At 37.9% G+C, this 57,671-nt stretch carries 62 protein-coding genes and 1 riboswitch (1 of these 63 cut by a window edge); of the genes, 21 read left to right on the plus strand and 41 right to left on the minus strand.

Going from position 1 to position 57,671, the window contains the following annotated elements:
* From VK91_RS04975 to sirA, 3 genes are all read right to left on the minus strand, one after another.
* A protein-coding gene (locus VK91_RS04975; RefSeq protein ID WP_048391314.1) for an S-ribosylhomocysteine lyase crosses the window boundary here: on the minus strand, positions 1-359 show its 5' portion. 145 nt of this gene lie to the left of the window's left edge; 359 of the gene's 504 nt are visible here — the first part of the coding sequence; its start codon is at positions 357-359; its stop codon lies off the left edge, out of view.
* A gap of 110 nt (positions 360-469) precedes the next feature.
* Positions 470-688, minus strand: coding sequence for a YneF family protein (locus VK91_RS04980; RefSeq protein ID WP_004232154.1), 219 nt, complete (start codon positions 686-688; stop codon positions 470-472).
* Between the two features lie 99 nt (positions 689-787).
* A complete protein-coding gene (sirA, locus tag VK91_RS04985) occupies positions 788-1,213 on the minus strand; it encodes a sporulation inhibitor of replication protein SirA (protein WP_004232148.1) in 426 nt (141 codons plus the stop codon).
* A 338-nt stretch (positions 1,214-1,551) separates the two neighbouring features.
* Here sirA and VK91_RS04990 point away from each other — a divergent pair, with 338 nt between their 5' ends.
* The 5 genes from VK91_RS04990 (at position 1,552) to VK91_RS05010 (ending at position 5,002) form a co-directional block, all read left to right on the plus strand.
* Positions 1,552-1,908 (plus strand): hypothetical protein, encoded by a 357-nt coding sequence (locus VK91_RS04990; RefSeq protein WP_048391315.1) that lies wholly within the window; start codon positions 1,552-1,554, stop codon positions 1,906-1,908.
* Between the two features lie 15 nt (positions 1,909-1,923).
* The gene (locus VK91_RS04995; protein WP_009370701.1) at positions 1,924-2,562 is read left to right on the plus strand and encodes a PspA/IM30 family protein; all 639 of its coding nucleotides are present in this window, start codon (positions 1,924-1,926) and stop codon (positions 2,560-2,562) included.
* 112 nt (positions 2,563-2,674) lie between these two features.
* Positions 2,675-3,358 (plus strand): cell wall-active antibiotics response protein LiaF, encoded by a 684-nt coding sequence (gene liaF, locus VK91_RS05000; protein ID WP_004232142.1) that lies wholly within the window; start codon positions 2,675-2,677, stop codon positions 3,356-3,358.
* Entirely contained in the window at positions 3,355-4,395 is a 1,041-nt protein-coding gene (locus VK91_RS05005; RefSeq protein WP_016992954.1) for a sensor histidine kinase, read from the plus strand. Before liaF ends, VK91_RS05005 begins: the two co-directional genes overlap by 4 nt.
* Entirely contained in the window at positions 4,370-5,002 is a 633-nt protein-coding gene (locus VK91_RS05010; RefSeq protein WP_009370700.1) for a response regulator, read from the plus strand. Before VK91_RS05005 ends, VK91_RS05010 begins: the two co-directional genes overlap by 26 nt.
* Positions 5,003-5,047: 45 nt before the next feature.
* Here VK91_RS05010 and VK91_RS05015 read toward each other — a convergent pair whose 3' ends face one another.
* The 3 genes from VK91_RS05015 to VK91_RS05025 all read right to left on the minus strand — a co-directional run bounded on the left by VK91_RS05015 (position 5,048) and on the right by VK91_RS05025 (position 8,160).
* Positions 5,048-5,695, minus strand: a complete 648-nt coding sequence (locus VK91_RS05015) for an HAD family hydrolase (protein ID WP_048391316.1) — start codon at positions 5,693-5,695, stop codon at positions 5,048-5,050.
* A 109-nt stretch (positions 5,696-5,804) separates the two neighbouring features.
* Positions 5,805-7,799 (minus strand): transketolase, encoded by a 1,995-nt coding sequence (tkt, locus tag VK91_RS05020; protein WP_048391318.1) that lies wholly within the window; start codon positions 7,797-7,799, stop codon positions 5,805-5,807.
* Positions 7,800-7,926: 127 nt separating this feature from the next.
* Positions 7,927-8,160, minus strand: a complete 234-nt coding sequence (locus VK91_RS05025) for a DUF896 domain-containing protein (protein ID WP_004232132.1) — start codon at positions 8,158-8,160, stop codon at positions 7,927-7,929.
* Positions 8,161-8,347: 187 nt separating this feature from the next.
* On the opposite strand from VK91_RS05025, the gene VK91_RS05030 reads away from it, so the two are divergent.
* The 4 genes from VK91_RS05030 (at position 8,348) to def (ending at position 10,498) form a co-directional block, all read left to right on the plus strand.
* Positions 8,348-8,881: a GNAT family N-acetyltransferase gene (locus VK91_RS05030; RefSeq protein ID WP_048391321.1), complete on the plus strand. Its 534-nt coding sequence runs from the start codon at positions 8,348-8,350 to the stop codon at positions 8,879-8,881.
* Position 8,882: 1 nt separating this feature from the next.
* Positions 8,883-9,416 (plus strand): DJ-1/PfpI family protein, encoded by a 534-nt coding sequence (locus VK91_RS05035; RefSeq protein ID WP_048391323.1) that lies wholly within the window; start codon positions 8,883-8,885, stop codon positions 9,414-9,416.
* Between the two features lie 280 nt (positions 9,417-9,696).
* Positions 9,697-9,888, plus strand: coding sequence for a helix-turn-helix transcriptional regulator (locus VK91_RS22375; RefSeq protein WP_082148123.1), 192 nt, complete (start codon positions 9,697-9,699; stop codon positions 9,886-9,888).
* Entirely contained in the window at positions 9,881-10,498 is a 618-nt protein-coding gene (def, locus tag VK91_RS05040) for a peptide deformylase (RefSeq protein ID WP_048391325.1), read from the plus strand. The genes VK91_RS22375 and def overlap by 8 nt, the downstream gene beginning before the upstream one ends.
* Here the strand turns inward: def and VK91_RS05045 are convergent.
* Both VK91_RS05045 and VK91_RS05050 read right to left on the minus strand, forming a co-directional pair.
* On the minus strand, positions 10,484-11,149 hold the full coding sequence (locus VK91_RS05045) for a recombinase family protein (RefSeq protein WP_004232122.1): 666 nt from the start codon (positions 11,147-11,149) through the stop codon (positions 10,484-10,486). The two genes, def and VK91_RS05045, sit on opposite strands and share 15 nt — an antisense overlap.
* Complete coding sequence (locus VK91_RS05050; protein ID WP_048391327.1) at positions 11,146-11,460, minus strand: LysM peptidoglycan-binding domain-containing protein; 315 nt, start codon at positions 11,458-11,460, stop codon at positions 11,146-11,148. The genes VK91_RS05045 and VK91_RS05050 overlap by 4 nt, the downstream gene beginning before the upstream one ends.
* 166 nt (positions 11,461-11,626) lie before the next feature.
* Between VK91_RS05050 and lexA the strand changes: the two genes are divergently transcribed.
* Entirely contained in the window at positions 11,627-12,244 is a 618-nt protein-coding gene (lexA, locus tag VK91_RS05055) for a transcriptional repressor LexA (protein ID WP_004232118.1), read from the plus strand.
* A 107-nt stretch (positions 12,245-12,351) separates the two neighbouring features.
* Here the strand turns inward: lexA and VK91_RS05060 are convergent, their stop codons facing one another.
* The 11 genes from VK91_RS05060 to VK91_RS05110 all read right to left on the minus strand — a co-directional run bounded on the left by VK91_RS05060 (position 12,352) and on the right by VK91_RS05110 (position 22,703).
* Positions 12,352-13,074, minus strand: a complete 723-nt coding sequence (locus VK91_RS05060) for a gamma-glutamyl-gamma-aminobutyrate hydrolase family protein (protein WP_048391332.1) — start codon at positions 13,072-13,074, stop codon at positions 12,352-12,354.
* Between the two features lie 33 nt (positions 13,075-13,107).
* On the minus strand, positions 13,108-13,860 hold the full coding sequence (locus tag VK91_RS05065; RefSeq protein WP_048391334.1) for an A24 family peptidase: 753 nt from the start codon (positions 13,858-13,860) through the stop codon (positions 13,108-13,110).
* A 64-nt stretch (positions 13,861-13,924) separates the two neighbouring features.
* Positions 13,925-14,617, minus strand: coding sequence for a hypothetical protein (locus VK91_RS05070; RefSeq protein WP_048391335.1), 693 nt, complete (start codon positions 14,615-14,617; stop codon positions 13,925-13,927).
* Complete coding sequence (locus VK91_RS05075; RefSeq protein WP_048391337.1) at positions 14,614-15,207, minus strand: PilN domain-containing protein; 594 nt, start codon at positions 15,205-15,207, stop codon at positions 14,614-14,616. Before VK91_RS05075 ends, VK91_RS05070 begins: the two co-directional genes overlap by 4 nt.
* Positions 15,207-16,181, minus strand: coding sequence for a type IV pilus biogenesis protein PilM (gene pilM, locus VK91_RS05080; RefSeq protein WP_048391340.1), 975 nt, complete (start codon positions 16,179-16,181; stop codon positions 15,207-15,209). The genes VK91_RS05075 and pilM overlap by 1 nt, the downstream gene beginning before the upstream one ends.
* Positions 16,182-16,303: 122 nt before the next feature.
* A complete protein-coding gene (locus VK91_RS05085) occupies positions 16,304-16,765 on the minus strand; it encodes a prepilin-type N-terminal cleavage/methylation domain-containing protein (protein ID WP_048391342.1) in 462 nt (153 codons plus the stop codon).
* A gap of 56 nt (positions 16,766-16,821) precedes the next feature.
* On the minus strand, positions 16,822-17,298 hold the full coding sequence (locus tag VK91_RS05090) for a prepilin-type N-terminal cleavage/methylation domain-containing protein (RefSeq protein WP_048391344.1): 477 nt from the start codon (positions 17,296-17,298) through the stop codon (positions 16,822-16,824).
* Between the two features lie 125 nt (positions 17,299-17,423).
* Complete coding sequence (locus VK91_RS05095; protein ID WP_036080216.1) at positions 17,424-18,629, minus strand: type II secretion system F family protein; 1,206 nt, start codon at positions 18,627-18,629, stop codon at positions 17,424-17,426.
* A complete protein-coding gene (locus VK91_RS05100) occupies positions 18,626-19,672 on the minus strand; it encodes a type IV pilus twitching motility protein PilT (protein WP_048391346.1) in 1,047 nt (348 codons plus the stop codon). The genes VK91_RS05095 and VK91_RS05100 overlap by 4 nt, the downstream gene beginning before the upstream one ends.
* An 11-nt stretch (positions 19,673-19,683) precedes the next feature.
* A complete protein-coding gene (locus tag VK91_RS05105; RefSeq protein WP_369700606.1) occupies positions 19,684-21,354 on the minus strand; it encodes a GspE/PulE family protein in 1,671 nt (556 codons plus the stop codon).
* 17 nt (positions 21,355-21,371) lie between these two features.
* Positions 21,372-22,703, minus strand: coding sequence for a G5 domain-containing protein (locus VK91_RS05110; protein ID WP_048391348.1), 1,332 nt, complete (start codon positions 22,701-22,703; stop codon positions 21,372-21,374).
* 580 nt (positions 22,704-23,283) lie between these two features.
* Between VK91_RS05110 and VK91_RS05115 the strand changes: the two genes are divergently transcribed.
* Genes VK91_RS05115 through VK91_RS05125 form a run of 3 tightly spaced genes read left to right on the plus strand, consistent with a single transcriptional unit; the run spans position 23,284 to position 25,842 of the window.
* Entirely contained in the window at positions 23,284-23,754 is a 471-nt protein-coding gene (locus tag VK91_RS05115; protein WP_231595582.1) for a prepilin-type N-terminal cleavage/methylation domain-containing protein, read from the plus strand.
* Position 23,755: 1 nt separating this feature from the next.
* The gene (locus VK91_RS05120; protein ID WP_048391350.1) at positions 23,756-24,205 is read left to right on the plus strand and encodes a type II secretion system protein J; all 450 of its coding nucleotides are present in this window, start codon (positions 23,756-23,758) and stop codon (positions 24,203-24,205) included.
* A complete protein-coding gene (locus VK91_RS05125; protein ID WP_048391352.1) occupies positions 24,205-25,842 on the plus strand; it encodes a hypothetical protein in 1,638 nt (545 codons plus the stop codon). The genes VK91_RS05120 and VK91_RS05125 overlap by 1 nt, the downstream gene beginning before the upstream one ends.
* Positions 25,843-26,055: 213 nt before the next feature.
* Here the strand turns inward: VK91_RS05125 and VK91_RS05130 are convergent, their stop codons facing one another.
* Both VK91_RS05130 and VK91_RS05135 read right to left on the minus strand, forming a co-directional pair.
* Positions 26,056-28,143, minus strand: a complete 2,088-nt coding sequence (locus tag VK91_RS05130; protein ID WP_048391355.1) for a DUF2339 domain-containing protein — start codon at positions 28,141-28,143, stop codon at positions 26,056-26,058.
* A gap of 81 nt (positions 28,144-28,224) precedes the next feature.
* Positions 28,225-28,476, minus strand: a complete 252-nt coding sequence (locus VK91_RS05135) for a phage holin (RefSeq protein WP_048391360.1) — start codon at positions 28,474-28,476, stop codon at positions 28,225-28,227.
* 324 nt (positions 28,477-28,800) lie between these two features.
* Between VK91_RS05135 and VK91_RS05140 the strand changes: the two genes are divergently transcribed.
* From VK91_RS05140 to VK91_RS05155, 4 genes are read left to right on the plus strand one after another with little or no spacing between them, the layout of a single operon-like run.
* Complete coding sequence (locus VK91_RS05140; RefSeq protein WP_048391366.1) at positions 28,801-29,163, plus strand: GntR family transcriptional regulator; 363 nt, start codon at positions 28,801-28,803, stop codon at positions 29,161-29,163.
* Positions 29,164-30,027 carry an ABC transporter ATP-binding protein gene (locus VK91_RS05145; protein ID WP_048391368.1) on the plus strand — a complete coding sequence of 288 codons (864 nt, stop codon included), beginning with the start codon at positions 29,164-29,166 and terminating at the stop codon, positions 30,025-30,027. It abuts the gene before it with no gap.
* Positions 30,024-30,719: a hypothetical protein gene (locus VK91_RS05150; protein WP_048391370.1), complete on the plus strand. Its 696-nt coding sequence runs from the start codon at positions 30,024-30,026 to the stop codon at positions 30,717-30,719. The genes VK91_RS05145 and VK91_RS05150 overlap by 4 nt, the downstream gene beginning before the upstream one ends.
* Before the next feature lie 24 nt (positions 30,720-30,743).
* Positions 30,744-31,475 (plus strand): CPBP family intramembrane glutamic endopeptidase, encoded by a 732-nt coding sequence (locus VK91_RS05155; RefSeq protein WP_048391371.1) that lies wholly within the window; start codon positions 30,744-30,746, stop codon positions 31,473-31,475.
* Between the two features lie 15 nt (positions 31,476-31,490).
* Here the strand turns inward: VK91_RS05155 and VK91_RS05160 are convergent, their stop codons facing one another.
* From VK91_RS05160 to VK91_RS05170, 3 genes are all read right to left on the minus strand, one after another.
* Positions 31,491-32,846, minus strand: a complete 1,356-nt coding sequence (locus VK91_RS05160) for a YjiH family protein (RefSeq protein WP_048391372.1) — start codon at positions 32,844-32,846, stop codon at positions 31,491-31,493.
* A 384-nt stretch (positions 32,847-33,230) separates the two neighbouring features.
* Entirely contained in the window at positions 33,231-33,551 is a 321-nt protein-coding gene (locus VK91_RS05165; protein WP_048391374.1) for a monooxygenase, read from the minus strand.
* 14 nt (positions 33,552-33,565) lie between these two features.
* Complete coding sequence (locus VK91_RS05170; protein ID WP_048391375.1) at positions 33,566-34,489, minus strand: DsbA family protein; 924 nt, start codon at positions 34,487-34,489, stop codon at positions 33,566-33,568.
* A 165-nt stretch (positions 34,490-34,654) separates the two neighbouring features.
* Here VK91_RS05170 and VK91_RS05175 point away from each other — a divergent pair, with 165 nt between their 5' ends.
* The gene (locus VK91_RS05175; RefSeq protein ID WP_048391376.1) at positions 34,655-35,227 is read left to right on the plus strand and encodes a TetR/AcrR family transcriptional regulator; all 573 of its coding nucleotides are present in this window, start codon (positions 34,655-34,657) and stop codon (positions 35,225-35,227) included.
* A 63-nt stretch (positions 35,228-35,290) separates the two neighbouring features.
* On the opposite strand, the gene VK91_RS05180 is transcribed toward VK91_RS05175, so the two are convergent.
* The 5 genes from VK91_RS05180 to VK91_RS05200 all read right to left on the minus strand — a co-directional run bounded on the left by VK91_RS05180 (position 35,291) and on the right by VK91_RS05200 (position 40,105).
* Positions 35,291-36,052, minus strand: coding sequence for an IucA/IucC family C-terminal-domain containing protein (locus VK91_RS05180; protein WP_048391377.1), 762 nt, complete (start codon positions 36,050-36,052; stop codon positions 35,291-35,293).
* Complete coding sequence (locus VK91_RS05185) at positions 36,049-36,915, minus strand: ABC transporter ATP-binding protein (RefSeq protein WP_231595585.1); 867 nt, start codon at positions 36,913-36,915, stop codon at positions 36,049-36,051. The genes VK91_RS05180 and VK91_RS05185 overlap by 4 nt, the downstream gene beginning before the upstream one ends.
* 6 nt (positions 36,916-36,921) lie before the next feature.
* Positions 36,922-37,962, minus strand: coding sequence for an iron ABC transporter permease (locus VK91_RS05190; protein ID WP_048391381.1), 1,041 nt, complete (start codon positions 37,960-37,962; stop codon positions 36,922-36,924).
* Complete coding sequence (locus tag VK91_RS05195) at positions 37,955-38,971, minus strand: iron ABC transporter permease (protein WP_048391383.1); 1,017 nt, start codon at positions 38,969-38,971, stop codon at positions 37,955-37,957. Before VK91_RS05195 ends, VK91_RS05190 begins: the two co-directional genes overlap by 8 nt.
* A 123-nt stretch (positions 38,972-39,094) precedes the next feature.
* Positions 39,095-40,105 (minus strand): ABC transporter substrate-binding protein, encoded by a 1,011-nt coding sequence (locus tag VK91_RS05200; RefSeq protein WP_048391385.1) that lies wholly within the window; start codon positions 40,103-40,105, stop codon positions 39,095-39,097.
* A gap of 555 nt (positions 40,106-40,660) precedes the next feature.
* Here VK91_RS05200 and VK91_RS05205 point away from each other — a divergent pair.
* Positions 40,661-40,966, plus strand: a complete 306-nt coding sequence (locus VK91_RS05205; protein WP_016991980.1) for a CotD family spore coat protein — start codon at positions 40,661-40,663, stop codon at positions 40,964-40,966.
* Positions 40,967-41,064: 98 nt separating this feature from the next.
* Here the strand turns inward: VK91_RS05205 and glnA are convergent, their stop codons facing one another.
* The 3 genes from glnA to VK91_RS05220 form a co-directional block, all read right to left on the minus strand.
* Entirely contained in the window at positions 41,065-42,399 is a 1,335-nt protein-coding gene (gene glnA / locus VK91_RS05210) for a type I glutamate--ammonia ligase (RefSeq protein WP_004225810.1), read from the minus strand.
* Between the two features lie 55 nt (positions 42,400-42,454).
* Positions 42,455-42,832 carry a MerR family transcriptional regulator gene (locus tag VK91_RS05215; RefSeq protein WP_004225812.1) on the minus strand — a complete coding sequence of 126 codons (378 nt, stop codon included), beginning with the start codon at positions 42,830-42,832 and terminating at the stop codon, positions 42,455-42,457.
* A 154-nt stretch (positions 42,833-42,986) separates the two neighbouring features.
* Complete coding sequence (locus VK91_RS05220) at positions 42,987-44,240, minus strand: methionine gamma-lyase family protein (RefSeq protein ID WP_048391389.1); 1,254 nt, start codon at positions 44,238-44,240, stop codon at positions 42,987-42,989.
* 341 nt (positions 44,241-44,581) lie between these two features.
* Here VK91_RS05220 and VK91_RS05225 point away from each other — a divergent pair, with 341 nt between their 5' ends.
* A complete protein-coding gene (locus tag VK91_RS05225; RefSeq protein WP_004225816.1) occupies positions 44,582-45,187 on the plus strand; it encodes a trimeric intracellular cation channel family protein in 606 nt (201 codons plus the stop codon).
* Positions 45,188-45,238: 51 nt separating this feature from the next.
* Here VK91_RS05225 and cobT read toward each other — a convergent pair whose 3' ends face one another.
* Positions 45,239-46,294, minus strand: coding sequence for a nicotinate-nucleotide--dimethylbenzimidazole phosphoribosyltransferase (cobT, locus tag VK91_RS05230; RefSeq protein WP_048391391.1), 1,056 nt, complete (start codon positions 46,292-46,294; stop codon positions 45,239-45,241).
* A 91-nt stretch (positions 46,295-46,385) separates the two neighbouring features.
* Positions 46,386-46,562, minus strand: a riboswitch (cobalamin riboswitch).
* Positions 46,563-46,969: 407 nt separating this feature from the next.
* Between cobT and VK91_RS05235 the strand changes: the two genes are divergently transcribed.
* Complete coding sequence (locus tag VK91_RS05235; protein ID WP_048391393.1) at positions 46,970-47,365, plus strand: hypothetical protein; 396 nt, start codon at positions 46,970-46,972, stop codon at positions 47,363-47,365.
* Positions 47,366-47,408: 43 nt separating this feature from the next.
* Here VK91_RS05235 and VK91_RS05240 read toward each other — a convergent pair whose 3' ends face one another.
* The 8 genes from VK91_RS05240 to mutS form a co-directional block, all read right to left on the minus strand.
* Positions 47,409-47,711, minus strand: coding sequence for a rhodanese-like domain-containing protein (locus tag VK91_RS05240; RefSeq protein ID WP_009371183.1), 303 nt, complete (start codon positions 47,709-47,711; stop codon positions 47,409-47,411).
* Positions 47,712-47,806: 95 nt separating this feature from the next.
* Positions 47,807-48,037 carry an RNA chaperone Hfq gene (gene hfq / locus VK91_RS05245; protein WP_004225825.1) on the minus strand — a complete coding sequence of 77 codons (231 nt, stop codon included), beginning with the start codon at positions 48,035-48,037 and terminating at the stop codon, positions 47,807-47,809.
* A 97-nt stretch (positions 48,038-48,134) separates the two neighbouring features.
* Positions 48,135-49,037, minus strand: coding sequence for a tRNA (adenosine(37)-N6)-dimethylallyltransferase MiaA (gene miaA / locus VK91_RS05250; RefSeq protein WP_048391396.1), 903 nt, complete (start codon positions 49,035-49,037; stop codon positions 48,135-48,137).
* Positions 49,024-49,941 carry an alpha/beta fold hydrolase gene (locus VK91_RS05255; RefSeq protein ID WP_016991959.1) on the minus strand — a complete coding sequence of 306 codons (918 nt, stop codon included), beginning with the start codon at positions 49,939-49,941 and terminating at the stop codon, positions 49,024-49,026. Before VK91_RS05255 ends, miaA begins: the two co-directional genes overlap by 14 nt.
* 3 nt (positions 49,942-49,944) lie before the next feature.
* Positions 49,945-51,591 (minus strand): glycerol-3-phosphate dehydrogenase/oxidase, encoded by a 1,647-nt coding sequence (locus VK91_RS05260; protein WP_048391398.1) that lies wholly within the window; start codon positions 51,589-51,591, stop codon positions 49,945-49,947.
* 18 nt (positions 51,592-51,609) lie between these two features.
* Complete coding sequence (gene glpK, locus VK91_RS05265; protein ID WP_048391400.1) at positions 51,610-53,103, minus strand: glycerol kinase GlpK; 1,494 nt, start codon at positions 53,101-53,103, stop codon at positions 51,610-51,612.
* Positions 53,104-53,121: 18 nt separating this feature from the next.
* Entirely contained in the window at positions 53,122-54,984 is a 1,863-nt protein-coding gene (mutL, locus tag VK91_RS05270; protein WP_048391402.1) for a DNA mismatch repair endonuclease MutL, read from the minus strand.
* 15 nt (positions 54,985-54,999) lie between these two features.
* Positions 55,000-57,570, minus strand: coding sequence for a DNA mismatch repair protein MutS (gene mutS / locus VK91_RS05275; RefSeq protein ID WP_048391448.1), 2,571 nt, complete (start codon positions 57,568-57,570; stop codon positions 55,000-55,002).
* Positions 57,571-57,671: the final 101 nt, after the last annotated feature.

Here is a 57,671-nt window from a genome sequence, read left to right on the forward strand (position 1 = left end):
GTAAATGTGTTCTCTAAAATAGCTAATAAATCCTCATAATCATTATGATTGATCAATGATACATAGAAGCCTGTTTGACAACCCATTGGACTGAAATCAACAATATGATCAGAGTAATTACGGATAATGTCAGCAGATAAATGCTCTAAAGAATGTAATGCAGGCATTTCCATATGCTCCTTATTTGGCTGTTTAAAGCGAATATCGTATTTATATACTTCATCGCCATTTTTGCCCGTTTTCACACCTGCTAAACGAACATAAGGTGCCTTCACTTTTGTATGATCTAGATCAAAACTTTCTACATTTGTTTTTTCTTTTTGCAAAATACACAACTCCCTTCCGTATAGTAACTCCATTATACATAGTTTTCCGATAGAGTTGTATGATTTTTAAGAATTATTTAAATACTATTAAAAATAAAAAAACAACTAGTTAAGCTTGAACTAGTTGCTCGGAACATTCCAAATTACTTCTGGAATTTATTCATTTGCGCCATCATTTGACGTACTTGCTTTTCAGACGGCGTACGACCCATTTGCGCCATCATCATACGAATCATTTGCTCATTAATAGGTGGGTTTTCTTTCAAATATTTCATCATAGCTTGACGAGCGAAATAGAAACCAAGTGCTGCGCCCGCTGCTAATGCGATAATTACGATAATAATCCAGCCCCATGTAGGCATACAACCAACCTCCTCCACTACAATATACCGAGAAAAAACTCTCCACGCTCCATTATACAACAAATAATAGCGTGTTACTATATATTGTAGTGAATTTTCCTAGTGCATTGTATACTTCATCGGCTTTAACCACCCACACTCATTATCCTGTTTATTAAAAGCTATAAAACGTTCACTCATTTTAGCAAGCATTTGAAATAAATCTAAATCTAGCATTCGCGAACCTTCGCAATAAACACAAATTTTACGATCTACTAAATAAATAGCCATTTTACCTTTGATCGGATGTTCTAAAAACAAAGCATTACGAGCTCTTTCTAGGTGTGCATATTTGGAATCAAGTTGATGCTCTAACATGGCTGCAATCTCCTCAAAACGAACGGATTCACATATATATGCAAGCTCTTTTAAGGATTTCTCATTGGCATCTTCACAACCTTGCATCATCTCTAATAACTTACGCTCTCTGCCAAAAATAAACGTTAAATGCTCTTCTTTTATCTTATATATAGAATAGGTTCTCACCAGAAATCCTCCTTCGCTCAGTTTCTTTTTCATAAGTATAGCTCATTCATTCTTGTTTATTTGTCAAACGAAGGAGGGATCTCTCTTCTATTTTTGTCGAAAAAATTCTAGTTTCGGGTCTATAAATGACTTTATGACAAATGGTATTTTCAACCAAAAATAATTAATGTTTTTCCAAAAACAAGAAAAAGTCTTATTAAACACAGCTAAAAACCTTCTATTTTGGCTGCTTAGATGGATCTCAGCCTCAAGACCTAGTTCAAAATCAATTTCGAGTCCGTTTTAGACAATCTTGTAAATAGGTAACATAAAGGTACAAACGAAAGGAGCTAAAACAAATGAAAAAATTTCTTTTATTAACTGGAGGCGTCATTGCAGCATGTGTTGCACTAGCGTTAATTGGACCACTGGCGGGGTTATTATTCTCTGGATTATTTGTAGCACTGGGCATGCACTTCTACATTGCTAGTAAGTCATCTTTCGGTAAAATTTTCTGGTTTACAGTTGGTTTAATCGGTGTCCTATCAGCAGTGTCTAACATTCCAGCAATGGTAGGACTTGCTGCCATCGCCATTATCTATGTTATCTATAAAAAATGGAATGGCGAAGATGTAAAAATCCCTACAATTGAAGGAAAAAAAGAAGAAGATCCGTTTACAAACTTTGAAAAAGAATGGTCAAATTTAACAAAATAAAAGGAGCGATTTTAAATGAACTTATTTCAACGTTTTAGATATACAGTAGAGGCAGACTTACACCAATTATTTGATAAGAAGGAACAAAAAAATCCGATTGCGATGTTAAATCAATACATTCGTGAAGCAGAAAAGCAAACAGAACAAACAGGCAAATTATTAGAGCGACAAGGGCAATTAAAAGAAAAGCTAGAGCAAGAATATAAAGAAAACGCAGATTTACTAGCGAAACGTGAATCTCAATTAGCATTAGCAAAATCTAGCGGAGAGCAGGACTTAATTGATTTCGCTACGGATGAAGTAACAGCTTATTCAGCTCGTAACCTTACATTACAAGCTAGCATTGAAGCAAGTACTCGTGAATACTTCGAGCTCGAGCGTAAATTTGAAACAATGAAGCATAAAATTAAAGATATGAAAGTACGTCAATTACAGCTGATGGGGAAAGAAAATGTAACTCGTGCCCATCATCAAATGGATGGAATGATTGCCAAAAATAATAAAACAAACTTTGAAGATTTAGAAGCATATATCGATAAATTAGCTTATCAAATCGATAAAGACCATGAGCTTACAACTTTTGAGGCAAGACTGGCAGAATTAGAAAAAAAAGCAGTAGAAGAAAGCTCACCACTGCTAATTGAAAATAAATAACATGGTATAATGAAAGCAATGCGCCAACATTAAAAGGCGCATTCTTTCACGTTTAAGAATAGAGGGTCCCATTCCCTCTCTTATACTATTAGTAGAAGGAAGGGTGACCCTCATGCAAAATTTCACAACAAATAAGCTCACATTTTGGGTTCTTTGCTTCTTTTTACTCGTCTTTGTGGAGCTAACTATATTTAATAATGGTGGTGCCTTCTGTTTATTGATTGGGGCTGTACTTCTTTATTTAAGTTTTTCCAAAAAAGTTCGATTTTTTAAATGGACAGGAATTTTCTTTATTGCCATTGCTTTGTTCACGATGTGGAGCTTACGTTTATTTATCGTCATCATGCTCTTATATATGCTCTATCAATACTTGCAAAGAGAAAACGAGCCAAAAGTAGTTGGTGCAGAGCTATTTGAAAAGCTTCCTGCAATTAAAAATGACCTAATTGGCACAATGCCAGCGCCTATAGAAGCTTATAAATGGCAAGATGTACAAATTCAGCGCCTTGCAGGAGATATTACCATTGATACAACGCAAACGATTTTACCAGCTGGCACTAGTCTTATTACAATTCGACAAGGTATCGGTAAAGTTCAAATCTATGTTCCTTATGAAATTCCATTCCGTTTACAGTATACGACGTTATTTGGTGAGCTCTCCTGCTTACACGTAGGGCCGCAACGTATAGTAAATGAAAGTATTACTTTCTCAGACGGCAACCCTGAGGATGCTAAACGTGTACTGATTATTCATGTCGCAACCTGGCTTGGAGATTTGGAGGTGCTACGAAAATGATAGCCTTTATCTCAAGATTATTTACATTATTTTTTATTTTAATGAGTGCTGTTTTCGGTCTTCTTGTTGCACTATGGGGCAATCCTGATGAAAAAACATGGGAGCCCTTATGGCAGCAGAATTACGATAATATCCCTCTAGGTGGCATCATCATAGTTAGCCTGTTTATACTTAGCTTCCTGTTTGCCAGCTGGATCAGTATGACTGCAAGGGCACGAGAAGCGCAGGCAACACGAATAGTGAAACAACTGATCGAGCCTGATTTTGTTTTTCCTAAAAAACAAGCTCTTCCGAAATCGTTAAAAAAGGCACTTGTCCAAACGAGTGAATTAATTGATACGCAACGTAAAAGTTTACAGCGTTTGTCCAATGAACGGGCTGAGGCCAATGATAAAATTATTCAGGAGCGTATTATTGCTGAACGCCAACGACTAGCTAGAGAACTCCATGATTCTGTGTCACAGCAACTATTTGCTGCCTCTATGTTACTATCTGCATTAACTGAAAATGACGAACATGCTACTAGCTTAAAACAGGTGGAGAAAATCGTTCAGCAGGCACAGCTAGAAATGCGTGCATTACTGCTACACTTACGGCCTGTAGCTTTACACAATAAAACATTGGCACAAGGCTTAGAGGAATTGATTATTGAACTTCAGCAAAAAGTTTATTTCCATATAGAATATGAATTAGAAGAAATGGCCTTAACTAAAGCAGAGGAAGATCATTTATTTCGTATTGCACAGGAGGCACTCTCCAATACGCTGCGTCATGCCAAAGCAAGTGAGGTGGAATTACTTCTTGTGGCACGTGACGACTTAGCTATTTTACGAATTCAAGATAATGGTTTAGGCTTTGATGTGGAGGAAGATAAATCCACATCATACGGTTTACAAAATATAGCTGAACGAGCAGTTGAAATTGGCTGCACCTATAAAATTGTATCAGTGCCTGGTGAAGGAACAATTGTAGAGGTTAAAATTCCTTTACAAAAAGAGGAGGTCAATGTCGATGATACAAGTGCTCATAGTGGATGATCATGAAATGGTACGGATTGGTGTGTCAGCCTATCTTTCAGCACAGCCGGATATTACGGTTGTAGGTGAGGCTGAGAACGGTAAAGAGGCTGTGGAACGTGCCCTAGCGCTAAGGCCTGATATTATTTTAATGGATAATGTGATGCCTGTTATGACAGGAGCAGAGGCAACAGTGGAAATATTAGCAGCATGGCCTGAGGCAAAAATCATGATGGTGACTAGTTTTTTAGATGATGATAAAGTATATCCTGCCTTAGAGGCTGGCGCGGTAAGCTATATTTTAAAAACATCTAATGCCAAACAAATTGCAGATGCTATTCGAAAAACGATGGGTGGCGAAACGGTATTAGAGCCAGAGGTCACTTCCAAAATGATGCACCGCATGCGCCATGGCAATAGTACGCCACTATACGAACAATTGACTGAACGTGAAATGGAAGTATTATTGCTAATGGCCCAGGGTAAAGCCAATCAGGAAATCGCTGATGAGCTATATATTGCCTTGAAAACGGTAAAAACACATGTTAGTAATATTTTAGCAAAGCTAGAAGTTCAAGATCGTACTCAAGCCGTCGTCTACGCCTTCCAAAACGGACTTGCTAAATAATCCTACATAAAAAAACTGCATGCTGACATGCAGTTTTTCGTGTTTTTAGAGGTATTTTAGGAGATCATTTACATGGTCCACAATATATGTAGGCTCTTCATTTTTTAATTCTTCTAGCGACCCAAAACCATATGTCACACCGATGGCATCGATTTGATTTTCACGAGCGCCGATTAAATCATATTTTCGATCCCCAATCATAATAAATTGCTCTTTTGGATAGGAATCAAGTTGTTGAAGTACCTCTGCAATAATCTCACCTTTGGCAGAACGTGAACCATCTAAGTGACTTCCTACGACAAGATCGAAATAGGACTCTAGCTGAAAATACTTTATGATTTGTTCCGCAAAGACAGTTGGTTTTGAGGTGGCAATAGTTAGTATATATCCTTGTTGCTTTAAATGAGCTAACAATGCTGGAATATCTTCATATAGTTTATTTTCAAACATTCCCCTTTCCGTAAATCGTTCTCGGTAATCTCTAATTGCTCGCGTTATTTGTGTATCATTGAATCCATAGATTTCTTGAAAAGATACTTGTAATGGTGGTCCAATGAATGGTTCGAGTTCATCCAAATCATTCACCATGACGCCCGCCTTCTGTAAAGCATGTTGGACTGATTTAGTGATTCCTATTTTGGGATCAGATAACGTTCCATCTAGGTCAAATAACACAACGCTATAGTTCTTCATTCGCTCACCCTTTTTATGGAGTTTTCACATACTGTGTTTGCCGCTAAAAAAAGTACCACAACACTCAGTTGATGTTTAAATCCCTGAGTATTGTGGTATTTGTTGTAAATTATAGTGCTTTCACTTTTGCTACTACGTTTTCAACAGTGAAGCCGTATTTTTCCATTACTAATTCACCCGGAGCAGATGCACCGAACTTATCAATTGCTAGAACATCGCCTTCAAAGCCAGTATATTTATGCCAACCGAATGATGCCCCCATTTCAATTGCAAGACGTTTTGTAACAGCTTTTGGTAGAACAGATTCTTTGTAAGCTGCGTCTTGTTTTTCGAAGCGATCCATAGATGGCATAGAAACAACTGCTACATCTATACCGTCTGCTTTTAATGCTTTTTGTGCTTCGACAGCAAGCGAAACCTCAGAGCCTGTTGCAATTAAAATAGCATCTGCCACTTCTTTTGCAGCTGGAGACACTGTGTAAGCACCCTTTGCTACGCCCTCACGTACTGTTTCAATAGAAGCGTCAAGAACAGGTAAGTTTTGACGAGATAATACAAGAACAGTTGGTGTTTTTTCTGCTGCTACTGCAAGCTCCCACGCAACTGCTGATTCATTTGCATCCGCAGGGCGAATAACAGATAGGTTTGGCATTGCACGTAATGATGCAAGGTGTTCGATTGGTTCATGTGTTGGACCATCTTCCCCTACTGCAATCGAATCATGTGTGAATACATATGTTACAGGAAGACCCATTAATGCAGATAGACGAATTGCAGGACGAACGTAATCAGAGAATACGAAGAATGTACCACCGAATACATTTAAACCACCGTGAAGAGCCATTCCGTTCATAGCAGCACCCATTGCAAATTCACGAACACCGAACCAGATGTTACGTCCAGCATAGTCGTCTGCTGAGAAATCTCCTGCACCCTTCATCGTTGTTTTATTGGAGCCAGCAAGGTCAGCTGAACCACCAAAGAATGAAGGTGTTTTCTTCGCAATAGCATTAATTGCATCGCCTGAAGAAGAACGAGTTGCTACAGATTTACCAGCTTCATATACAGGTAACTCAGAAGCAAAGTCTTCTGGTAATTCACCATTCATCGCTTTCTCGAATTGAGCTGCTAACGCTGGGAATTCTTCTTTGTATGCAGCAAATTTTGCATTCCAAGCTTCCTCTGGTTGTGCGCCTTGCACTTCAGCAGCCGCATTAAATGTATCGTAAACTTCTGCAGGAATTTGGAATGGTTCATGTGCCCACTCATAGGCAGCTTTCGTTAAGACAACTTCATCTGTACCAAGTGGTGCACCGTGAGAATCTGCTTTACCAGATTTATTTGGAGAACCAAAACCAATCACTGTTTTCACTTCAATTAATGTTGGCTTGCCAGTAGATTTTTTGGCTTCTTCAATGGCTGCATTAATAGCATCTACATCTGTACCATCTGCCACTTTTAAATAATTCCAACCATAAGATTCAAAGCGTTTTTGAACGTTTTCTGAAAATGACTTTTCTAAGTCACCATCTAAAGAAATATCATTAGAATCGTAAAGCACGATTAATTTTTCAAGTTTTAAGTGACCAGCTAATGAAATCGCCTCTGCTGCTACGCCTTCCATTAAGTCACCATCGCCACATAACGCAAATGTGTAGTGGTCAACAATGTCATGACCTGGTTTATTGTAAGTAGCCGCTAAATGGCGCTCAGCCATTGCCATACCAACAGTCATAGCGATTCCTTGCCCAAGAGGACCAGTTGTTGCCTCTACCCCTACTGTATGACCATATTCAGGATGTCCTGGTGTTAATGAATCCCATTGGCGGAAGTTTTGAATTTCTTCCATTGGTAAACCATAGCCTCCAAGGTGAAGTAAGCTGTATAAAAGCATTGAGCCATGACCTGCTGATAGTACAAAACGATCACGGTTAAACCATTTTGGATTTGCTGGATTATGGCGTAATTGTTTTGTCCAAAGCGTATAAGCCATTGGCGCTGCTCCCATTGGTAAACCTGGGTGACCAGAATTTGCTTTTTCAATAGCATCGATTGACAAAGTTCGGATAGCATTAATTGCTAAAAGATCCGCGTGTTGAGTCATTATATTGTGACATCCTTTCTCGTCCTATATATTGTTCTTTTACAGTTTAGTCAACATTGCTTTAGAAAACAATGCTTTTTGTTATACTATTTGCGTTTTCATACATACTTTATTGAATTGTGTCACATTAATTTAGAAATTTATTTTTTTGTGCTTGTTTTACCTTCTCAGGAGTTACATCATTTCCTTCTGCATCTACCACTTTAACGTTTTCAATCGTATCTCGCATAGTTGCTCTAAACGTATCTAAATACTCCTTGCGAAGCGCTGTTCGCTCCTTTGCTTCTTCCTCTGTTAATTGTCCGCTTTTTGCCTTAGCAGATAATTCATTAATTCGGTTAATTTTTTCCTTTGATAACATGGTTACACACCTTTCAGTACCTAGCTTAATGACCTCAGTATGCAAAGTATAGCATGGTTTCCCTTAAAATGCAGTTATACCAACCCTTAAAAACACTTCTTAGCCATTATTTACATGACTTCCAGAAGTTAGAGGTGTATAACTAATAATAAAAGGAAAAATTTGATAGATAATAGGAGGAGCTATCATGAACATCACAACATCTAGACTACTTATTCGAACATTTGAAGCCCAAGATTGCCAGGCTGTTTATAGCTATATGTCCGACAAAACGGTCATGCACTATATGCCAGAGGGTGTGTTGAATGAAGATCAGGTTCAAAATTTCGTAACAGAGAATAGCAACGAGCAAGCAAAACATTTCGCCATTGTTTTACGTGAACAACAGCGAGTCATTGGTCATCTTGTTTTCCACAAATACTTTGGCGACCATACGTATGAAATTGGATGGGTTATGAATCCTGCCTATCATAATCATGGCTATGCTTCTGAAGCTGCTCTGGCCCTATTAGATCACGGCTTTAATAAAATGAAACTTCATCGAATTATTGCCACATGCCAGCCAGAAAATATCGCTTCTTACCGAGTCATGGAAAAAATCGGAATGCGCCAAGAAGGATTTTTCAAAAAATGCATTCCTCATGGAGAGACTTGGTGGGATGAATACTATTACGCTATTTTAGAGGAAGAATGGAACACTCTAAAGGTAAGAGGTGTATGAAATGAAGAAAACTGCGGTGTTATTATACCCACAATTTAGTGAATATGAATTGAGTGTTGCTTTGTCCATATTAATGCAAGGCGGTAAACCCATCATCACACTTGGATCGAATACCAAACCTATCAGAGGAGAATCTGGTTTAAATTGTATAGCTGATTTATCCGTGAATGAGGTAGAGCTTGACGATATTGATAGTCTACTATTACCAGGCTGCATGGATATTTCTACATTACAACTTGAAGAGAGCTTACTAGACTTCATTCGTCTTCTATCTGCAAAAGGAGGAATGATTGCAAGTATTTCTAGCTCCCCTTACCTATTAGCAAAAGCAGGGGTCTTAAAGAACAAAAAATATACAGTAGGACTACCTTTAGATGGCATGGAGCAGTTAGGGTGCTTTGAACTTCATAACTATTCAGATGAACTAGTGGTACAAGATGGAAATATCATTACAGCAAGAGGAAGAGGTTTTATTCCTTTCGGTATTTGTTTCGGGCATGCGTTAAAGCTAAATTTTGATGAAAATTGGTATTAAGTGATGATTTAAAATCCAAATGTCCAATTAATCGGGCATTTCATGTTATTGAAAAAAGATGATGTCATTAGTAGAATGAGAACTTTTAACAAGGCTGTGGGGTGATTTCCGTTCCGTCAGCGTGCCACAGGAAAGCAAGCAGCCTGCACCGGAAATCAATTTCTCCCCTTCAATTGACTGTTTTGTTTTTCACACCAAAAAATGTCCAACTAGTTGGACATTTTTTAATTCTTATCTTACGATATATGTCTAATACTTTGGACAAAATGGAGGGATCTTTCTGAAGAACATCATCAAAATTTTAAGAAAAAAATTAGGCATAACACAAGCTGCTCTTGCAAAAGAATGTGGAGTTGTGAGACAGACGATTAATAATATTGAAAATGATAAATATGATCCGACCCTTGAATTAGCTTTTAAGATTGCTAAGGTTCTTAATAGCCGTATTGATGAGGTGTTTATCTATGACTAAATTTCACCCAGATTATATGATTACAATGAAGGATTTTGTGAAAGAACACTCGGCAATTTTAAGAAAACAAACTCAAGAAGTGTCGAGACCAGTGACCAATGAAGACCGAAATACCCTCCTAGCCATGCTGCAATATCTGAAAAATAGCCAAAATCAAACGCTAGCAAAAAAATATAAGCTTCGCCCTGGAAGTGGACTCTCTGCTAATCAAATTGGCGTAGATAAACGAATGTTTGCTGTACTCTTTGATGACGAAGAAATGATGCTGATTAACCCTAAAATAATGAGTCATTCCCTTAATATGATTTATCTACCGGAAGGAGAAGGCTGTCTATCTGTAAATCGACCTGTCCCTGGTTTTGTACCGAGATATGAGAGAATTAAAGTCAAAGCTTACGACATCGATGGACATGAAATCATTGTACAGTTACAGGGCTACGGGGCCATCGTTGTACAGCATGAAATCGATCATTTAAATGGCATCATGTTTTATGACCGAATAAATAAAGAGCACCCTTTCCAACTGCCAAATCATGTTATCATCGAAAGCTTTCTTCCCTTCAGTAGTTTTTTACAAAAAAAATTAGCAGGAATATTATTTTCCTGCTAATCTTTCTTGGTGCTCTTGGAAACGACGATGTACTGTCGCCTTACTTACCTCAAAGCCTAACCCTCTAAGCGTTATAGAAATTTCTTCAAAGGTAAATCCACGTTTGCGTAGCTTCACAATTTCCTCTACAGGTAGATCTTTTCGCTCCTGCCCCTGCGGATTACCTCGATTCGATAAATTATTTTCTGGACGATAACCGTTTTCTACAGCACGTCGCATACCTCGTCGAATTTTAGCATTATGGATTCTACGTTGATATTCCTCTACAATCGCTAAAATTTCAAGCAGCATCGTATCCATTTCATTTAATTGGACTGGGCCTGCATCACGCATAGAAAAAACATCAGTTGCTGACTTTTGTAATAAATGTAATACAGCCATCCTTGCATTGCCTCGTCCTAAACGAGTTTCATCTTGGACAAAAAGAGCATTAATGTTCTTATCTTTTATAAAATCAAGCATTTCTAGCAAGCCTTCACGTTCTACATCATAGCCACTATGTTGATCTTTAAACACGCCCTTCACCGCATAGCCTTGCTCTTTAGCATAGCGCAGCAACTCTTCCTGCTGGCGCTCTAATGAGGAGCTTTGTGTTTCTTTTTCAGTACTTACGCGACAATAGACAACAGCCGATAGTTGATTATTTATCATTGTTCATTTCTCGCAATTTCGATAGTATTGATGGGACTGGCTTGATCACTCACTACAGGAATAACTAGAGATTTTCCCGCTACAATTTTAATATCTGCTAGTTCATTTTCAGTTTTTACAAGCTTTATCCAATCATCAGTACTCATCTTACCACGATATTGCTCGGCTAACGACCACAAGCTATCCCCATGTTCGATTTGAATTTCTGCGTAACTAACTTTTCCTGGATCAGTAATGTAAAGGTATGCTGCAAATAATAAACAAGCTCCTATTAAAATTGAGATATGTGTGTTTTTCTTAAACCATGTCATAATCATTACCCCTTTTTAAGAATGTTTGTTCGGAATGTATGTTCCCATAATAAAGCGAACAAACGTTTTTGTCAAACACTTTTCGAACCTATGTTTGCATACATGTTCGCATTCTGTTATACTATCAAATAAGAAGAATGATTTTAGAAAAAAGAGGTGAGCACTCATGAAAAAAGTTTCGAAAAGACAAGAGGACATTTTAGCTTTCATTAAGGAAGAGGTACGAGCTAAAGGATATCCACCATCAGTACGTGAAATTGGTGAAGCAGTTGGACTTGCTTCCAGTTCAACTGTTCATGGACATTTAGCTCGATTAGAACAAAAAGGCTTTATTCGTCGAGATCCAACAAAGCCACGCGCAATTGAAATTTTAGAGCCTGAAGAATCCATTCAAAAACAACAGGTGATCCATGTCCCACTTGTCGGGAAGGTTACAGCTGGTTCTCCAATTACAGCAATTGAAAATATTGAAGAATACTTCCCATTACCCGATACGTATGGCACAAGTGAAGATCAATTGTTCATGCTAGAAATCATGGGGGAATCAATGATTGAAGCTGGGATTTTAGATGGAGATTTAGTCATTGTAAAACAAAAGGCAACAGCTAATAATGGGGATATTGTTGTAGCTATGACAGCTGAGGATGAAGCAACTGTAAAACGTTTCTTTAAAGAGAAAAACCATTTCCGTTTACAGCCTGAAAATTCTTCTATGGAACCAATTATAGTCGATCAAGTTTCTATTTTAGGACAAGTTGTAGGTCTTTACAGACGTGTACATTAACGATTAAAGCAGATTTTGAGGATTATGTTCCTTCTAAGAGCATGTATCCTCTTTTTTACGCAAAAAAAGAATCCACATACGATTGGATTCTTTGTACAATGCCTCTTCTAAGCTTCCTTCTTAAATTTTAAGCTCGCTTCAATAAAGGCTGAAAATAGCTTTTGAGCACTCTCATCTCCTGCTATGGCTAGTTCCTCAGGATGCCACTGAACAGCTAAGCAAAATGGCATCTCCTCATGAACTACCGCTTCGATAATACCGTCGTTAGATTTTGCTGCTACTTTTAATTTTTCTGCTAAAACATTCACCGCTTGATGATGAAATGAATTCACTGCTATTTTCTCTTGTTCAACGATAGTCGCTAATAGATTGTCAGCAATAACCTGTACAGAATGGGTAGCTACAGCTCGACCTGATTGCTGCATATGTTGGAGTAACTTGGTACTAAAGTGATCACTATCAATATCCTGATATAAGGTACCACCTAATGCAACATTTAGTATTTGAATTCCTCGACAGATCCCGAAAATAGGCATCTTACGTTGGAATGCGGCTTCAATCAATGCTAACTCAATCGTATCTCGCGCTGGATGAATTTTTCCAAGCTTTAATGAAGGCTCAGCCCCGAATAGAAATGGGTGCACATCATGACCACCAGATAATAATAAACCGTCTGTAAGGGCTAAAATCTGGGCCGCCTCTTCTTCTACTCCAATTGGAATAATCAGTGGAATTCCACCTGCTTCAATGATGCTTTTACTGTAAGCAGCATTTAATCGAGAGGATAAATCATCCTCAACAAAGGCTGTAATACCAATAATCGGTTTCACTTGCTTCCCTCCAAATTCTTGAAAATTGCACAATTACCAAAAGCCTAGATACCAATTAATTAATACATCGCCATAGAAATAAACAATAACTGCGGCCAATGCAATAGATGGCCCAAACGGAATGGGTGTTTTTCTCCCCTGTTTGTTTTTCGATAACATGGTAATCCCGACAATCATACCAATAACTGCAGCTAAAAATAGCGTTAACAGTGTATCAATCGTACCCAGAACGAGACCAATTAAAAAGAATAATTTAATATCGCCTCCACCCATGCCACCGTTTGATAGCACAGCAATGATATATAATATGCCAAAACCAACCACAGCACCCACAAGAGAGTCCCACCACGGTGTTAATGGTGACAGCACTCGTCCAATAGCTAGCAAAGGTAAAAAGAATACTAACACCTTATCTGGAATTAGCATATAGGCTAAATCTGATACAACGATAATAACTAATAAGGAGATAAAAAAGAGTGCTACTATCAATTCTATGCCCCAGCCTAACTGCCCATAAGCAAAGGCAAATAATACACCTGTCATTAATTCTATGACTGGGTAAACCCAAGAAATTTTATTGCCACAACCACGACATTTTCCTCCTAACAATACATAAGACAAAACTGGTACTAAATCAAGCGCCGTCAGTCGTCTCTGACATTTTGGACAATGTGAAGGAGGATGTACAATCGACTCCTTCTGTGGTACACGTAAGCCAACTACATTATAAAAAGAGCCAAAGACAAGTCCAAATAAAAAAATAAAGATCGTATAAGCCATTTCCAATTTTATGTCCTCCTAAACCAATAGGCGCCCATACAAATGCAGTATGGTGCGCCTATCAATAAAGTTATTGTTGTTCTTCGTAATAGAACGTTGTCACTTGCACTGTTGCCTTTAACGTAAGATCTGCATCTTTCTCAAGCTGTGCCTGCTCTCCAGGCAATTTAAATTCAATCTTATCGGTTTTCATGACACGCTCTAATTGTTCAACCTCCTGTAAAAAGCTTTCAAGAGAATTAAAATCAAGCGCACCCACCTCTAATATAAAAGTAACAAGCTTTAAATTAGTTGGTAAAGAGTCCTTCGAAAGAGATGCAATCGGTGTAGTAGTCTCCTTGTTCTCCTGATCACCATTGACCTCTGCTTCAGCCTGCTCCAACATATTAAGATCATTCGATACATCTGAAGGTGTCACAGTGCCGTCCTCACCTTGAACAGTTAAAGACAGTATACGAGTTCCTGTCACCTCTTCAATCTCAGCTAAATCAAGAATAATCTTTTCAACGGCTCTTGTTGCAGGTAGCTTTTGTCTTAAGGCTAATATATTGATAGTAGGCTGTCCCTGCTCTTTGTCTAATTGTGCTAGTTGTTCTTTGACACTAGCTAATTCTTGCTGCACCTGCAATACATTACTCTCTTTTTCATTCACTTCATCCAATTTTGGTGAAAGCAAATAATAATACAGCGCAAATAAAATAGCAGCTATCAGCGCCAGTAACAAGATCATAGATGAATTTTTACTACTCGTTAATTTATTCATGAACGTCGTCCTCCAGCTAAATACATAAAATCGATTGTCGCTGTAATGGACACTGAATATCGCGGTACTTCTTTAAATTTTTGTTGGGGTGTTAACACCCTTTGTTCACCTAGCTCTATTTCAAAGTTTGAGACAGTGTTAATTTGAGCATCTGTAAAATAGCTACTCATTAAAAGTCGCTCCACATATTTCGATATATCTGTCATCGTTTCAAAATCCACTTCAATATTCACCGAGTTCTCTCCGAAAACATAGCTACGTAAATAGGAATGAGTTGGTAATAAAGTTTTTGTTTCATCAATTAACGGTGTTACAGGATAAGAAACGCTTTGAATAAAAGTTACTGACTCTTCCAACGAACCCTGATCGACATTTTGTCGTGCGTCTAGCTCTTGCTGCAATTGATCAAGCTGTGTTGTTAATGCCTGTTCCTCTGCAGTCAATCGTGACAATTCACTTTTGGATGTAAAAAATAAAAAAAGTAAATAAGCTATAATAAGTCCCACAATGACAATCACCAAGCTATAAAAAAGCTTGGGAGAGGTTGTTCTTTTTTCAAGTTGTGGTAAGAGGTTTATATCTGGAACCATTAACGAACCTCCTTCAAAGCTAAGCCAAGCAACGTTGAAAATTCTCGCTTAAAGCGAGGAAACGATTTCTCAATTTTTTCCCCATCGACAACCCTTAGTGGTGGTTCTAAATTAGAAGCGAGTAAGTTCCCAATTGATTTCAATAGTGGGTTATCGCCAAGCATGATAATTTCATCCACTGTTTTTTCACCTTTATGTAAAGAAAACTTAAAGAAATTCATCATCCGATCAATCTCTAAAACCTGATCCATTACGACCATTTGATAATTCTCTGATTCGCCATTATAAATAAATTGATAGCTAAACTCATTCTCTTTCTTTCCCAGCCATTGCGTCATATCTACTTCAATGGTTTGATAGCGCAAAAACTCCACTTGGCCATTGGAAAAAATACTGATGGAGAGTTCATTAATTGACCATTCTGCAATTAAATAGGTTTTATTAGGCATTAATAAGGACATGTGCTCTAATAAACGTATATTACAAAGCGCACGAATATCGGCAGCTTCGGGTTCTAATGAAACATCTAACAGCATCCCTACCAGTTTCGTAATCTCTTCAGAAGGTGCAGCAAATAAGATAGCCTTGCCGTCCTCGGCATCTGCATCATACACATCAATTAAAGGGTCTTGAAATGGTAAATGAATAGAATGTCCCAATTCCATTTCAGCATATCCTCTTAATTCCTGAGGCTTTACATCTTTAGGGTGCTCAAAGTTTTTTAATAGAACTGTCGTATCAGGGACAAACATGCGAACAGCCTGTTTTTTCCCTGTCCATTTCATCACTTGCTCTTTAATTACCTCAAAAAGAGCTACCTCATCGATAATAGTTCCATTTTCAACGATTCCAGCTGCTAAAGGGTATTCATAGCCCTGCCACTGATTAGGCTCTGGTCCTTTCGCCACAATCGCACGCAGCACATAGTCCTTCAGTTCAATCGAAACATGCGACTTTCTTTTTCTCTTAAACATGTGAAAAGACCTCCTTATCCTACTCAGTATAAATGATTTTTTCAATTAGTCATCCATTTCCCAGCCAGAAACGCAAATTTTCTTGCGCTTCTGAGTGGGTTGGGAGGACTGATGCCGTCTGTTTATTTTCCTCCTCCTTCACCGCCTTCTTCTTTAGGAGATTCTACTCCTGCATCTTTTAGTCTTGCATTAAGGTCTGACTCGTTTATTGTTGTACTTGATGGTTTTAAATTAGTTTTCATCTTATTTAAATTAGGGTAAGTAATTGTCCATGTATCATCTTTAAACGTAACCTTAGTACCATCTAATTTAATTCCATCCACAAAAGGATCTAGTTCAGAAGAACTACATTCGTCAGCTACAGCTTTACACGCCCCATCAATATAAGCAATCTTAGCCCCCGCTAGAATATTTGATGCCTCTGCTAAAATTGCACGGTCCTTCGACTTATTAATAATATTACCAATTGCAGGTACAGCGATTGCTGCAATAATTGCTAGAATAACAATTACAGCTAATAGTTCAACTAATGTTAAACCTTTCTCATTTTTCAATAGTTTTTTATTTTTCCACTTTTTTAACATTTTGAAATCCTCCTTAATAGTTTTATATGAAGTGTGTGTACACGCGCTTCTGAACATTATGGCGAAGCTGCACAATCTCGCCCAATACATTTGCCACCAGTTCCCTTGCTGCCCTTACGAATATCGTCTGCAATATGCTGTAAGGTGGCATTATCGAAATTTATATATTTTCCATTGCTGTAATAAATCGCATGCGCATTGAAGTAGTAGGTGCCCTCGATAAATTGAACATTGGCACTCTGACCCTCTTTATCTGCCTCTAATATTTTGCCAGCACTGTCTAAATAACCGCCCGATACTAATTTTTCCACTTCGACGATTTGCCATTGATCAGCGGTTGGATGCTCCATAAAATAAAACTGCGCGGCATGAATAACATTAATGGCATCTGCTTTTAATGCCTTATAACGTGAATTATCAATGACATTACTTATAGCTGGGATTGCAATGGCAGCAACGATAGCTAGAATAACAATGACTGCCAATAACTCGACTAATGTTAAGCCCTTTTCGTTCTTTACCCTAATTTCCATGTCCAGTCTCTCCTTTAATACTTAACCATGAAGATACCTACTTGCCGCTTCCTTTTGTTAGCAAATCTAAGTAGATATTTTCTATTAAGCGGAACAAAAGGGCATCCATATAAATATTGTAAACATTACATATTTTCATATAGTTGGAACATTGGTAAGAATATAGCCGCAACGATGACTCCAACAACTAGAGCCAGTACCACAATCATTAAAGGCTCAATGAGTGACTTCATGGTATCGACAGCACGGTTTACTTCCTCTTCATAAAAATCAGCGATCTTTTCGAGCATGTAATCCAAGGACCCTGTTTTCTCGCCAATTGATGTCATTTGTGTTACAAGCGGTGGAAATAGCCAGCTTTTTTCAAGTGGCTCTGATAATGTGCCACCCTTTTCTAAATTATCGCGCGCTTCCAGTACTACTTTCCCCATTACCGGATTACCACCAACCTTTTCGACAATTGTTAAGGCTTGTAAGATTGGTACGGAGCTGCTAAAGAGTGTTGACAAGGTTCTTGTCATTCTTGCGATAATATCCTTTTGCAAAAGCTGTCCAAAGATTGGCATACGCAGTAAAAATACATTGACGGCATAATGAAACTCTTTATTATTTTTATAGAAATAGTGAAGGCCCACTACTAATACCAATAGCCCTAAAATCACAAGGTACCAAAACTGAATGAGCCAATCACTAATACCCACTACAATGACCGTTATTAACGGCATTTCCAAATTCATTTCTTTAAATGCATCCATAAAGGTTGGCACAATGAACACCATTAAAAACATACCAACCACTAGTGTTAGAAGCGATAAAATCGCTGGATAGGTCATAGCAGATTGAATTTTTTTCTTAATGTTGTATTGCTTCTCTAGTGTGCTTGCAAGACGATCTAATGTATCGTCGACGTTCCCTGTAGCCTCACCAGCACGCATCATATTGACAAATAGCAATGGGAACACTTTTGGGTGTTTGCCTGCTGCATCTGAAAATGCCATACCATTTCGAATATCCTCTTCAACCTGCATCAATGCTCGCTTTAGTGGTTTACTCCGTGTTTGCTCACCCAAAATATGGGTCGCTTCAACAACGGGAACGCCAGCACGAATTAATGTCGCATATTGTCGACAATAAATAACAAATTCCTGGTGCTTTACTTTTGTCCCAAAAGCAATATCTTTATGTAAAATGCTATTTGACTCCTGAAGTTCTCGTGCATTAATTCCTTGTGCTCGAAGCTTTTCCATGGCTACCTTTTTATTCGGTGCCTCGATAATGCCCTTTTTAGGTGCTCCTGTTTTGGTCCGACCACTATAACGAAATATCGTCAACTATAATCACCAGCGTTCATATATGGTCTTGCATCCTCTAGTGAAATCTTACCTGTGGTAATTAGGTGTTGCATGGAATACTCCAATGTGTGCATACCCAATGCTTTACTTGTCTGCATCACACTTGGAATTTGGTGAATTTTTTCGTTACGAATTAAATTTGAAATAGCAGGTGCCTGTACTAAAATTTCTGTCGCAGCAATACGCCCTTTTACATCCTTACGTACAAATAAACGCTGAGAAACAATACCTTGTAGTACATTCGCAAGCTGCACACGAATTTGACTCTGCTGATGCGGTGGAAATACATCGATAATACGGTCGATCGTCGTTGGTGCACTACTTGTATGCAGTGTAGCCATAACTAAATGCCCTGTTTCAGCAGCCGTAATAGCCGTTGAAATGGTTTCATAATCTCGCATCTCCCCAACTAAAATAATATCTGGGTCTTGACGTAATGATGCACGTAAACCATTGGCAAAGCTCATTGTATCGACACCAATCTCACGTTGATTGATGACAGACTTCTTATGTGTATGCAAATATTCAATTGGATCCTCTAACGTAATAATATGTTTAGATCTTGTTTCATTGATGTGATCTATCATTGCTGCCAAGGTAGTTGATTTCCCTGAGCCTGTTGGGCCAGTTACTAAAATTAAGCCTTGTGGTTTTTCCGCAAGCTTATATAACACCTGTGGCATATTGAGTGCTTCAATAGAAGGAATTTTAGCCTCAATTAAACGAGCTGCAATCGTCACTTCATTTCGCTGATGGTATGCATTGACACGGAATCGACATTTCCCAGGCAATGAAAAGTTAAAGTCCGTTTCTCCCTTATCCTCAAATTCCTGTTGTTTATGGACAGGAAGAATGACCTTTACCATTGCCTTCAAATCCTCTGTTTCAAGTGGGATTGTGCCGTAATGCTCTAGTTGCCCATGGATACGATATACTGGTGGAATACCTTTTGTTAAATGAAGATCAGATGCTTTTTCTTCAAATGCACGTGTTAATAATTCAACGATTGAATATGCTGTCATTTTTTTCACCCCTAGTCTGCACTTGCAACACGTAATATTTCTGAAGTGGTTGTTTGGCCTGCTACAACCTTTTGTAATCCATCCACTAATAGGGTATGGTAGCCTTTTTCTTTCATATAATCACGGAGGACGCGATCACCAACACGATTTAAAATCATATCCTTTATTTGGCGATCAACAGGGAGGATTTCATGAATCGCCATACGTCCTCTGTAGCCTGTTTGATTGCAGGCAGGACATCCACGCCCTTTTTTACCATGTGTTTTGCCTTCCACCCCATTCTCCTCAAGTATTTCTAGTTCACGAGAAGTGAATATATATGGTTCAGCACAATCACGACAAACTTTTCGTACAAGACGTTGCGCCATGATTCCTACAAGGGAAGAGGATAATAAAAATGGCTCGATCCCCATGTCATGGAGCCGTGAGATAGATTCGATGGCACTGTTAGTATGCAGTGTACTTAATACTAAATGGCCTGTTAGTGAAGCACGGATAGCAATTTGAGCTGTTTCAAGATCACGAATTTCCCCTACCATTACAATGTCGGGGTCCTGTCGTAAAATTGAGCGTAACCCTACCGCAAATGTTAAGCCGACTTCCTCTTTTACTTGAATCTGATTGATACCATCTAACTGATATTCCACTGGGTCCTCAACCGTAATTATGTTGACGCCTTCTTCATTTAAATGAGAAAGGGCCGCATATAACGTAGAGGACTTACCTGAGCCTGTTGGTCCAGTAATCAGCATCATACCGTTTGGATGGGCTATCATTTTCCTGAAAAGTGCTTCATTACTTGCACTAAAGCCTAATTTATCAATATCATTGGCTGAATTAGTTAAATCTAAAATACGCATAACTACCTTTTCACCATAAACTGTTGGTAGTGTAGCTAAACGGATATCGACAGGTCTAAAATTAACATTGGTTTTAATACGTCCATCCTGCGGAATACGATTTTCTGTAATATTTAAATTCCCCATAATTTTAATACGCGCCAATACGACGTTTTGCATGTGCTTTGGCAAGGATCGCTCAGTACGTAGCACACCATCTACCCGATAGCGGACACGAAGCTCTGTTTCTTGCGGATCAAAATGGATATCACTAGCGCGCTGTGCGACACCATTCGCAATAATTTGATTCACTAAACGAACAATAGGTGAATCCTCATTCTCTATTTCCTCTTGTGTTTCCGTACTTGTGGCAGCCAAATCCAACATTGCCGCATCCATTGATTCCTGTAAATCATAGTATTTTGTTATCGTCCGATATAAATCATCTTTTGCCGCAATACTTGTCTCGATTTGACAGCCTGTCGTCATACGAACTTCCTCAATGGCGAAATAATCCATCGGGTCTTCCATTGCAATAAACAATTTATTTTTCTCTTTGCGAATCGGCATAATATTTGTCCGCTTTGCCAGCTCCGCTGGAATTAGCTGTAATAATTCGGGACTAATTGAAAACTGATTCAGACTGATATGAGGGATACCAAGCTGGAATTCTAAGACTTCAATAAGCTGCTGCTCTGTTAAGAAATTTTCTTTGATAAGGAAATCTCCAAGCTTCTCATTTTTCATCTTAGTAGTTAATGCGTACTCAAGCTGGTCAGCTGTGATAACACCTGATTCCACCAGTAAATCCCCTAAACGTTTACGCCCTGGCTTCATTGCCATAAACATACCTCCAATCGTTATGGACTTGTTTGTACAAAATTACCACCCTTATCATAGTAGCCATAGACAATTTCTGGTCCATCTTCTTGCTTTGTTTCCTCTGATTTTGAAGGTTTCACATCAGGCAAACCATTACCATCTAAATCCACTTCTAAATCAGGATCTGATGCACCCGCCCCTACGTTCTGAGTAGGCGTTGTGATAATAACAGGCTCCTGCGAAGAACGCGTAACAATTCGATTTTGAGGTGCATAATAATCTCTACTAATGAATTGTTCTTCTGTTGCTCCGTTCTCTACAATGGAACGATATACTTCCACTCTTGAACCCTCTTTCCCCTCTTGCTCCACTCTTTCTTGTCCAGCCTTTAACTCCTTCGAATAGCGATAAATAATGCGTGGCTTTACAATTTTATCCTTACTAACACGTACTGTGATGTCCTTGTCTTTCGCGGCTGCAAAAACTTCTATCTTTAATTGATTACCCTCTATAGATGCTTTCAGTTTACCGAGCTGCTCAGACCGATTAATAAATTGTAAGTCTTTTGCTAATGCTGCATTGATATCTGCCTCAATTCCCTGTTGCAAATAGCTTGGATTTATTTCCTGAGAGTGTCTTTCTAAAATTTCGTAATCCGTTTGAAGAATTACACTATATAGCATTGATGCCACAAAATCTAAACCTGCATCATTGACAACCTCAGCCTGTTCACCTAAAAGTGTAAGCAACGAGATGGATTGATTTGGAACTAGATTTACATCATTTAATAACTGAATGATTTTTGCTACTCCTTGACTATTTGCTGGTAGCTCGGCAATCTGAAAGGCAATCCTTTCCCCGGTTTGCATGGAACCTTCATTGATAACGGCTTCGACCTTATGCTCCTTCAAATAGCTGGCTTGTAAGATTAGTTTCTGGAGTGTTTTATCTGTATCCCAAACACCTGCTTCATCTATTTGCTGCGTAATAGCTTCATTGACGGTAACAGGAATGGGAATATGAACTACTTTTTCTTTTTGCCAAAAAGCATACCAAGGCTTTTTTGTCAGCATTTCGTACTGAGCAATAGCTGCTGATGGATCAAAAACAAATTGTTTCGAGTCAATGGTTTTGGCTATACCATCACTAACAATTTCCATTTCGGCACCTTGCCATTCTGAAATTGCATTTTGTAGCGTAGTTGCTAAATCTACTGTTTTCACATCATGGATCTCAATACCCCCAATGGTTGAAGATTTAGGACCTTCTTTAGCAAAAACTGTGTCATTTAGCACAAATGATGGAACAAAAAATCCCACAATTAGAACAATTACCAAAAACAAGCTAATTATTTTTATGTATGTTTTCATCCACATCATCCTTTATTTAACTTAGTGGTTTTTCTATTTATATACAAATGATACTACAACTATGGTATTCTGGCACTACTAAAATGCAACTTTATTCCGATTTTGACTAGATATTTCACATGAAAATTCAAAAATAATTCAACAATTAGTCACAAAGAACTATGCATAACCTTAAATTTCTTTCGATACATATTTAGAATTTGTTATAATAGCCTTAATTAACTATTTTAATTCATTATCTTTTTGAACTTTCATACATATTAAGAAATTTTTATTTTATAATAAATTAAAGTTAACTATATCTTTAGCATTAAAAACAATTATGATATTTAGGAGGTTTTACACACTCTATATGAAATTTATGATTATGAACACCAAATGATGAAAGCTTTGTTAGTGGTCAATCTATTGATAAAGCGTTGCTCCGTGAGGTCCACATGATCATAGGAGTGGACAAAGACACTGTAAAATAAATCAATAAAACAAAATAGAGCTAAATATCGACATACAATATATTTTCGGTTACTCAACATAGACCAAACTATTGATAGATCAATAGTAATATAGGGAGGGGAGGGAATTGATTTTGATAAAATATCTTAAAAATAATCAAGGCATGACTTTGATTGAAGTTGTTGCCGCCCTTTTAATAATAGGCATTGTGTTAATTTCATTTTTTGGCTTGCTCGTTCAATCAAATAAGACAACGCACAAGTCAAATGATATTATGGATGCTACTTATGCCGCTCAAGTAAAGATGGAGGAGATTTATAATGCATCTGGTGGAGCTGTTACTTATGAAGATTTAGCAGGTGGCTATGAATTAGATGAAGAGAATGCTAAAACGTCCTCATCTTCTTTACCCACTAACCAAGTGTATAAATATCTACCACACAAAGAAGATCGTTTTACCTACCATTTAATATTAGAAACATTTCCTGCAGATACCGCTTATAAAAATGCGATTTATGTACATCTAGAAGTTATTGAAAATAGTACAAATAGTAAAGCTACAATGGAAAATGTGTATATACTTGGGGGGGCAAAATAAGATGAAATGGCTCTTAAATAGCAAAGGTCTTACATTATTTGAAGTGCTCACAGTCGTTGTTATTCTTGCCGTCGTATCCATGCTGAGTATTAGTATTGTAACATCTGCTACAAAGCAACAACTCGAGCAAAGTACACATAATCGTGATATTAAGGATTTATCTTTTGCCTTAAAAGTAATTACGAAGGATTTTCGAAAAAGTGATAACCTTATAACAGAATCTGATGATACAACAGACCCTCCGAAAGAATTACACACATTATTGTTAGGTGAGGAAGTTGTATCAACTTATAGATTAGAAAATAATCAAATTATTCGAAATTCAAATAGCAAGGATGAAGTCATTGCATATAAAATATCATCATTTACGATCAGTGGAGGCGCTATTGAAATTATAAGTGAAGATGGTCAAACAGCAGCAACAGATATTACTCAAAGGAGAGGAAAATAATGAGTAAACAAATTAAAAATCAACGAGGTTCAGCACTTGCCCTTGCATTATTTTTAGTTGTGATTATTTCAATCCTTGGTATTTCTTTACTCAGTGTCTCTTCTAACAGTCTAAAACAAGTAGACTATGAGAGAAAAGATCAGGCTGTCTTTTATATTGCTGAGGCGGGGATGAGTTTAGCGAAATTAGAAGTAAAAAAAGAATTATCAGAAATTCAAAGTAGGTCCTATCAGCAAATTACGAAATGGATTGATAGTGAAAATACAAGAAGAAAAAGCACTCGACCTCAGCTTCCTCGTTTAAAAAAGGCGGAGGCGGAGGCGGAATACAGAAGAATTTTAAATAGTGAATTTAAAGCTTTTAAAAATGCCCCTTCTATACTAGAATCACATGCCATTTCGTCAGGAAAAGTGGCATCTATTACATTAGATACTGAATTACCAGCAGATGGGACGCCATTGCTTTATCGAATTAATATTGTATCAAAGGGCAGCATTGAAGGCTCCAAAGAACGAGAAGTAACGCAAGAAATCGAAATTGAACCTCGTCTTCCGTTTTCGGAGGACGGTGATAGTGGTGATGGCACTGGTGAAAATAATAATGAACAACCACCTGGTAGCTTCCCTGATGGCTATGCTTCAATTGTTTCAGGAAATATCTCCATTACAGAGGGTGGTTCTGTTACAGGAAATGTAAGTTTGCAAAATGGTACTTTTACACTTAAAGGTGGAGCAAAAGTTAATGGAGATATAAGCTTAGAAAATCCAAATAATATAATTGCGGATCACTGGCTTTTGTATACTACCGTTCCGAAGTTGAATATCGATCCGAAAAGTTATCTACCCCCAACATTTTTTCCAGATGATAAGTTTTTAGCTGCAAACAATATATCTTATGCATCTAAACAAACAATAGGAGATCAATGGAACCCGTATGATGTTATTGACAATCAAGGAAACTATAACGCTCCCCATACATGGAGAGACCCAAAATATACGTTAAACCTTTCTACAGGATCTTCAAGTATTAAGTTTAGAAATTTCACTGTGGATACAGGTAATGATTTCACAATTGATGTAGGAGATAAAGAGATTGATATTTATATAGATAATTTAAATATTAAAAACGGGAAAATTTTTATTAAAGGGAACGGGAAGCTAAATATATATGCAAAAAATATAAGTAATTTCATTGGCCCCTTCAACCAAAATGGGAATCCATCTCAATTAAATATTTATCATCAAGGATCATCTACAATAAATCTTAATGCTAACTCAAAAATCGCTGGATCTATTATAAATAAAAGCTCAAACATGGTTTTAACATCAGGAGCTGCTATCTACGGAAATATTATTTCAGGAGGTAGAAGCATAGAAATTAGCGGAGGCATGCAAACTAATGGGCAATATATAATTGCACCGAATGCCACTATTAATTTGAAAGGAGGGGGAAATATTACAGGTATTGTAGTTGCGAATAATATATCTTCAAGCGGAGGTACTAGTATCACTTATGGAGGACCTGCTACCCCTCTACCTCCAGGTGTTGTACCTGAAACAGAAACATCAGATTACCCTACTCCAAATGTAAAAGATAATCTTTTCTGGACTGAGGAAACAAGTATGATTGAAAATTAATGCGACAAAACAGCCATGAGAATTTTCTTATATGGCTGTTTTTCGTCTTACTTAATTTCATAAGGGAAACTATTCTTTCATTAGTAATTGCTTGTACGATAATCATTAAGTGTCTTAGATAGGGAACTTATAGCAAAAAATGTCAAAGCGCTTTTTAAATAACGCTTTGACATTTTTAGTATTACTATTTACTAATATCTATACACACTAACTTCATTCATTTTTCCTCAACAACCTACCCGACAATAGCATTCCAATACCACCAATGGTAATAAATAGAACAGCTCTAATCAGTAAATCAAGGGCAGATAAGTCAAAGAAAATTAGCTTAATAAATGCGATAACTAAAATAATAAAGCCTGTTGTGCGCAATGTTTTTAAATGATGTGTGGAACTAATCCATAGTGATACACTAGCAGTTAAGAATAATGTAATAGTTGTAAGAGCGATACTTAGCTTCCAATCAAGTGCGTTGTTAAATGTAAACTGATGGATCAGTCCCCATATCGAAATCATCGTGAGCACAATCCCCGTACTTACAATGGCGTCCACATATTTCCCCAGACGGTCCTCGTACAATCGATAAATAATTCCTTTTACAAGCACATCAGCGACAATCGCTACAATCACTGCTAAATAAATTAATCTAGTGATAGTGTTTAAGCTTTCCAACATTGACACTCTAGTGCTGATCATCAAGGAGACTAGTAGGAAAAATGCACCAAGTACTGGCGTTAATGCACGTCCTTTGTAAGTTTCCTCTACAAATAAAGAACCAGTAAATAAGACAGCTAGTACGATACACACCATATATGGAATGCCATTTGCGGCTGTAAAGTATACGGCATCTAGCTTGCTAATATAGGCTAAGAAATAGCCAGCTGTGACCACTGCTAAAATATCGATTACATACAAATCCTTCATGACCTTTTCAAAAGGTGAGAGTGTCTCTTTTGGACGTCTTGCATATAAATAAATAATGATGAAATAGATGATTGGCATAAATAAGCTTAAATGATCGATGCTGAAAAATGGACTTGGTTCATGGAAAACAAAGTTTAGTGTAAATGTCATCACAAGGGAAAGTGAAGTAACGACCTTCATCATACTTGCACGTATTCGTAAGCTCATCATCACGCCTGCAAATGCAATCAAAGGATACAATAAATCATCCACTTTATTCGGAATATTCAATAGAAGTATCATATTACAGAAGGTGATAAACACAAGTGTCACAGCACTATCCAGTACCTCCTGCCATTTTTGACGATAGCTATAAAACGCTACAGCGCCAAATAAAGCCATAAAAATGAGGAGTAGCATTTCTCCATTTTCAAGAGAACGAATGATTAAATTCAGCAGTAATAAACTAAATGAGCCTAAAGAAAATTGGAGTCCAATGTGAAGTGGCTTCCATTTGGATTGTGCGTTATACAGTAAACACCATATTGCATAAAAGATTGCTAGAATTACAAGTAAGCCAAGTGCAAAAACTACTTGTTGATCACTATTCATAAATGCTACAACACTCACTGCTAGCACTGAAAAGAATGTGGCGATATAAAGGGCTAGTTTTTGCTTGTGCTGGTAAATAACTAATTGCAATGCAGCAAACAATACGACCACAAATAATAAAATAATGACAGCACTAAAATCCATATATTCTAGTAAGTAAGGTAGTAATAATGATGTAAAGGCAACAAAAACAGTTAGTGCTTCATTTTTCTTCAAATAGCTAATAGCAATACCATAGCCAATATAAAGCAGCGTAATGCCTAGTGCTGGAATAAGACCAATGATTTCATATAATATGGCACTTGCTGCGGTTGTTAAAATACCGACAATAAATGCCCCACCATATAAAGAAATCGTTATAGCCGATGAGCCTACTTTCCTACGCTCTAGTACATAGGCAATAACTGCCAATCCCAACGATAGTACATAGGCAAGGATGATTTTCACGCCATCCGATAAATAGCCATAGTCACTGACAAGTTTTAGACCCCAAAGTACGCCCATTACTAAAATAACCATGAATACTTTTGGAAGTGCCCACATAACACGTTCCTCCATCGATGGCTGTGGTTGCACTTCTTTTTCCGCTACTTTAGTCGGGATAGGCTTCGACTCCAGTACTGGTTTTGGTTTAATTGGTTCTGATTGCTTGATCATCGACTGTCTGGCATCCAGAGTATTATTTTTTTCAGTGCTTTGCGAACCTTTTAATATTGACAACTCCTGACGTAAATCTGCCATTTCCTCCTCGAGCTTCGCAATTCTGCGCTCCAATTCAAGGGACATTCAATCATCCTCCCCACTTTATCAATTTTCTAACATTATAACATATTTATCCTTATTGTAAAATTACACTTTTTGTTCATTTTATCTCGGTCTCCGATACATTAAGGCACGTTCACTATCACTAGTGCCACGTGTGGTTGGATCGACAATGACCCCCATTAACACAAAAATGGATAAGACTGTATTTAAAATAGATGATATTTGCTCACTCATCACACCTGTAAAATCATAGCCAAAAATTGCAGCCACTTGTTGTGCGAGTAAGAGCAACAATGAAAATAGCCCTAGTAGAAATGGAATATGTTGAAGACGAACCTTCCAATTAATTCTCATAAAAGCTCACCTCCCCCCCTCTTGCCACAGTATATGCATAGTGGTTATGTGACACATATGCAAAAATGGAACTCTTGCCAAGTTACTAGGATTTTTTGATAATATTTTGTGATGCAATCTATTTTCAAATATAGAAAGTGAAGGAATTTTTTTCATGAATAACATGTTCATATATTTAGTTTACTTAGAGCCCTCTCAAGAATGAGAAGGTTTTTTTCATGTAAAAATTTTTGTACATTTTTTTACCAAATCATTGACAATGGATGCCATAAGTTATATGGTTAGTTACACAAGTAATTAACCAACTAACAAGTGAGGTGGATTGTGATTCATTCTTTAAATAACGAAAAGCCCATTTTCCAACAAATACGTGAAAGAATAGAAGATGCCATTCTAGATGGACAGCTACAGCCTGAAGATCGCATTCCATCTACAAATGAGTTTGCAAAAGAATACCAGATTAATCCTGCAACTGCTGGGAAAGGCGTGAATGAATTAGTGGATAAGGGCGTCATTTATAAAAAGAGAGGTGTCGGTATGTTTGTACATGCAGACGCCAAAAATATTTTAATTACTGAGCGTAAAGAAAGCTTTTTCCAGCAACATATTGAACCATTGAAAAAGGAAGCAAGACGTCTAGGCATTTCAGATGAAGAGTTACAAAAATTGATACTAGGGGGATCATGAATGAAAATTAATGTGAGCAATGTCACGAAATCCTATAAACATAAAGCAGCTTTGAAAAATATCTCTTTCACCATGGAGGGACCAAAGATTATTGGCCTTTTAGGTCACAATGGAGCTGGTAAAACAACTTTTTTAAATTTATTATCAGGCCTCATCTCTACAACAAGCGGAGAAATTTTAGTTAACGGAGAAAATGTCTTCAATGCCCCTTCCACATTACGTGATATTTGCTTTGTCGCTGAAAGTGGCAACTTTCAAGAAGAAATGACCATTGCCCAAACATTAAAGGCCAATCACTTCTTTTATCCAAAATGGGATGAAGAGCTAGCTCAAGAACTGCTACAAGTATTTGCCCTGAATCCAAAAGATAAAGTGCGTAATCTTTCAAAAGGGATGGTCTCTGCACTTGGAATTATTACAGGCTTTGCGAGTTGTACAGCTATAACTATATTTGATGAACCTTATATCGGTTTAGATGTAGCAGCGCGTAATATGTTTTATGATTTGTTAATTGAGCAGCAAACAGAAAATCCGCGATTATTTATTCTATCTACACATTTAATCGATGAGGCAAGCGAGCTATTTGAGGAAATTTTCATTCTACATGAGGGCGAACTTTTGCTCCAAAAGACCACTGATGAATGGCGAGAGCATATTGTGGCTGTAAAAGGCAATGCCTCAGATGTTGAGAGAGCAATTGGGGATTTACAAGTAATCTATCAACATACATTTATGCAAGAGATGACAGCTATTGTCTTCGCAAATGGTCAATCCATTGAAGATCAGAACATTACGCTTGAATCTGTCTCTCTTCAAGATATGCTCGTCTATTTAAGTAAACAGAAAGTGAGGCCGGGGCGATGAACACGATGAAAGGCAGTTTTTATATCTTATTTCAAAGCTATAAGAAGCAAAATATTATTTTTTGGAGCATTTTATTTTCTATCGTGCTTTTGTCATTTTTCTTAGATGCATTTTTTGGTCAATATGTATCATTTGCTATGACTATTTCAATTCCTGTTTATATTTTTTACAGTATGATGGCAACAAAACTTCTCAATAAAACCTTACCCTATTTTTTAAAGCTAGGATTAAGTCGTCAGCAATATATGTTGTATGTCGGGCTATTTTTTTTCAGCTGGAGTCTGGTCGGTGCCTTGATTATTGCGTGTGCTCATCAAATCATTTCTTATGTTTCTACCCTATTCAATATCAAAGATATTATTATCATCCACCCTATCTTATTTTTTGATATTACCCATTCATTTTTCCAAACAGTAGTATTGGATACGGTCTTGCTTTTATTTTGTCTAAGTTCTGGCCTTCTCCTTAACGTTGTTTTTTATCGTTTAGGCATACTAGGAGGCTATAGCTTAATTGGTTTCCTTGCATTAATACCTATATTAATGGTGATCTTTGAATGGTATTCTCCGTTGTATAAACTATTAGCCAATTCATCTATATTAGCGATTTTAGGGAGCATGTTTGTTTTTAGTATTTTCCTCTATCTAGTTATTTCAGCTAGTATGCGAAAGGTTTCTGTAAATCCTGTATAAATAGAATAGGAGGAAGATAATAACATGAACCCAAAAATGTTGATAAAAATAATTGGTTTAGAGTCTCTACTCATATTTTTCTATGTTTTAAATGGTGCCTTTGTTTCTATCAAACAACCTTTAAGCCCTTTTCTACAGTTTGCGCTGTTAATCCCATTTGCATTAGGGCTCTTCATGTATATAGCGGCGAAAAAGAAATGGAGAGTATATTTCTTTTATCCTATTAAAAAGAATCATTTCTTCATCACCTTACCACTTCTTCTTATTTTAGGCATCATCTTAGTAAGCACAAAAGGATTGAATATGACATCTATTAGTGATTTAATTGTCATGTTTATCATGCAAATTTTCATAGTAGCGTTTATTGAGGAGTCTGTATTTAGAGGCATTATGCTACGCATGCTATTAGCAAAAGGGGCTTTTTCTGCTGTCTGGATTTCTAGTATATTGTTTGGCGTCACACATGCGTTACAATTACTAGGTGGCCAATCTCTAGAAGATACGATTCTTCAAATCATCTATGCTCTTTTAGTTGGCCTTGTTCTAGCTTTACTTGTATTGGAAGGTCAATCAATTATCGTAACAATTATTTTCCATGGACTGAATAATTTCTTCAACATTATGGGAAATACGGAAGGCTCCATGTTAAGTGCCTATCTTATCATTTTTGTACTCTTTATCTACATGCTTACGTTATGGAGACGTCTAAAGAAAATCGATCACAATCTGTTTATGAAAAATGCCAAGTCCATTTAAGACTTGGCATTTTATTTAGAAGAGTAGATGACCAACCAATGCTGCAATTGGAAGAGAAATAAGCGTACGTAGTATAAATAAGACGACTAAATCCAAAAACTTCAATGGAATTTTTGTACCTAAAATAAGTCCACCTACCTCAGACATATAGATCAGCTGTGACACAGAAACAACAGCGATAACAAATCTAGTAACATCCGATTCAATCCCTGCACCTAAAATAGAGGGTAGAAACATATCGGCAAAGCCTACGACCATTGTTTGCGCTGCTTCAGCCGCTTCAGGCAAGCCAAGGACAGTTAAAATTGGCTCGAACGGTTTTCCTAAAATCGCAAAAATACTTGTAAATTCAGCAAGCATTAAGGCAATTGTCCCAAAAGCCATAACAATAGGGGCCACACCCACCCATAAATCAATTACATTTCTAGAGCCATCTTTGAAAAATTGTCGAGGATCACGATTTGCATGTGCAACAGCAAGTGCATTTTCTAAACCATGTGAAACAGAATTATAGCCCTCTGGTAATTTCTCACGTGAATAATCCACTGGTGTCCCATCTATATACGTATCCTCCTTTTTCGCAAGTGGATAGATTCGAGGCATAATAATGGCTAATACAATTCCACAAAGTACTACTGTCAAATAATAAGGAATAAAATAGCGTGCCAAATGTACAGTATCCAATACAACGATACAGAATGTGATGGACACTACTGAGAAACTTGTGGCAATAATCGCAGCTTCTTTTTTTGTGTAGTTCCCCATCTCATATTGTTTACTGGTCATTAACACACCTATTGTGCCATCACCTACCCATGACGTAAGAGCATCGATTGAAGAACGCCCTGGACTTTTAAACAGTGGCCGCATAATTTTCACCATCATTGTCCCGAAAAATTCAAGTAAACCGAAGTTTGTTAAAAATGGTAAAAGGAAACCCGCAAACAAAAAAATGGTAAATAAAAACGTCACAAGTCCCTCATTTGGATCCATGAGAAGTCCACCCGTATTTTCATTATTGATGGCAGAAGGTCCAAAATTGAAGACCACCATTGAAGCAAAGGCTAAACCGATAATACGAGTAATTGTCCAAAACCAATTAACATAAAACAATGTATCCAACATACTAGGTTCTTTAGCATTTTTACGAGGGATAAATTTCGCTATCAGTGCACCAATTGCAGAGATGGCAAACATTCCAATTGTAAAATAGCTAATGATCGGGGCCACAATCCCCGCTAAAATATTGGCTAATATGGCAATGGGTACTTTCCAGCCCTCTTCCGTTAAAATGGGGGTCATAAATAGAAAGATACCAATTAAAGACGGAATAATGAAGTAAAAATATGTAGCAACAGAATACTTTTTCATTTTTTTATAAAACCTCATCTCTTTTAATCTCAATAATTTATGTATTTTGCATAACAACAATTAAAATAGTGTTTATAAGAAACATTTTTTTATCAATTGTTGTACAACTATATAAGCAAAATATGTTGTTTTCATTCAACATCTCATCCCTCCTTCTGCTATAGAACGATTTTAAAAGCTTTGAAGTATTGAGCATTAAACAGAAAAACACTCAAATTATTCATGTTTTTATAACATAAACGTGATATAAAACTATTGTAAACGCTACAACGCAATTGGTTCAACCTCACAATATTCAGAATATTTATACATTCATAAAATAAAAGCCTAACTTCTTAATTAGAAATTAGACTCCTTTGAATTAGCTAGTAATTCTATGATGCATCAATGATTTTTTAATTGTTTTATTGGACCTTTCGTAACTTCAGTCAGTTTTGAATTGATAGCAAAGATTTTTGCGTTAATAGTAGTGATTCCAAATTCAGCTAGCCTTTTTGAATGCATTGCTATATATTGTTCAGCTGTGCGTTTCGATTCAAATAGATAGATGCCGCCCGCTTCGTTTGTTTCAGGGCTCTCTGTCCAAATTTTCCACAAAAGTCCTTCCTCTTCATAAATACTTTTTGCTAAGTCAGAAAACGCTTCTGCCATCTCATCACCAAATGGTCCATCCAATTTAAAATCTACTTGTAATACGTATGTCATTGCCATTCTCCTCATTATTTAGTAGTAATATAACACTCACCAAGTATTTCCTTCATTTCATATTGATCTGATGAAAGCTCTTTTTTCACATAAGATATAACCTCTGACTTTTCCAAATCATACATGACTTCAATTTCTTTCGAAAATAGAAGCTTTTCTTTTTCAAGCAAGCTTAAAAGAGATGGCAGTTGTTTTGGTTGCAGCTCTTCAAAATTGAGAACCTGTTTGAGTCCTTCCACATAATTTACAAATGGACGCCCACCAACAATTTTCAACCCTTTATTATCTTCATTCATCATAATAATAGTTGGAAATCCTCTTACGCCTAGATTTCTTGCAAGGTCAAAATCTTCATTTAATAACTGTTGCCCGCTTGTTTGTTCTGATTCGTTTACAATAGCCACTCCATCAAGCCCCAGTTTATTTACAATGTCAATCATAACGGATGTATCTGCAATATTTTGATTAAATACGAATAGCGCTTCTCTTGCTCTGCGCAAATATTCAAATGCTATAGCATCATGCTGATTTTTTTGAATCACTTTAAAAACACGAGATGGTGGATAGGATGATTGCACTGGATTGTTCATCATCACTGTTCCATCTATTGGCATGCGATAATATTCTCCAACTTCTCTCCAGTGTCCTACAACGTCGGCAGGTCCAGATATTCCATTAGCAGGGTCTACTGGACCATCACCCCATTTTTCTAGTAATCCTCCCATAATCGTATGAAAGTTAAAATAGTGTCCGTACTGCTCGATAAAACGTCGAAGAACGGGTTCGAGTGCCCAACAATGAGAACATATTGGATCAGTTACATAGTATACTTCAATGGATTTCTTTGGTTGATTAAAATCAATTATCCCTAATTCCTCCTCGCCAGCTACTCCACATACACCTGTCTCTAAATCACAAACCATTGGATGATTCTTCAATTGACTATCCCCTTTTCTTACTTTCATTAAATATAAATATATAACTCTCTTATTTGCCTTACAGTTGTATTTTATTCATAATAAAATCATCAATAAACCAATAATCTATTTGAATTGTTGTTTATACAACACTTTGAAGAAATTGTTTAAAAAGGAGTGTAAGTAATGACCTCATCTAAGACAGATCTTCGTGTTATACGGACTCGTAAATTAATCATGGATTCTTTCATTACACTTTCTAGTAAAAAAGAGTTCAAGGATATAACGGTTAAGGATATTACGACAGAGGCTATGATTAATCGTGCGACTTTTTATTATCACTTTGAAGATATATATGATTTGTTAGAGAAGGTCCTATCAGAAGTATTATTAATTAATTTGAATGATGACTTTCTACAACATAACGAACTTAATGAAGGAGCTTTCATTATTCTCTTTAAAGCGATAACTAATTTTCAAAAGTCATTGTCTAATCGTTGTCATAGAGGCTATGAAGAGACAATTGCTCGCATTATTAGAGAGCAGCTTGAAATTATCTTTTACAAAATGTTATTGAAACAAAATGCAGCGACAGAGAACGAAGCGTTAAAAATGACTGCTGTAATATTAAGCTGGGGAATCTATGGCGCTTCTATAGAATGGAGAACTAGCAATCAGGAGATACAGCCCGAAGAATTTATCAAACCTGCAATTCCTTATTTAATGGCAGGTATTGATGGCAAAAATAAAAGTGAATAAACACCTATGAAATGCTATAAGTGTTTACTCACTTTTGGTGGTTTAGAGATTTTGTTGTTATGATTATCTTTTTATTTTTGGACAGGAGATACAATAATCATTTGCTTCATCAGAGGTATGATAATAGAAACAACATGTTTTTCTCAAGCGTACAGGTTGCTCCGATTCCATAATTGTCACTTTAGGACCACAATAGTCCGTCAAAGGATTTTTTCTCTCTCCAAAAATGGAGCCTGGTGCTAGGTTTACAATATAGTGATAATCCTCTTGTATACGAGCCTTTTCTTGCTCACTGGCTCCTTCCCCTATTTTCGTTTCATAGAGCCAATTCACATAAATAGCTGTGTTTTCCCATAAGATTGTTTTTGGAATTTTACTTATTTTCGCTAATGACTGCCAAACCTTCGCTAAATTATTCGCAAAGATTTCTCTAAGAACCTCATCACGCCATTTTTCACGGTCTTCAGTAGGTATTGACACTGTGCGATCGATTAGCCGAATAGTAGGAAGCCAAGGTTTTGAATATTCCGCTTCTACCCACATATTTTCAATTCTGCAATGTAGTCCTTTATCGTATCTGGACATAGCATAGAAGGCTGAAGCTATCGTTAAGACGCTATAGCGCTTCGCAAACAACGATGCCGTAACTAGGATAGAAGGCGATTGAAAGAAATGGGCAATTTTTTGCAAATAATCTAGAGCTTGTTCATTGTCCAATAAATTTTTGGCATATAAAGAGTATGTAGCATCTACTGCAGGCTCTATCGACAATCGATACTCTCTTAGTAACACGGATGTTTCTTCAGCTGACAGTGATAGGCTCAACAGATCCCTACCTCTAATTCCACTGTTTGAACTGTTCGCCCCTTGCCATGTGGCACACATAAAGGTGTACCAAAGAGCGGATCTTTAATAATGGTACAATCCATACGAAAAACAGCCTGGACCATCTCTGCTGTCACCACTTCCTCTGGCTTGCCTTGGGCATAAACCTGTTTATTACGTACCGCCACAATATGATGGGCATAGCGACAGGCTAAGTTTAAATCGTGTAATACCATAACGACGGTACGCCCTTCCTTGTCATTTAAATCAAATAGTAAATCTAAAATTTCTACTTGGTGTGCCATATCTAAATAAGTTGTAGGTTCATCTAGTAAAATAAGATCTGTTTTTTGCGCTAATGTCATAGCAATCCATACACGTTGCCGCTGACCACCTGATAATGCATCTACTGGACGATCGGCAAATTCAGTCATCTGCGTTACTGCAAGCGCATTGTTTACAATTTTTTCATCCTCCGTAGACCATTGCTTTAACCAACTTTGGTGTGGATAACGACCTTGCTTAATCAATTGCTGAACAGTTAATCCTTCTGGTGCAACAGGGCCCTGCGGTAGAATAGCTAAACGTTTCGCTACCTCTTTCGTTGAAATGGCATCTAGTTTATTCTCATCTAAAAAAATTTCACCCGACTTCGCTTTTTGTAATCGTGCAAATGTCCGAAGTAGTGTAGATTTTCCACAACCGTTAGCCCCAACTAGTACTGTAATTTTTCCTTTTGGTATTTGAAGATTCAAATCCTCTAAAATAAGATTTTCTCCATAGCTTACATGTAAATTTTGTGCTTCTAAGACATGTTTCAAATTCCTGTCACCTTCTTCTCCCGCTTTTAACTTTTTTATCATGAAGCTTTATTTATTGCGCGTTCTAAATAATAAATAAATAAAGAATGGTGCGCCAATTGCAGCAGTAAAGACTCCTGTAGGTAAGTCCTTTGGTAAAAAGGCTGTGCGTGCCACCATATCAGCCACAATGACAATGATTCCACCTATAATAGCTGTCACAGGAATTAATCCTGCAAAGGAACGCCCAACAAGCATTCTACTCATATGAGGAGCCACTAATCCAACAAAGGCAATGCCACCAGCAAAAGCTACTGCAGAACCAGCTAGCATGACACTAATGAGTAGAAAAAGTAAACGATACACTTGTACTTTTACTCCTAGCCCTATCGCTATTTCATCGCCTAATTCCTTCACATTCACCGTTCTTGCTAAAATAAATGTTAGTGGCACTAAAATGACTAGCCACGGTAATAGCAAATAGACATCCTGCATATTGGCCCCATACAAACTACCTGTCAGCCATAAATAGGCTTTCGTTGTAGCGGCTACATTACTGATTACAAGCAGCATCGTCACAACCGCCTTTGCTAAAGCTGAGATGCCAATTCCAATTAGTACCATTCGAATTGGTGTGACTCCTTTTCTCCATGATAGTAGATAAATGACGAAGGAGACAATACCGGCTCCTAATATAGCAGCTAACGGTAAAAATTGAATGCTGACTGATCCCATAAAGTACACGATAAAAATAATTGCACCCATCGATGCTCCGCTCGTTACACCAATAATATCAGGCGCAGCAAGAGGATTACGGATAATTCCTTGTAAAATTAAACCGGCAACTCCCAGCGCAGCACCAACTAATAAGGCCATCAACACACGCGGGAGCCTTAATGTATGTAAGACAAAATCGTAATCTCCATTGCCATAGCCTAATAATTCTTTCACCACTGTGACAGGATGGATAAACTCGCTCCCCGCAGATAAACCAAGAACCGTAATGAGGACTAATAATAAGCTTAAAAGTAGTTGAATCCAAGCCGTTCTTTTAGCAATTTGAAAAGATATACGATTAGTTTTCGTTCGAACCGACACATAATTAGGCATTTTTTGCTAACCCCTTTCGTGCAATATAAATGAAGAAAGGAGCTCCGATTAAGGCAGTCATGACACCAATCGGCATTTCCAATGGCATAATCACATATCTTGCCGCAATATCAGCCAACAGTAGCAATATTGCTCCTAATACGGCACTGTAGGGAATAATCCAGCGATAATCTGTGCCAACAAGTTGGATCGCCATATGAGGGACAATCAAGCCAATAAACCCTATTGAACCTGCAACAGCTACTGAACTGCCTGCCAGTATGATAATAATTATGCCTAGTGTGATTTTCGTGAGCATTGTTCGTTGTCCTAATCCTTTGGCAATATCATCTCCTGATTGTAAAATATTGATTGAACGCCCCATAAATATTGCCACAACTGTCACTCCTAAAATAAACGGTAGGACAGGCACGAGCATTTCAATACTACGCCCCGATACAGAACCTGCTAACCAAAACAGGACACTTTGTAAACCTTGTTCATCGATGACTAAAAGCCCCTGCGTAAACGAGACAAAAAGAGCTGTAATCGCTGCACCAGCTAATACTATTTTTATCGGTGTTAACCCATCTCTTCCTAATGAGCCTAGGAAAAAAACCATCGCCCCCGCTGCACCTGCCCCTAAAAAGGCAATCCACATATAGCTCATTAAAGATTGAACGGAAAAAAGAGTAATAGCACTGACAATAAAAAATATGGCCCCTGCATTAATACCTAAAATATCAGGAGCTGCTAAAGGATTTCTTGTTAATGCTCGCATTAATGCGCCCGCAATGGCAAGGCTTGCGCCAACTACTGTAGCGATCACAGCTCTTGTAAATCTAGATGTTCGAATAATGACATGCTCCTTGTCAGCAGCATCAAAATGAAAAATAGCATCATAGATTGACGAAAAAGGTATGGACGTTTGACCAATAGCTATGCTGAATATAAATGCCAGCAAAAGAATCAAACAGCTGATGAATAAACCTATTTGTTTCATCGGTGTACTGGAAAGAATAATTCTCATGTTTTGCCAACTTTCTTGATCCACGATTTAGCTTATGTAGGTTTCAATTATGCTCAAACACTACAATGAGAGGGCTGTTATTCAAGTATTCTCTAACACTTTTAACAGCCCATCCTTCATTCACTATTTTTCTAATTCAAACTTGTCATAAATATCATCTAGCATTAAATTAGCACTAGTAATACCACCTGCTAGATTCCAATTAATTTCATCTACCTGATAAACTTGATTCGCTTTCACTGCGTCAAGCTCTTTCCAAAGTGGATGGTTTGTCCAATCTTCATAAGTTTTTTTCACTGTCTCATCATTTTCCATAAACATATAAATAACATCAGCATTCATTTGTGTGATGCTTTCCTTGTCAGTTAGCTTCACAATTTCTAAAGAATCATCTGTTAAATTTTTAGGACCTTGGAATCCAAGCTCAGATAAAATAGAACCCGCATAACCTGTCACATAAATACGAGCATGGTCTGCTCTGAAGTTGACAACAGAAACATGGAATGGCCATTTATCGCCAAGCTTCTCTTTGATTTTTGTTTGGAAATCAGCTACTCGTGTATCCCAATCGCCAAGTAATTCATTCACCTTATCTTCTTGATTCATTGCTTGACCCATCATTTCAGCTGTTCCTTTGAAATCGAAAACCGTTTCATGAGCAACTGTTGGTGCAATCTGCGATAACTGATCATAAATTTCTTCATGACGTACTTTAGAAGCAATAATTAAATCTGGTTTAAGCTTTGCAATTTCTTCAAGGTTTGGTTGTGTTTCTTGTCCTACAATTGCAACGCCATCAAGCTCATTCTTCATATAATTATAAACAGGCGCTTCTGCCCAAGATTCTACTACCCCAACTGGTTTAATGCCCATAGCAACTGCAACATCTGTTGCGCCTTGATATAGTGTAACGATTTTTGTAGGTGTGCCTTCAATCGTTGTAGTACCCATTGCATGTGTAATCTCACGACTAGAAGATTCTGATTCAGTGTTGCTTTCTTCTGCTTTGTCGTTCTCTTGTGAACTACTGGAGTTCGATGTTTTCTCCCCACACCCAACTAATAATAACGCGAAGGTTAATAGTAGTGTGAAAAGTACAAAAAAGTTCTTTTTTTGCAGTGATAATTTTGGCATACATTTCCTCCTAAGAAATAATCGACAACGATAATCATTATCAATTAAAGAGTATACTGTACGATTGTTTTATTGACAATATCTATTTTTTCAAAAAACATACTTTTTTAATAAAAATTTATTTACATTATGACGCTAGGAAGAACGTTATTTGAAAAACCTATTCATCGTGTAGAAAACCACGCATTTGGCTGGTTGTTAGACTCATTATCTTCACTTTGAAAATATGTGCTATTTTGTTCACTACTGTTAGACATGAAAGAAGTTTTGCAGCATGATCAGGGGAGGATCATCGCCCTTTGGAAAGGACGATGATGGAACGGAAAACGCCTCGCCCCGCGAAATTGATTTTCCTGCCGTTGACATCATCATTTTCAACAATATGTCATGCTTTCATTTCACTCAAAGACGTAGGCAAATTGATTATAGATTTTCTACTATTTTAGTTACTTGTTAGATTTACCTATGCATTAATAGGCAAATAAATAGACCCTATCGACGTATATCTCATATCTTAATAATGAACTACAACTTATCAAAACAGGAGGTAATAACATGTTTCAACGAAGACGCCATCCGGCTAAAGGTCCACACTGCTGTCCGCCACAAATGATGCCAATGCAATATGATCCACCACAATTTTTACCACCAGAGCAATATGTACGTACAAATTATATCCATACAGTTGTTCCACACGTACAACCTGCACATGTTACAACAGTGAACAAACATATGATTGATCATCAGTATTATTTCCCATGCACAGAATCTGTCGTGAATGAATGCTGTGAAACACATACAATGTGCGGTATGCCACCTAACCCTTGCCATATGCCACACCATCATAAACATATGCGCTAATACTAAAATAACGATGGGGTTGTCATATGACCCCATCGTTCCTAATATGTTCAGAAAAAAACCGAGTACCCTCTATCAGGCACTCGGTATCTTTATGATTAATACATTTTTAAATATTGATCGCGTTCCCATTGATGAACAGTTGTACGGTACATATCGAACTCGATTTCTTTTGCTTCTTTAAAGTTTGCATAAATATGCTCACCTAATGCTTCCTGTGCTACTTGATCTTTAGCAAGTAATGTTAGTGCATCATCAAGTGCTGCAGGTAGGTTTTCAATACCATTTGCTTGACGCTCTTCTTCCGACATCACATAGATGTTGCGGTTAATAGCAGCAGGTGGTGTTAGGCTTTGACGAATACCTTCAAGACCTGCTTCTAAAATAACTGCCATCGCTAAATATGGGTTTGCAGAAGGGTCTACAGAGCGTACTTCAACACGAGTTGAAAGGCCACGTGCAGATGGAATACGAATTAATGGTGAACGGTTTTGTGCAGACCATGCTACATAACATGGTGCTTCATAACCTGGTACTAGACGTTTATAAGAGTTAACTGTTGGGTTTGTTACAGCTGTGAAACCTTGTACGTGTGCAAGAACACCCGCCATGAATTGCATAGCTGTTTCAGAAAGACCTAATTCTGTAGATTCATCATAGAACGCATTTTCTTTGCCTTTAAATAGTGACACGTTAAAGTGCATACCAGAGCCCGCTTCACCAAATAGTGGTTTTGGCATAAATGTAGCGTGTAAGCCATGTTTACGAGCGATTGTTTTAACCACTAATTTGAATGTTTGGATGTTATCACACGCAGTAACAGCATCCGCATATTTAAAGTCGATTTCGTGTTGTCCTGGAGCTACCTCATGGTGTGATGCTTCAATTTCAAAGCCCATTTCTTCTAGCTCTAACACAATATCACGACGGCAATTTTCACCAAGATCTGTTGGCGCTAAATCGAAATAACCTCCATGGTCATTTACTTCTAATGTTGGTTCGCCTTTTGCATCTAATTTGAATAAGAAGAATTCTGGCTCAGGCCCTAAATTGAAGCTTGAGAAGCCCATTTCTTCCATTTTTTTAAGAATTCGTTTTAGGTTGTTACGTGGGTCACCAGCAAACGGTTCGCCTTTCGCAGTGTATACATCACAGATAAAACGTGCTACTTTCCCTTTTTCAGAAGTCCAAGGGAATACTACGAAAGTATCAAGATCAGGATATAAATACATATCAGATTCTTCGATTCGAACGAAACCTTCAATAGATGAGCCATCAAACATCATTTTATTTTCAAGTGCTTTGTCTAATTGACTTACAGGAATCTCAACATTTTTGATAGTGCCAAGAATATCTGTAAATTGTAAACGAATAAAGCTTACGTTTTTTTCTTCGATGAGACGTTTAATGTCCTCTTTTGTGTATTTACCCACAGTTTTCCACACTCCTATAATTTGTCTAGCTTTTATGTTTACCCTACCCTATTTATTAATAGAATCGAGATAAATCCCCTCTTCGGATGGACGATTTTTGCATGCGCTGTGCTTGACGCATTTCTTCGCGCATAATTTGGCGTAATTCTGAATCACTTAAATCTTGCTCATCAGTTGTTGCAACAGGATTTTTCTTTTTAGCAAATATTTTTTTAATCTTCGCCATATTCATACCCTGTTCTAAGTAATCTTTAACCTCAAGCAATGTGTCGACGTCATTTAGTGAAAACATACGTCGATTGCCTTCTGTTCGGTGCGGCTCAATTAAATGGTGTTCTTCATAATAACGAATTTGTCTTGCCGAAAGCTCTGTTAATTGCATCACGATACTCATCGATAATAACGGCATAGTTCGTCTAATTTCACGACTCATTTAAGTCCTCCTCCAATACCCGCTTATCATATAACGAAATTTTTTTACTGTCAACCAACCATGTAAGGTTATCTAACATGGTTGGCACTATTTTTTTCAATTCGATTAAAAATTGTAAAAAACTATTCATATTTAGGCTTTATCTATTGTCTTGTTATGCTTTTTGAATGGCTTGAACCGCACTGCAAATAGCAAATTTAACGTGTTCATATGTTAGTCCCCCCTGGATAAATGCTGTATATGGAGGTCGTATTGGGCCATCCGCTGTTAGCTCAATGCTGGACCCCTGAATAAATGTTCCAGCTGCCATAATGACATCATCTTCATAGCCTGGCATATAGGCTGGTTCAGGAGCATAATGGGCATTTATCGGTGAGTTCGCTTGTATTTCACGACAAAAATCAATCATTTGCTGAGCCGTTTGGAACGATACTGATTGAATTAAATCTGTACGCTTCGCATGATAGCTCGGAGAAGTGCTCATGCCGATTTCCTCAAGCATTGCAGCTGTAAATATCGCCCCTTTTAGTGCTTGCGATACAACATGTGGTGCTAGGAAAAACCCTTGATAAAAATCACCTAGTGTATTTAATGTGGCCCCCGCTTCTGCTCCAATACCTGGAGATGTCATACGATAGGCACATTTCTCCACTAAATCTGCGCGTCCAGCAATATAGCCACCAATTTTAGCCAAGCCTCCACCTGGATTTTTAATGAGCGATCCTGCCATTAAGTCAGCCCCGACCTCTGTAGGTTCCTGCGCCTCTACAAACTCGCCATAGCAGTTATCTACAAAAATAATAGCTTTCGGAGCTAATTTACGTACCTTTACACACATATCTGTAATTTCTTCAATTGTAAAGGATGGACGTGTTGCGTAGCCTTTTGAACGCTGAATCGCAATCATTTTGGTTTGTGCTGTAATGGCCTCTTCAACACCTGCCCAATCAATGACCTGATTATCTAGTAAATCCACATGTCGATAACCGATTTTATAATCTTTCAGTGAACCTGTATCTTTATCACCACCATCGACAATGGATTGCAATGTATCATATGGCTGACCCGAAATATAAAGCAGCTCATCACCAGGACGCAAAACACCGAATAGACTAAGCGTGATTGCATGTGTGCCTGAAATAATTTGCGGTCGGACTATGGCTGCCTCTGCACCAAATACTTCGGCATAAACACGCTCTAGATTATCCCGCCCCTCATCATCATAGCCATAGCCGTTTGATGGGTGTAAATGATAATCACTTACTTGATGCTTTCTGAAAGCTGCTAGCACCTTCTGCTGATTGTAGAACGCCATTTCTTCTACCTCGGCATGATAAGGCCGAACTTGCTCCTCTACTTTTGCCGCTAACGATAGCGTTTCTGTTGATAAATTTGATGTAAACGTCATTCTTTCTTCTCCATTTCACAATGTCTCGCATTTCAATCAGTAAGATTTATTGACTATCTAAATTGACTTCAATCACTCTAGAATTCCCTAACCAACTACTGGTATATAAACGCTTTTGACGAATGTTTTTCTTTATTTTAATCACATTTTATCAATTTGTATGTGCACCTGTAAAACTTGCCTATTGTTTCTAAGAGGATTTTACGCTAAGCTAATGTGCGGACTCATTTCAAGATGCGTATTTAATGACCGATTTTGGCTATTAAATTCATAGATTCTGTTACGTAAAAAGTCTTTTAACTTTTAATAAAGTTTATTTATTGATAGAAGGGGTGAAAGGGATGGCTTGGGAGGTTTTTAGTATTATAGGAACAATTGCCTTTGCTATTTCTGGGGCAATTATTGCCATGGAAGAAGAATACGATTTATTCGGTGTATATATACTTGGTATTGTGACTGCTTTTGGTGGAGGAGCTATCCGAAATTTACTCATTGGACTACCTGTCACAACACTTTGGGGACAGGATATGATGTTTCAAATAGCGCTTGCTGCGATTACGATATTCTTTATTTTTCCGCATCATCTGATTCAACATTGGCATCGTTGGGGTAACTTCACAGATGCGATTGGCTTATCAGCATTCGCTATTCAAGGCGCACTCTATGCTGTTAAGCTTGATATGCCAGTAAGCGCAGTCATTGTAGCTGCTGTTTTGACAGGTTCAGGTGGTGGTATTGTACGAGATTTATTAGCTAGAAGAAAACCATTAGTTCTCCGTGATGAAGTTTATGGTGTTTGGGCAGCTCTTGCAGGATTGCTAATCGGATTCGAGGTTTTTACAGGAGACATTTTCCTTTATATTTTATTCGCAGTGATTACAGCTTTACGTATTCTTTCCTATATGATGAAGTGGCGCTTGCCATTACGAAAGTTAAATCGTGCATAAACACCATTCAGCCAATGACCAAAAATTAAGTCATTGGCTGTTTTATTGTTTTTATCTTTTTAACAACTGCATTGATTCTTCTAAAGTCACCATGTTTTTCATCATCGAGCAAGCTGCATCTAAAATAGGAAAGGCTAAGGCTGCTCCAGAACCTTCGCCTAAACGCATATTCATGTGCAACATTGGTTCAATGCCTAGTAAGGCAGCGGCAATTTTTGTCCCTGGTTCCTCTGAAACATGGGAAGGAATGATATAATCGATTACTTTTGGTTCGAGCTTATAAGCAATGAGGGCTGCTATAGTTGAAATAAATCCATCAATGACAACGGGTTTACGATGGGCAGCAGCGCCAAGAATAATACCTGTCATCGCCCCTATCTCTAACCCTCCAACCTTAGCCAGAACATCAATAACATCATTTGGATTAGGCTGATTTAAGGTAATTGCTTTTTCAATAACTGCCGCTTTATAGGCAATGCCTCCTTGGCCTACTCCTGCACCAAACCCCGTTACTTCGATAGGGTTGCATCCCGTCAAAACAGCTAATATCGCAGCACTTGGTGTTGTATTGCCGATGCCCATTTCTCCAGTCCCAAGTACATCAGCACCTTTTATGATTTCCTCAGTGGCCACACGGATTCCTACTTCTATCGATTGAATGGCTTCTTGTTTGGCCATAGCTGGACCTTGTGCCATGTTATCTGTACCATATTTAATTTTATGAATAATGACACCTGCATCAAGTGGAATATCTTCTTTTACACCCACATCTACTGTGACCACCTTTGCATTGGTAATCCCCGCAATCGCACAAACGCCTGTACCCCCCTTAGGAAAATTTAATGTTTGAAAGACCGTAACATCTTGTGGATTCGTGGTTACACCTTCCTCGCAAACACCATGATCTGCAGCACAGACAATCATCACTTTTTTGTCGACCATCGGATATAATTGTCCTGTTATACCAGAGAGCTGTACGGCAAGTGATTCTAGTTTACCCAAGCTACCTGGGGGCTTACAAAGCGCATCAATCCGCTTTCTAGCTTGCTCCATACTTTTCATATCAGCCCCCTGAATGTTTTGAATCGTGTCTTGTAATAATTGCATGATTATTTCTCCTCTCGTTCTCATTAAGACAAAATAAAAAGTCTGTAGTTTATTGTCATGACAAATAAACTACAGACTTTTCCATCATCTATATCTTCTATAGCATGTAGGCAGGTCTCCTGGCTCAAGTTCAACATCTCATAGTACCTTCCCAGCAATTTGCTAGTGGCATACACTACGAAACTCCCTCATACAGTGGCGGGTCCGCTAAAGCTTTTCACTTTATTCCCTATTCTCCCTAGTGGGCACCTATTGCTTTATGTAATTATGTTAAATCTACTTTACAACTTTTTTAGTGTCAAGAGGAAAAAATTTTTTGAGTGTTAACTTAGTACATACTGCTATTCACAATAAAAGCTTATCAAGTGCTTGTCCCAATAAATGAATCCTTCACTTGATTCCTAGTCTTCCATAATTAGTGCTTTTTAGAATTCTCTATGTCTAACACTCGGCTTGTACAAAAATCCATTACTGAATCAATTGCCATAACAAGTAAACTCAGACTTTTCAATCATCTCTATCTTCAATAGCATATGTTCTGCCAATTCACTGAGTAATGTTGAACATAAAAGTTGAAACCTTAATAATCTGTTCAATGTAAACATAAATTATTTCTATGATTAAAATTAGGGTAAGTATCAATAGTAAAACGATGAAAAGTTAGGAGTAGATACGATGAATGCAAAACAATTAAGAAACGCTATTGCTGAAACCTGTGAAACGCACGATAGCCTCTATGCCAAACTCGTAAAACCGATCAATCAGTTGTTAATCAATATCGACGCTTCGATCAGTGAAGAGACAGCAAATAAAATACTAGAAAATTTAAAGTTATTTCATAGTGGTGATAAATACATTACGGAGTGTCATTTCGAGGAGAGTCAAAATTTCTTGAAAGATGGCATTGAGCTTCTCCAAAAAGGGGATTTGGCGAATGGAGCACTACAAATTTATGGAGCTGGTCTAAACTTTGCTAGTTATGCTTCAAAAGTGCAGGGACAAAAAAATGTTAATATCTACAAAAACTTTGAAGAGAATTTTAATTTTATCATGGATGCCTTGAAAAAATAATCATGAAAAAAGAAAGAGTGTATACTCTTTCTTTTTTCATGATTTATTTAAATTCTAATTCTCCATCATAAGCCAGCATGCCGCCTTCAAGGTTTGTTACATCAAATCCTTGTGCCTCTAAGTAAGCACACGCATTGGCAGAACGAGCTCCAGCCTTACATACAATAATATATGGCTTTTCTACATCTAATTCCTCTAAACGTTCAGGGATAGTTCCGAGTGCAATATGTTGAGCACCTGGGATCATGCCATGGGCTACTTCATCCTCTTCACGTACATCGATAATATATAGGTCCTCATTTGCATCTAACAGATCTAATAATTGTGTTGTTTCCATTGTTTTCATAAACTTTGTCCTCCAAAATATCAAATTCCACTATCATTATAGCTTGTAGCAAAAAAAACAGCCAGTGTGAGAACACTAACTGTTTAACAAACTTATTATACTTCTGTCTCTAAAAACTCTATTTGTTTTGCTGGTACGAATGTAGAAATGGCATGCTTGTAGATTAGGTGCTGCTTATTTTCAGCATCAAGTAGTAATACTGTAAAATTATCATATGATTTCACAGTCCCTTTTAACTGAAATCCGTTTAACAGAAATACAGTTACAAAAACACTGTTTTTACGTAGTTGGTTCAAGAACGTATCTTGCAAATTGATTGATTTCATCAAATAGCCTCCCTACTAACTTTCTACCTCTTCATTCCTATAGTAGCACGTTCTACCAATTTATCAATTAGTAATTTTTAGAAATTTTTCTTTATTCTTATAATCGATCATCCGGCGTAATAAAATGGACATCCATTTTATTACGGAAATAAGTAAGCTGTCTTTTTGCATAGCGACGGGAATTTTGTTTTAAGCTATCAAGGGCTTCCTCTAGGGTACATTTGCCATCTAAATAATCATATAATTCTTTATACCCGATGGCTTGTATAGACTGTACTCCACGGATATTTTGCTGCCATAATCCCTTCACCTCTTGCAGAAGACCATTTTCCACCATTAAATCAACACGACGATTAATACGGTCATATAGCACGTCACGGGACATGTTTTGACCTAGACCTAAAATAACATGGTCGTAAAGGGGTACTTCCCCTCGATTTTGCGCTTCAGCTGCTTTTGATACACCGCTTAATTCCAGCATTTCTAATGCACGAATAACACGACGTGTATTGTTTGGATGGATTGTCTGCGCTGTTTGAGGGTCTAGTTGTTTTAGTTTGTCATGCATTGCCTCAGGGCCAAGCTTTGCTAATTCCTCATAGTAGGCTTTTCGTGCTTCTTCATCTACTTTTTCATCAGTAAATTGGAAATCATAGAGGACAGCTTGTACATATAAGCCAGAGCCTCCTACTATTATAGGTAATTTTTGACGAGCTTGTATTTCCGCGATCTTCGCACGTACTAATTTTTGATAATCTGCTACCGAAAAAGATTCTGTAGGCTCTAAAAAGCTAAGTAAATGATGAGGAACGCCCTCCATCTCTTCTTCGGTAATTTTAGCTGTCCCAATATCGAGCCCTTTATAAACTTGCATGGAATCACCATTAATGACTTCACCGTTATATTTTTTTGCCAGTTCAATGCTTAATGCCGTTTTACCTGAGGCAGTCGGTCCCACTATTGCTACGACCTCTGCCTGCTGCAATTTAGTTTCTATCATATTTTTCTAACCACCGTAATAAAACTTGAAAGACCGCTTCTTGATTGTCTTCATTTAAAATTTCATGTCGTTTATCCTCGAATAAATAAACCGTTACATCCTCTACACCCACCGCTGCTAACTGTTCAGCAACTTTGTAAACGCCTAGCCCCTGTTCACCAACCGGATCTTTACTGCCACTAATCAAGAGAATAGGGAGGTCTTTTCTTACTTTTGCTAATTCTCTTTTACGATTTAGTGTGGCAAAGCCAGTTGTCAAATCCACGAAAAATTGATTCGTTGGAATAAAGCCACAATAGGGATCATCGATATACTTTTCCACCTCTTGTTGTACTGAACATAACCAATCATAGGCAGTCTTCGGATTAGGAAATTGCTTATTAAAGCTACCAAAGCTCAATTGATTTAACAGCTTACTTTCAGTTTCTTTTCCTAGTCCCTTTGCTAAAGCCTTGGCTACTAGATTTCCTACAGCATGCAAGGCTGTCACATTTCCAGTGCCGCAGAGAATAACATTATCAACTTGCTCTCCGTATAATTGAATATAGCGTCTAGTAATGAAAGAACCCATACTATGGCCAAAGAGAATTAATGGTACATTAGCGTATGGTACGTGAAGTTGTGTAATCACTTCATGAGCATCTTTTACAACACGCTCAAAGCCGTTTTCTTCAGCAAAAAAGCCCAATGTCCCATTATATGCTGCCGTTTCACCATGCCCACGGTGATCGTGCATCGTCACAACATAGCCTGCTGCGTTGAGTGTTTTCGCAAATGTTAAATAGCGACCGCTGTGCTCTGCCATGCCATGCAAAATGTGAATATGTCCAATACATGGCGTTGAAGGCTCCAATGTTCGCGTGAAGACAAATTGTTCATCCGACATTTGAATATAACGCTCCATCCCTTACTCCCCTTCTTTCACAAAATTTGTTGCATCGTTAATGGCTTGCTCTAATTCAGCAATATATCTATTTTTTTGCTCCTCTGTATAATTTAAGCGTTGTTGCATCACCTGAATCACTTGCTGTTTATAAAGTTTTACTGCTTCAATATCGAAGTATAATAAACCAGTCCGACGGATAAAGAAGTCGCTTGGTGTATAGACCATTTCGGCTTCAATGCCATACAGTAGCATCGCATGTAAGGCAAGAGGCATTGTACTACCATGTTCATGTAAAAATTTCACCCGATCAAATAAGGCATCTACATTCGTGCCATACTTTTGTACGAGATGCTTGGCTTCATCATAATTTAAGCCATATTGTACGCCTTCACGAGCTTTATAGGCAATATAGTCAGGGAAATTAATAGCGTTAATTCCCTTTGCACCAGAAAGTGCTAGCTCACGTGTTAAACAGGCACTTGCATGCTTGTAGCGACGGGACTTCACAATTTTATCCACAATCGTTTCAGCCATTTGGCGATAGCCCGTAAGCTTGCCACCCGCAATCGTCATTAAACCACTTGGCGCTGTCCAAATTTCATCTTTCCTTGAAATTTCTGATGGATCCTTACCTTTTTCATAAATCAGAGGTCGGACGCCTGCCCAAGAGGATTCAATTGTGTCTCTTGTGATAGTAGCAGTTGGAAAGACCTTTTTAGCAGCCTCAATTAGATAATCCACATCTTTTTGTGTTGCCACTGGATGTACAGGATTACCTTCATAGACAGTATCCGTAGTCCCTACATAGGTTTTGCCATCTCGTGGAATGGCAAAGGCCATACGACCATCAGCAATATCAAAATAAACAGCTTGCTTTAGCGGGAAATCCTTTTGTTTGAGGACAATATGAACGCCCTTTGTTAGACGTAATTGCTTGTTATCTGCTACTTTATCTTTTTGTCGTACGTCATCAACCCAAGGACCCGTTGCATTCACAATTTGGGCGGCATGGACATTGAGCATTTTCCCCGTCACATGATCCCTCACTTTAATGCCAACAAGCTTTTTCTTTTCATAAATAAATTCCGTCATTTCAGCATAGTTGAGGCAAAGCGCTCCATATTCTACAGCCTTTTTTAATACTTCAATTGTTAGACGGGCATCATCTGTACGGTATTCTACATAATAGCCACCGCCGACTAAGCCCTCTTGATTGAGTAAAGGCTCTAATGCCAGGGTTTCCTGAGCATTTAACATCGTTCTACGTTCATGTTTTTTGACGCCTGCCAAGCGGTCATAGACCTTTAATGCCATAGATGTTGTGAAGGGACCGAGTGAACCCTTTTTATATAAAGGTAATAGCATTTTTTCAGGCGTTGTGACATGTACAGCATTATCATAAACAATTTCACGCTCTCGCCCTACCTCGGCTACAACTCCTACATCAAATTGCTTTAAATAACGTAGACCACCGTGAATCAATTTGGTTGAACGGCTCGACGTACCAGCTGAAAAATCTTGCATATCAATTAATGCGACAGAAAGGCCTCTTGATGCGGCATCTAATGCAATTCCTGCACCTGTAATACCACCACCAATGACTAATACGTCAAAGCTATAGTGCTCTAGATAATATAAAATTTTTGGTCGCTGCTCAAATGAAAACATACCTTTCTCCCCCAATAGCTATGATTTAAAAATTCGTGTTGCCTCTACAGCCTTCTGCCATCCTGTATACAGAGCTGTGGCTTGTTCTTCATCCATGTGAGGTTGATAGGTTTCCCCACTCACCCATAATGCAGATAAAGCCTCTTGGTTTGGCCAGAAGCTTGTCGCAAGCCCCGCTAAATAGGCTGCACCGAGTGCTGTTGACTCATTCAGTTTTGCTAGCTCTACTTGTAGCTGTAAAACATCACTTTGGAACTGCATTAAAAATTGATTTTTGACAGCTCCACCATCTACACGGAGTACTTCAATCGGAGTACCTGCTGCTTCTTCCATTGCATCTAGTACATCTTTCGTTTGATAGGCTAATGATTCTAGTGTTGCTCGAATAAAATGTTCTTTTGATGTTCCACGTGTTAACCCAAAAATGGCGCCACGTGCATCTGTATCCCAGTAAGGTGTACCGAGTCCAACAAAAGCAGGGACAACATAAACCCCATCGGTATGATCTACTTTTCTAGCATAGGATTCTGAATCCTCTGCTGTACGAATCATCCTAAGTCCATCGCGTAGCCATTGAATAGCTGATCCTGCTACAAATACACTACCTTCCAATGCATAGGTCACTGTCCCATCAATTCCCCACGCAATGGTTGTCAATAAACCATTTTCCGATGTCACTGCCTGCTCTCCTGTATTTAATAGCATAAAGCAGCCAGTGCCATACGTGTTTTTAGCCATTCCTTTGGTAAAACAAGTTTGTCCAAAAAGTGCGGCTTGCTGATCACCCGCAATTCCAGCTATCGGAATTTTTTCTCCAAAAAATATACTTGGAGTCGTTTCTGTATATATTTCTGATGAATTTCTCACTTCTGGAAGCATGGACATTGGGATAGCTAAAAGCTCACAAAGTTCCTCATCCCACTTCAATTCATGAATATTGTAGAGCATTGTTCGAGCTGCATTTGAGTAATCGGTCACATGAGCCTTTCCCTTTGATAATCGCCAAACAAGCCATGTATCAATCGTCCCAAATAATAAATCCCCATTGTCTGCCTTTTCACGAGCACCTTCAACATTATCTAAGATCCATTTAATTTTTGTCGCTGAAAAATAAGCATCTAAGCGAAGCCCTGTTTTTTGCTGAAAATGTTCTTCTTGTCCTTGTTCTTTTAAGGTATTCACAATGTCCTGTGTTTGGCGTGATTGCCAGACAATCGCATTGTAAATGGGCTGACCTGTGTGTTTATCCCACACCACTGTTGTTTCGCGCTGATTGGTAATGCCGATCGCATGAACCTCACTTGCTTCATGGCCACTTTCGGTTAATACCGCCGCAATAACGGACAAGATAGAACCCCATATTTCATTGGCATTATGCTCTACCCAGCCAGCCTTTGGAAAAATTTGTTGAAATTCTTTTTGTGCTACATGAACAATTTGACCTTTTTTATCAAATAAAATGGCTCTTGAACTTGTCGTTCCTTGATCAATCGCTAAAATAAATTCACCCATCCATTTTCCCCCTCTCCCTTACATAACCCGTTTAAACATTTTTTCCACTTCATATGATGTAAAGTGAATAAGCACTGGACGTCCGTGTGGGCATGTAAATGGATTATCTGCATAGCGTAAATCTCGTAGCAATGTTTCCATTTGCTCTTTTGTTAAATAATGATTGGCTTTGATTGACTTTTTACAGCTCATCATAATTGCGGCTGCCTCACGTAGTTTTTTGATATCAGCCTTTTTAGTTGTCAACACCTGTTCAATTAAATCCTCAATGATTTCCTGTTCCTCCCCTTGTGGGAACCAACTCGGATGCTCACGTACAACAAAAGATGACTGTCCAAATTCCTCTAAAAATACGCCTACAGCTTCTAATTCATGCCTGTGTTCTCGTAAGATCAGTGCTTCATCTGCTGCATAATGGAATGTTAGTGGTAACAATAATGCCTGACGTTCATGAGGATTAACTTGACCGACTTTTTCACGGAAGAATTCGTATTTAATACGTTCCTGAGCAGCATGCTGATCAATTAAATAAAAACCATCCTCCATTTGTGCGACAATGTATGTGCCATGGATTTGTCCCACTACTTCGAGTTCAGGAAAGGGTTCCTTCGTAGGCGTCTCTTCCAATATTTCCGACTGTGCAGCTATTGTTACTTCATCAATTGTTTCAGCCTCTATTTGTGGTGTAGGCTGCCAACTTTCCTCTCGAACCGTAGAAATTAGCTTAGGCTCATCTATCTGTTCAAGATTGTTTTCTTGAATGGTTTGGGCATCATATAATTTTTCTACGATGGCATTCATTTTCTCCACATCAATCTTCGGAGCAGGCTTCCAAATGTTTAATTGCTCAGTAGCTGGTTTAACTATTTTTTCTTTCTTTTCCATTTGTGGGACTCGAATAATGTTGCGTATTGTTTCACGAATGGTTTCCTCTATTAACTTCAAAAGCTCAGCCTCTTTACTTAAACGAATTTGATGTTTTGCAGGATGCACATTCACGTCTGTTAAGTAAGGATCACCCTCTATATATAGAACAACTATTGGGAAGCGCTCGATAGGTAAATACGTATGGTAAGCATCCACAATGGCCTTTTGTACTAAATAATGCTTGACCCAACGACCATTAACAAATAGAGTCATATAATTTTTAGAAGCACGTGTTACCTCTGGTAAGGATACAAAGCCAGAAATTCGATAATCATGTGACTCGCCTTGGAATAACACCATTTTCTTGGCATTATGTATTCCATAAATAGCTGCAAGCACTTGTTGTACATCTCCTCGGCCATTTGTTTGCAGTAGTTGTTGACCATTATGCAATAATCTAAATGCTATTTGTGGGTTACCAAGTGCGAGGCGATTCATCAGGTCTATTGTATGCCCGAGTTCGGTTTGAATGGTTTTCATATATTTTAAACGGGCAGGTGTATTAAAGAATAGCTGGGAGACTGTTAAATCAGTCCCTTTACGTAACGGACCAGGTTTATGAGTGAGGATATGTCCACCTTCAAGTTCTAAATGTGTTCCAGATTCACCATTTGATGTAATCAATGTCATTTTAGAAACAGAGGCTATGGATGCTAAAGCCTCACCACGGAAGCCAAGTGTTCGAATACGAAATAAATCATGTTCCTGATGAATTTTACTAGTAGCATGACGAGAGAATGACATTAGAGCATCCTCTTCATCCATACCGCTACCATTATCTATTACTTGAATAGAAGTGAGACCTGCTTCTAGTAAAAAAACATCAACGGACGTACTCCCAGCATCAATAGCATTTTCCACTAGCTCTTTGACAACAGAGGCTGGCCTTTCTACTACCTCTCCTGCTGCGATTTTATTGGATAGCCATTCGTCCATAATTTGTATGTTTCCCACTAACGTATCACTCCTTTATTTTTTAGCGTTCACTAGCTCTTGCTGTAGCTCATATAAAATATTCATTGCCTGCATCGGTGAAGTACCTAGAATATTGACCTTTTCTAATTTCTTTAGCACCTTTGTCTCGGCTGGGGAAATCGGTTCGTCCTCTGTAAATAAAGACATCTGTACTGGTTGTTCAGCTATCACCTGTGTTTCGGCAACTACTTCTTTCCCTGCCTCAAAGTTCTCAAGTAATACACGTGCTCTAGCTAAAATTTCCTCAGGTAATTGAGCAAGCTGTGCCACATGTATACCATAGGATTTATCAGCCGCTCCTTTTTTCACCTTATGCAGGAAAACGACCGTACCATTTTTTTCAGTGGCTGAAACATGCACATTTTGTAAGCGTGGTAAATCCTTTTCAAGTGCTGTCAATTCATGATAGTGCGTAGAAAATAACGTATTGGCTCCTATTTTGTCATGTATATATTCCATCATCGATTGTGCCAAGCTCATACCATCATAGGTCGATGTTCCACGTCCAATTTCATCAAATAGCATTAAGCTATTTTTTGTTGCATGCATAATAGCATGTTGCGATTCAAGCATCTCCACCATAAATGTAGATTGTCCTGCCGCTAAATCATCAGCCGCCCCAATCCGAGTAAAAATTTGATCGGTAATTGGTAGCTTCGCTTTTTCAGCAGGTACATAGCAGCCCATTTGAGCCATAACAACAATTAATGCTACTTGACGCATATAAGTACTTTTACCAGACATATTCGGCCCTGTAATAAGCATCATATTGTTCTGCTCTTCTAGCACACAATCGTTTGGTACATACATTTGCTTGTTCAGCATTTTTTCAACGACAGGATGGCGTCCTTCTATAATTTTAAGGGCACGTCCACCGTGAAATTCTGGTTTCGTAAATCGATATTTTTCTGAGACGCTTGCAAAGCTTAATAAGACATCCAATTCACTAATGTTTGCTGCTAGTGCTTGGACACGCGGAATATAAGTTTTTAATACATCACGAATTTCTACAAACAGGTTGTACTCTAATGTTAAGCTTTCTTCTTCAGCATTTAAAATCAATGCTTCTTTTTCTTTTAGTTCCTGTGTAATATAGCGTTCCGCATTCGCCAGTGTTTGTTTTCGCTCATAGCGTGTTAAATCTGCTAAATGAATATTTGATTTTGTAATTTCTATATAGTAACCAAAAATGCGATTATAGCCTATTTTTAAATTTTTAATACCCGTTTTCACACGCTCTTCTTGTTCAAGTTGGGCAATCCAATCCTTACCATTACGAGCGGCATAGCGAAGTTCGTCTAAGCGTTCATTATAGCCGTCACGGATAACATCCCCTTCTTTAATGGTAATAGGGGGATTATCTGTAATCGCTTTTGCTAATAATGCCTCGACATCTGAGCATGTATCAAGTTCCGCACCTAATTGCTGTAATGTTTCTTTATTTGACCCCATCAACTGTTGCTGAATAGTCGGCACTTGGCGTAAAGAATCACGCAATTGGGCTAAATCTCGTCCACCCACATTGCCAAAAGCAACACGACCAGCCAAACGCTCTAAATCATATACTTGTTTTAAGGATGCTTGAAGCTCTGTTCGTACAAAATATTCTTCCAATAAATCCGTAACAATCGCTAGTCTAGCCTCGATTGCTGAACGTGTGGCAAGCGGTTGGTGTAGCCATTGCTTTAATTTCCGTCCACCCATCGCTGTCACGGTGTCATCTAATAGCCATAAGAGTGTACCTTTTTGATCGCCACCACGAATCGATTGAATCAGCTCTAAATTGCGCTTTGAGCTAGAATCAATGCGTAAATAATTTTTAATTTCATTAAACGTGAATGCCTGAATATGTGATAAAGATCTCATTTGTGTTTGGTCAATATAAGCTAACAATCGAAGACACGCAATTTGTAACGGTTTTGGTACAGCTTCTAGATAACTTGCTGCTTTGTCCATTGGCATTTCATTCACTTCAATTGAAAGTACGATCCCAGCATTGACGGCATGCTCTGCTAATAATAGCTGCAAACTATCCGTGACAATCAGTTCTCGAATTCCGTAAGCCTGCATTTGCATTAATAAGGCTTTTCCATCGCCTTCAATAGAAGACGCTACGGCTTCACCTGTGGATAAATCTAAATAAGCATAGCCAAATGTTGTGTCATCTAATTGCTCTGCCGCTCCAATAAAATGATTAGATTTACCATCAAGAGCCTTTCCTTCCATAATTGTTCCTGGTGTGATAAGCTGAACAACTTCACGTTTGACCACACCTTTTGCTTGCTTTGGATCTTCTGTTTGTTCACAAATAGCCACTTTATAGCCTTTTTGCACAAGTGTTTCAATATAATTTTTAGCCGAATGATGCGGCACACCGCACATTGGTATTCGCTCTTTTGCGCCTGCATCTCGGCTTGTTAATGTAATTTCTAAAATTTGTGAGGCATTGATTGCGTCCTCAAAAAACATTTCATAAAAGTCACCTAATCTAAAAAATAAAAAGGCATCTTTGTAATCTTCCTTTACCTGTAGATACTGTTGCATCATTGGTGTATATGTTGTCATATCACTATTTACCTCGCTCTTGCCTTATAGATATATTTATTATAACAAAAGATACATGCGAAACGCTTTATTCACCTTTTTTAAGATGCTAGCATTTCGCA

The sequence above is a fragment of the Lysinibacillus sp. LK3 genome (genome assembly GCF_001043675.1).
GTDB classification, from domain to species: Bacteria; Bacillota; Bacilli; order Bacillales_A; family Planococcaceae; genus Lysinibacillus; species Lysinibacillus capsici.

What these genes read in the sequence shown, in the direction of transcription:
- hfq (WP_004225825.1), bottom strand. Translation starts at nt 48,037, where the DNA reads ATGAAATCAATCAATTTGCAAGATACGTTCTTGAACCAACTACGTAAA.
- VK91_RS05150 (WP_048391370.1), top strand. Translation starts at nt 30,024, where the DNA reads ATGAACACGATGAAAGGCAGTTTTTATATCTTATTTCAAAGCTATAAG.
- VK91_RS05195 (WP_048391383.1), bottom strand. Translation starts at nt 38,971, where the DNA reads ATGAGAATTATTCTTTCCAGTACACCGATGAAACAAATAGGTTTATTC.
- pilM (WP_048391340.1), bottom strand. Translation starts at nt 16,181, where the DNA reads ATGTTTAAGAGAAAAAGAAAGTCGCATGTTTCGATTGAACTGAAGGAC.
- VK91_RS05205 (WP_016991980.1), top strand. Translation starts at nt 40,661, where the DNA reads ATGTTTCAACGAAGACGCCATCCGGCTAAAGGTCCACACTGCTGTCCG.
- VK91_RS04995 (WP_009370701.1), top strand. Translation starts at nt 1,924, where the DNA reads ATGAACTTATTTCAACGTTTTAGATATACAGTAGAGGCAGACTTACAC.
- VK91_RS05050 (WP_048391327.1), bottom strand. Translation starts at nt 11,460, where the DNA reads ATGACATGGTTTAAGAAAAACACACATATCTCAATTTTAATAGGAGCT.
- liaF (WP_004232142.1), top strand. Translation starts at nt 2,675, where the DNA reads ATGCAAAATTTCACAACAAATAAGCTCACATTTTGGGTTCTTTGCTTC.
- VK91_RS05010 (WP_009370700.1), top strand. Translation starts at nt 4,370, where the DNA reads ATGATACAAGTGCTCATAGTGGATGATCATGAAATGGTACGGATTGGT.
- VK91_RS05190 (WP_048391381.1), bottom strand. Translation starts at nt 37,962, where the DNA reads ATGCCTAATTATGTGTCGGTTCGAACGAAAACTAATCGTATATCTTTT.
- VK91_RS05015 (WP_048391316.1), bottom strand. Translation starts at nt 5,695, where the DNA reads ATGAAGAACTATAGCGTTGTGTTATTTGACCTAGATGGAACGTTATCT.
- VK91_RS05075 (WP_048391337.1), bottom strand. Translation starts at nt 15,207, where the DNA reads ATGGTTCCAGATATAAACCTCTTACCACAACTTGAAAAAAGAACAACC.
- VK91_RS05215 (WP_004225812.1), bottom strand. Translation starts at nt 42,832, where the DNA reads ATGAGTCGTGAAATTAGACGAACTATGCCGTTATTATCGATGAGTATC.
- VK91_RS05125 (WP_048391352.1), top strand. Translation starts at nt 24,205, where the DNA reads ATGAGTAAACAAATTAAAAATCAACGAGGTTCAGCACTTGCCCTTGCA.
- tkt (WP_048391318.1), bottom strand. Translation starts at nt 7,799, where the DNA reads ATGACTCAACACGCGGATCTTTTAGCAATTAATGCTATCCGAACTTTG.
- VK91_RS04980 (WP_004232154.1), bottom strand. Translation starts at nt 688, where the DNA reads ATGCCTACATGGGGCTGGATTATTATCGTAATTATCGCATTAGCAGCG.
- VK91_RS05200 (WP_048391385.1), bottom strand. Translation starts at nt 40,105, where the DNA reads ATGCCAAAATTATCACTGCAAAAAAAGAACTTTTTTGTACTTTTCACA.
- VK91_RS05235 (WP_048391393.1), top strand. Translation starts at nt 46,970, where the DNA reads ATGAATGCAAAACAATTAAGAAACGCTATTGCTGAAACCTGTGAAACG.
- VK91_RS05240 (WP_009371183.1), bottom strand. Translation starts at nt 47,711, where the DNA reads ATGAAAACAATGGAAACAACACAATTATTAGATCTGTTAGATGCAAAT.
- miaA (WP_048391396.1), bottom strand. Translation starts at nt 49,037, where the DNA reads ATGATAGAAACTAAATTGCAGCAGGCAGAGGTCGTAGCAATAGTGGGA.
- mutS (WP_048391448.1), bottom strand. Translation starts at nt 57,570, where the DNA reads ATGACAACATATACACCAATGATGCAACAGTATCTACAGGTAAAGGAA.
- VK91_RS05120 (WP_048391350.1), top strand. Translation starts at nt 23,756, where the DNA reads ATGAAATGGCTCTTAAATAGCAAAGGTCTTACATTATTTGAAGTGCTC.
- VK91_RS05185 (WP_231595585.1), bottom strand. Translation starts at nt 36,915, where the DNA reads ATGATAAAAAAGTTAAAAGCGGGAGAAGAAGGTGACAGGAATTTGAAA.
- VK91_RS05035 (WP_048391323.1), top strand. Translation starts at nt 8,883, where the DNA reads ATGAAGAAAACTGCGGTGTTATTATACCCACAATTTAGTGAATATGAA.
- VK91_RS05100 (WP_048391346.1), bottom strand. Translation starts at nt 19,672, where the DNA reads ATGACAGCATATTCAATCGTTGAATTATTAACACGTGCATTTGAAGAA.
- VK91_RS05070 (WP_048391335.1), bottom strand. Translation starts at nt 14,617, where the DNA reads ATGAATAAATTAACGAGTAGTAAAAATTCATCTATGATCTTGTTACTG.
- lexA (WP_004232118.1), top strand. Translation starts at nt 11,627, where the DNA reads ATGAAAAAAGTTTCGAAAAGACAAGAGGACATTTTAGCTTTCATTAAG.
- VK91_RS05225 (WP_004225816.1), top strand. Translation starts at nt 44,582, where the DNA reads ATGGCTTGGGAGGTTTTTAGTATTATAGGAACAATTGCCTTTGCTATT.
- VK91_RS05030 (WP_048391321.1), top strand. Translation starts at nt 8,348, where the DNA reads ATGAACATCACAACATCTAGACTACTTATTCGAACATTTGAAGCCCAA.
- VK91_RS05260 (WP_048391398.1), bottom strand. Translation starts at nt 51,591, where the DNA reads ATGTTTTCATTTGAGCAGCGACCAAAAATTTTATATTATCTAGAGCAC.
- VK91_RS05155 (WP_048391371.1), top strand. Translation starts at nt 30,744, where the DNA reads ATGAACCCAAAAATGTTGATAAAAATAATTGGTTTAGAGTCTCTACTC.
- def (WP_048391325.1), top strand. Translation starts at nt 9,881, where the DNA reads ATGACTAAATTTCACCCAGATTATATGATTACAATGAAGGATTTTGTG.
- VK91_RS05005 (WP_016992954.1), top strand. Translation starts at nt 3,355, where the DNA reads ATGATAGCCTTTATCTCAAGATTATTTACATTATTTTTTATTTTAATG.
- VK91_RS05220 (WP_048391389.1), bottom strand. Translation starts at nt 44,240, where the DNA reads ATGACGTTTACATCAAATTTATCAACAGAAACGCTATCGTTAGCGGCA.
- VK91_RS05045 (WP_004232122.1), bottom strand. Translation starts at nt 11,149, where the DNA reads ATGATAAATAATCAACTATCGGCTGTTGTCTATTGTCGCGTAAGTACT.
- VK91_RS05175 (WP_048391376.1), top strand. Translation starts at nt 34,655, where the DNA reads ATGACCTCATCTAAGACAGATCTTCGTGTTATACGGACTCGTAAATTA.
- VK91_RS05085 (WP_048391342.1), bottom strand. Translation starts at nt 16,765, where the DNA reads ATGTTAAAAAAGTGGAAAAATAAAAAACTATTGAAAAATGAGAAAGGT.
- VK91_RS05110 (WP_048391348.1), bottom strand. Translation starts at nt 22,703, where the DNA reads ATGAAAACATACATAAAAATAATTAGCTTGTTTTTGGTAATTGTTCTA.
- VK91_RS05160 (WP_048391372.1), bottom strand. Translation starts at nt 32,846, where the DNA reads ATGAAAAAGTATTCTGTTGCTACATATTTTTACTTCATTATTCCGTCT.
- VK91_RS05145 (WP_048391368.1), top strand. Translation starts at nt 29,164, where the DNA reads ATGAAAATTAATGTGAGCAATGTCACGAAATCCTATAAACATAAAGCA.
- VK91_RS05135 (WP_048391360.1), bottom strand. Translation starts at nt 28,476, where the DNA reads ATGAGAATTAATTGGAAGGTTCGTCTTCAACATATTCCATTTCTACTA.
- cobT (WP_048391391.1), bottom strand. Translation starts at nt 46,294, where the DNA reads ATGCAATTATTACAAGACACGATTCAAAACATTCAGGGGGCTGATATG.
- VK91_RS05165 (WP_048391374.1), bottom strand. Translation starts at nt 33,551, where the DNA reads ATGACATACGTATTACAAGTAGATTTTAAATTGGATGGACCATTTGGT.
- glpK (WP_048391400.1), bottom strand. Translation starts at nt 53,103, where the DNA reads ATGGGTGAATTTATTTTAGCGATTGATCAAGGAACGACAAGTTCAAGA.
- VK91_RS04990 (WP_048391315.1), top strand. Translation starts at nt 1,552, where the DNA reads ATGAAAAAATTTCTTTTATTAACTGGAGGCGTCATTGCAGCATGTGTT.
- VK91_RS05025 (WP_004232132.1), bottom strand. Translation starts at nt 8,160, where the DNA reads ATGTTATCAAAGGAAAAAATTAACCGAATTAATGAATTATCTGCTAAG.
- VK91_RS05255 (WP_016991959.1), bottom strand. Translation starts at nt 49,941, where the DNA reads ATGGAGCGTTATATTCAAATGTCGGATGAACAATTTGTCTTCACGCGA.
- VK91_RS05130 (WP_048391355.1), bottom strand. Translation starts at nt 28,143, where the DNA reads ATGTCCCTTGAATTGGAGCGCAGAATTGCGAAGCTCGAGGAGGAAATG.
- VK91_RS05090 (WP_048391344.1), bottom strand. Translation starts at nt 17,298, where the DNA reads ATGGAAATTAGGGTAAAGAACGAAAAGGGCTTAACATTAGTCGAGTTA.
- VK91_RS05105 (WP_369700606.1), bottom strand. Translation starts at nt 21,354, where the DNA reads ATGGCAATGAAGCCAGGGCGTAAACGTTTAGGGGATTTACTGGTGGAA.